The organism is Carboxylicivirga longa, assembly GCF_050589825.1.
Taxonomy (GTDB): domain Bacteria; phylum Bacteroidota; class Bacteroidia; order Bacteroidales; family Marinilabiliaceae; genus Carboxylicivirga; species Carboxylicivirga longa.
Genome location: NZ_JBNGOZ010000006.1, coordinates 173,015 through 230,685, shown reverse-complemented (window position 1 = coordinate 230,685; position 57,671 = coordinate 173,015). Strand labels below are relative to the sequence as shown.

General features: G+C 44.4%; 50 protein-coding genes and 3 tRNA genes (2 of these 53 running past the window's edge). 49 read left to right on the top strand and 4 right to left on the bottom strand.

Annotated features, from left to right (window positions below; translation table 11 throughout):
* From ACRD7A_RS07560 to ACRD7A_RS07545, 4 genes are all read left to right on the top strand, one after another.
* Positions 1–352 carry the 3' portion of a peroxiredoxin family protein gene (locus tag ACRD7A_RS07560; RefSeq protein ID WP_430810526.1) on the top strand. It extends 167 nt beyond the left edge of the window, so 352 of the gene's 519 nt are visible here — the last part of the coding sequence; its start codon lies off the left edge, out of view; it ends in the stop codon at positions 350–352.
* Positions 353–430: 78 nt separating this feature from the next.
* Positions 431–1,159 (top strand): bifunctional demethylmenaquinone methyltransferase/2-methoxy-6-polyprenyl-1,4-benzoquinol methylase UbiE, encoded by a 729-nt coding sequence (gene ubiE, locus ACRD7A_RS07555; RefSeq protein WP_430810525.1) that lies wholly within the window; start codon positions 431–433, stop codon positions 1,157–1,159.
* Positions 1,160–1,203: 44 nt separating this feature from the next.
* Complete coding sequence (gene porT / locus ACRD7A_RS07550) at positions 1,204–1,923, top strand: type IX secretion/gliding motility protein PorT/SprT (protein ID WP_430810524.1); 720 nt, start codon at positions 1,204–1,206, stop codon at positions 1,921–1,923.
* Positions 1,924–1,989: 66 nt separating this feature from the next.
* On the top strand, positions 1,990–3,564 hold the full coding sequence (locus ACRD7A_RS07545; protein WP_430810523.1) for an NAD(P)/FAD-dependent oxidoreductase: 1,575 nt from the start codon (positions 1,990–1,992) through the stop codon (positions 3,562–3,564).
* On the opposite strand, the gene ACRD7A_RS07540 is transcribed toward ACRD7A_RS07545, so the two are convergent.
* Complete coding sequence (locus tag ACRD7A_RS07540) at positions 3,542–4,330, bottom strand: TrmH family RNA methyltransferase (protein WP_430810522.1); 789 nt, start codon at positions 4,328–4,330, stop codon at positions 3,542–3,544. The two genes, ACRD7A_RS07545 and ACRD7A_RS07540, sit on opposite strands and share 23 nt — an antisense overlap.
* Before the next feature lie 133 nt (positions 4,331–4,463).
* Between ACRD7A_RS07540 and tamL the strand changes: the two genes are divergently transcribed.
* The 23 genes from tamL (at position 4,464) to ACRD7A_RS07425 (ending at position 30,551) form a co-directional block, all read left to right on the top strand.
* Positions 4,464–6,776, top strand: coding sequence for a translocation and assembly module lipoprotein TamL (gene tamL / locus ACRD7A_RS07535; protein ID WP_430810521.1), 2,313 nt, complete (start codon positions 4,464–4,466; stop codon positions 6,774–6,776).
* 312 nt (positions 6,777–7,088) lie between these two features.
* Positions 7,089–8,165 (top strand): class II fructose-bisphosphate aldolase, encoded by a 1,077-nt coding sequence (fbaA, locus tag ACRD7A_RS07530; RefSeq protein ID WP_430810520.1) that lies wholly within the window; start codon positions 7,089–7,091, stop codon positions 8,163–8,165.
* 96 nt (positions 8,166–8,261) lie between these two features.
* The gene (locus tag ACRD7A_RS07525) at positions 8,262–9,647 is read left to right on the top strand and encodes a sodium-dependent transporter (RefSeq protein WP_430810519.1); all 1,386 of its coding nucleotides are present in this window, start codon (positions 8,262–8,264) and stop codon (positions 9,645–9,647) included.
* A gap of 24 nt (positions 9,648–9,671) precedes the next feature.
* Positions 9,672–10,598, top strand: a complete 927-nt coding sequence (locus ACRD7A_RS07520) for a helix-hairpin-helix domain-containing protein (protein WP_430810518.1) — start codon at positions 9,672–9,674, stop codon at positions 10,596–10,598.
* Positions 10,599–10,748: 150 nt separating this feature from the next.
* Entirely contained in the window at positions 10,749–10,940 is a 192-nt protein-coding gene (gene rpsU, locus ACRD7A_RS07515) for a 30S ribosomal protein S21 (protein WP_430810517.1), read from the top strand.
* 74 nt (positions 10,941–11,014) lie between these two features.
* Complete coding sequence (locus tag ACRD7A_RS07510) at positions 11,015–11,899, top strand: tyrosine-type recombinase/integrase (RefSeq protein WP_430810516.1); 885 nt, start codon at positions 11,015–11,017, stop codon at positions 11,897–11,899.
* A gap of 17 nt (positions 11,900–11,916) precedes the next feature.
* Complete coding sequence (hpf, locus tag ACRD7A_RS07505) at positions 11,917–12,216, top strand: ribosome hibernation-promoting factor, HPF/YfiA family (RefSeq protein WP_430810515.1); 300 nt, start codon at positions 11,917–11,919, stop codon at positions 12,214–12,216.
* 189 nt (positions 12,217–12,405) lie between these two features.
* A tRNA-Tyr gene (locus ACRD7A_RS07500) sits at positions 12,406–12,488 on the top strand.
* A gap of 76 nt (positions 12,489–12,564) precedes the next feature.
* A tRNA-Gly gene (locus tag ACRD7A_RS07495) sits at positions 12,565–12,637 on the top strand.
* A 76-nt stretch (positions 12,638–12,713) separates the two neighbouring features.
* On the top strand, positions 12,714–13,901 hold the full coding sequence (gene tuf, locus ACRD7A_RS07490) for an elongation factor Tu (RefSeq protein WP_430810514.1): 1,188 nt from the start codon (positions 12,714–12,716) through the stop codon (positions 13,899–13,901).
* Between the two features lie 48 nt (positions 13,902–13,949).
* A tRNA-Trp gene (locus ACRD7A_RS07485) sits at positions 13,950–14,022 on the top strand.
* Positions 14,023–14,080: 58 nt separating this feature from the next.
* Positions 14,081–14,275, top strand: a complete 195-nt coding sequence (gene secE, locus ACRD7A_RS07480; RefSeq protein ID WP_430810513.1) for a preprotein translocase subunit SecE — start codon at positions 14,081–14,083, stop codon at positions 14,273–14,275.
* 23 nt (positions 14,276–14,298) lie between these two features.
* Positions 14,299–14,844: a transcription termination/antitermination protein NusG gene (gene nusG / locus ACRD7A_RS07475; protein ID WP_430810512.1), complete on the top strand. Its 546-nt coding sequence runs from the start codon at positions 14,299–14,301 to the stop codon at positions 14,842–14,844.
* 105 nt (positions 14,845–14,949) lie between these two features.
* Entirely contained in the window at positions 14,950–15,393 is a 444-nt protein-coding gene (rplK, locus tag ACRD7A_RS07470; RefSeq protein WP_430810511.1) for a 50S ribosomal protein L11, read from the top strand.
* A gap of 19 nt (positions 15,394–15,412) precedes the next feature.
* Positions 15,413–16,108: a 50S ribosomal protein L1 gene (gene rplA / locus ACRD7A_RS07465; RefSeq protein ID WP_430810510.1), complete on the top strand. Its 696-nt coding sequence runs from the start codon at positions 15,413–15,415 to the stop codon at positions 16,106–16,108.
* 28 nt (positions 16,109–16,136) lie between these two features.
* Entirely contained in the window at positions 16,137–16,655 is a 519-nt protein-coding gene (rplJ, locus tag ACRD7A_RS07460) for a 50S ribosomal protein L10 (RefSeq protein ID WP_430810509.1), read from the top strand.
* Between the two features lie 33 nt (positions 16,656–16,688).
* Positions 16,689–17,063 (top strand): 50S ribosomal protein L7/L12, encoded by a 375-nt coding sequence (rplL, locus tag ACRD7A_RS07455; protein ID WP_430810508.1) that lies wholly within the window; start codon positions 16,689–16,691, stop codon positions 17,061–17,063.
* A gap of 102 nt (positions 17,064–17,165) precedes the next feature.
* Positions 17,166–20,975, top strand: a complete 3,810-nt coding sequence (gene rpoB, locus ACRD7A_RS07450) for a DNA-directed RNA polymerase subunit beta (RefSeq protein ID WP_430810507.1) — start codon at positions 17,166–17,168, stop codon at positions 20,973–20,975.
* Positions 20,976–21,056: 81 nt separating this feature from the next.
* On the top strand, positions 21,057–25,331 hold the full coding sequence (rpoC, locus tag ACRD7A_RS07445) for a DNA-directed RNA polymerase subunit beta' (protein WP_430810506.1): 4,275 nt from the start codon (positions 21,057–21,059) through the stop codon (positions 25,329–25,331).
* Positions 25,332–25,513: 182 nt separating this feature from the next.
* A complete protein-coding gene (locus ACRD7A_RS07440) occupies positions 25,514–25,834 on the top strand; it encodes a DUF3467 domain-containing protein (protein WP_430810505.1) in 321 nt (106 codons plus the stop codon).
* 131 nt (positions 25,835–25,965) lie between these two features.
* Positions 25,966–27,144 (top strand): exo-beta-N-acetylmuramidase NamZ family protein, encoded by a 1,179-nt coding sequence (locus tag ACRD7A_RS07435; RefSeq protein ID WP_430810504.1) that lies wholly within the window; start codon positions 25,966–25,968, stop codon positions 27,142–27,144.
* Between the two features lie 116 nt (positions 27,145–27,260).
* Positions 27,261–28,427, top strand: a complete 1,167-nt coding sequence (locus ACRD7A_RS07430) for a PDDEXK-like family protein (RefSeq protein ID WP_430810503.1) — start codon at positions 27,261–27,263, stop codon at positions 28,425–28,427.
* A gap of 303 nt (positions 28,428–28,730) precedes the next feature.
* The gene (locus tag ACRD7A_RS07425; protein WP_430810502.1) at positions 28,731–30,551 is read left to right on the top strand and encodes a serine hydrolase domain-containing protein; all 1,821 of its coding nucleotides are present in this window, start codon (positions 28,731–28,733) and stop codon (positions 30,549–30,551) included.
* Here ACRD7A_RS07425 and ACRD7A_RS07420 read toward each other — a convergent pair whose 3' ends face one another.
* Positions 30,552–31,232, bottom strand: a complete 681-nt coding sequence (locus ACRD7A_RS07420) for an AlbA family DNA-binding domain-containing protein (protein ID WP_430810501.1) — start codon at positions 31,230–31,232, stop codon at positions 30,552–30,554.
* A 259-nt stretch (positions 31,233–31,491) separates the two neighbouring features.
* Between ACRD7A_RS07420 and nuoE the strand changes: the two genes are divergently transcribed.
* From nuoE to ACRD7A_RS07325, 19 genes are all read left to right on the top strand, one after another.
* Positions 31,492–31,971, top strand: coding sequence for an NADH-quinone oxidoreductase subunit NuoE (gene nuoE, locus ACRD7A_RS07415; RefSeq protein WP_430810500.1), 480 nt, complete (start codon positions 31,492–31,494; stop codon positions 31,969–31,971).
* A 31-nt stretch (positions 31,972–32,002) separates the two neighbouring features.
* Complete coding sequence (locus ACRD7A_RS07410; RefSeq protein WP_430810499.1) at positions 32,003–33,181, top strand: NADH-ubiquinone oxidoreductase-F iron-sulfur binding region domain-containing protein; 1,179 nt, start codon at positions 32,003–32,005, stop codon at positions 33,179–33,181.
* 17 nt (positions 33,182–33,198) lie between these two features.
* Positions 33,199–34,989 (top strand): NADH-dependent [FeFe] hydrogenase, group A6, encoded by a 1,791-nt coding sequence (locus tag ACRD7A_RS07405; protein WP_430810498.1) that lies wholly within the window; start codon positions 33,199–33,201, stop codon positions 34,987–34,989.
* A gap of 67 nt (positions 34,990–35,056) precedes the next feature.
* The gene (locus ACRD7A_RS07400) at positions 35,057–35,317 is read left to right on the top strand and encodes an NAD(P)H-dependent oxidoreductase subunit E (protein ID WP_430810497.1); all 261 of its coding nucleotides are present in this window, start codon (positions 35,057–35,059) and stop codon (positions 35,315–35,317) included.
* Positions 35,318–35,321: 4 nt separating this feature from the next.
* The gene (locus tag ACRD7A_RS07395; protein WP_430810496.1) at positions 35,322–37,181 is read left to right on the top strand and encodes a [Fe-Fe] hydrogenase large subunit C-terminal domain-containing protein; all 1,860 of its coding nucleotides are present in this window, start codon (positions 35,322–35,324) and stop codon (positions 37,179–37,181) included.
* Complete coding sequence (locus ACRD7A_RS07390) at positions 37,165–38,355, top strand: SpoIIE family protein phosphatase (protein ID WP_430810495.1); 1,191 nt, start codon at positions 37,165–37,167, stop codon at positions 38,353–38,355. Before ACRD7A_RS07395 ends, ACRD7A_RS07390 begins: the two co-directional genes overlap by 17 nt.
* A gap of 251 nt (positions 38,356–38,606) precedes the next feature.
* Positions 38,607–38,963 (top strand): DRTGG domain-containing protein, encoded by a 357-nt coding sequence (locus ACRD7A_RS07385; protein ID WP_430810494.1) that lies wholly within the window; start codon positions 38,607–38,609, stop codon positions 38,961–38,963.
* A 10-nt stretch (positions 38,964–38,973) separates the two neighbouring features.
* On the top strand, positions 38,974–39,390 hold the full coding sequence (locus ACRD7A_RS07380; protein WP_430810493.1) for an ATP-binding protein: 417 nt from the start codon (positions 38,974–38,976) through the stop codon (positions 39,388–39,390).
* Positions 39,391–39,402: 12 nt separating this feature from the next.
* Positions 39,403–40,785, top strand: coding sequence for a [Fe-Fe] hydrogenase large subunit C-terminal domain-containing protein (locus ACRD7A_RS07375; RefSeq protein WP_430810492.1), 1,383 nt, complete (start codon positions 39,403–39,405; stop codon positions 40,783–40,785).
* A gap of 30 nt (positions 40,786–40,815) precedes the next feature.
* Complete coding sequence (locus ACRD7A_RS07370; protein ID WP_430810491.1) at positions 40,816–41,157, top strand: serine kinase; 342 nt, start codon at positions 40,816–40,818, stop codon at positions 41,155–41,157.
* Between the two features lie 82 nt (positions 41,158–41,239).
* Positions 41,240–41,980 carry a PHP domain-containing protein gene (locus tag ACRD7A_RS07365; protein ID WP_430810490.1) on the top strand — a complete coding sequence of 247 codons (741 nt, stop codon included), beginning with the start codon at positions 41,240–41,242 and terminating at the stop codon, positions 41,978–41,980.
* 1 nt (position 41,981) lies between these two features.
* Positions 41,982–42,527 carry a sensor histidine kinase gene (locus ACRD7A_RS07360; protein ID WP_430810489.1) on the top strand — a complete coding sequence of 182 codons (546 nt, stop codon included), beginning with the start codon at positions 41,982–41,984 and terminating at the stop codon, positions 42,525–42,527.
* 92 nt (positions 42,528–42,619) lie between these two features.
* Positions 42,620–43,027: a (2Fe-2S) ferredoxin domain-containing protein gene (locus ACRD7A_RS07355; RefSeq protein WP_430810488.1), complete on the top strand. Its 408-nt coding sequence runs from the start codon at positions 42,620–42,622 to the stop codon at positions 43,025–43,027.
* A 10-nt stretch (positions 43,028–43,037) separates the two neighbouring features.
* Positions 43,038–44,831 (top strand): NADH-ubiquinone oxidoreductase-F iron-sulfur binding region domain-containing protein, encoded by a 1,794-nt coding sequence (locus ACRD7A_RS07350; RefSeq protein WP_430810487.1) that lies wholly within the window; start codon positions 43,038–43,040, stop codon positions 44,829–44,831.
* Between the two features lie 35 nt (positions 44,832–44,866).
* Positions 44,867–46,633 carry an NADH-dependent [FeFe] hydrogenase, group A6 gene (locus ACRD7A_RS07345; protein WP_430810486.1) on the top strand — a complete coding sequence of 589 codons (1,767 nt, stop codon included), beginning with the start codon at positions 44,867–44,869 and terminating at the stop codon, positions 46,631–46,633.
* An 88-nt stretch (positions 46,634–46,721) separates the two neighbouring features.
* Entirely contained in the window at positions 46,722–47,198 is a 477-nt protein-coding gene (locus tag ACRD7A_RS07340) for an NADH-quinone oxidoreductase subunit NuoE family protein (protein WP_430810485.1), read from the top strand.
* A 188-nt stretch (positions 47,199–47,386) separates the two neighbouring features.
* Positions 47,387–49,105, top strand: coding sequence for a hypothetical protein (locus ACRD7A_RS07335; protein WP_430810484.1), 1,719 nt, complete (start codon positions 47,387–47,389; stop codon positions 49,103–49,105).
* Positions 49,106–49,423: 318 nt separating this feature from the next.
* A complete protein-coding gene (gene hydG / locus ACRD7A_RS07330) occupies positions 49,424–50,857 on the top strand; it encodes a [FeFe] hydrogenase H-cluster radical SAM maturase HydG (RefSeq protein WP_430810483.1) in 1,434 nt (477 codons plus the stop codon).
* A gap of 229 nt (positions 50,858–51,086) precedes the next feature.
* Complete coding sequence (locus ACRD7A_RS07325; protein WP_430810482.1) at positions 51,087–52,616, top strand: acyl-CoA dehydrogenase family protein; 1,530 nt, start codon at positions 51,087–51,089, stop codon at positions 52,614–52,616.
* Positions 52,617–52,848: 232 nt separating this feature from the next.
* Here the strand turns inward: ACRD7A_RS07325 and ACRD7A_RS07320 are convergent, their stop codons facing one another.
* Positions 52,849–53,310 (bottom strand): hypothetical protein, encoded by a 462-nt coding sequence (locus ACRD7A_RS07320; RefSeq protein ID WP_430810481.1) that lies wholly within the window; start codon positions 53,308–53,310, stop codon positions 52,849–52,851.
* Positions 53,311–53,528: 218 nt separating this feature from the next.
* On the bottom strand, positions 53,529–54,353 hold the full coding sequence (locus ACRD7A_RS07315) for a CvfB family protein (RefSeq protein ID WP_430810480.1): 825 nt from the start codon (positions 54,351–54,353) through the stop codon (positions 53,529–53,531).
* 307 nt (positions 54,354–54,660) lie between these two features.
* On the opposite strand from ACRD7A_RS07315, the gene ACRD7A_RS07310 reads away from it, so the two are divergent.
* The 3 genes in view from ACRD7A_RS07310 to ACRD7A_RS07300 are tightly spaced (at most 39 nt apart) and all read left to right on the top strand, a layout consistent with a single transcriptional unit that may run on beyond the window.
* The gene (locus ACRD7A_RS07310) at positions 54,661–55,989 is read left to right on the top strand and encodes a TolC family protein (protein ID WP_430810479.1); all 1,329 of its coding nucleotides are present in this window, start codon (positions 54,661–54,663) and stop codon (positions 55,987–55,989) included.
* 39 nt (positions 55,990–56,028) lie between these two features.
* Positions 56,029–57,105 (top strand): efflux RND transporter periplasmic adaptor subunit, encoded by a 1,077-nt coding sequence (locus ACRD7A_RS07305; protein WP_430810478.1) that lies wholly within the window; start codon positions 56,029–56,031, stop codon positions 57,103–57,105.
* A 27-nt stretch (positions 57,106–57,132) separates the two neighbouring features.
* Positions 57,133–57,671 carry the start of an efflux RND transporter permease subunit gene (locus ACRD7A_RS07300; RefSeq protein ID WP_430810477.1) on the top strand. The gene runs 2,713 nt beyond the window's last position, so 539 of the gene's 3,252 nt are visible here — the first part of the coding sequence; it begins with the start codon at positions 57,133–57,135; its stop codon lies beyond the right edge, outside the window.

The following is a 57,671-nucleotide window of genomic DNA, read 5'->3' as shown; positions in this document are numbered from 1 at the left end:
AGGTAAGGTGGTGCTCATTAACTTTTTTGCCACTTGGTGCCCGCCTTGCGTAAAAGAGCTGCCGGTGTTGCAGCAGCAGGTGTGGGAGAAATATAAGGATCATAATGATTTTGTATTGCTGGTGATTGGACGAGAGCATAGTGTCGATGAATTGAGAGCTTTCGCAGAAAAAAGAAACCTGGATCTGCCCTTTTGTCCCGATGAAAAGCGAGAGATATTTAATCTATTTGCCAGTGAGTCAATCCCACGCAATTACATAATCGATAGAGCCGGTAAAGTGGTGTATGCCTCAAAAGGCTATAGTGTAAAAGAGTTTGAGATTATGAAAGAGGCGCTTAAGAAAAGATTATAAGAGGGTGTAACCATCACCTGAAAGGATGCTGTTGGTCAATGGCATCCTTTTTTATATTTTTGACGAAAATAGTAATAGATGACGGTTAAACCATATGCAGCCGAGGGCTCAAAGAAAAAGCAGGTGGCAGGCATGTTCAACAACATAGCTCCCAAATACGATTTTCTGAATCATTTTTTATCACTGGGTATTGATAAGTGTTGGCGGAAGCGGGCCATCAATCTTTTGAAAGATATGGAGCGGCCCCTGGTGCTTGATGTGGCTACAGGAACGGGCGATTTGGCGCTGGAGGCGCAGCGGCGTCTGGGCTGCAAGGTTGTGGGTGTTGATATATCAAGCGAAATGCTGAAGGTGGCCAAAGATAAGATTGCTCGCCGTAACCTTCAGGATGTTATTACGGTGCAGGAAGGCGACTCGGAGAATTTACCCTTTGAGGATGCGACCTTTGATGCGGTAATGGTGGCTTTTGGTGTGCGTAATTTCGAAAACCTGAACAAGGGATTGAGCGATATGGCACGTACGCTTAAGGCGGGTGGTAAAATGGTTGTATTGGAGTTTTCAAAACCCGTTTATTTTCCGTTTAAGCAGTTGTATCTTTTTTACTTTAGGTATATCTTGCCCTCGTTGGGTGGACTGATATCCAATGATAAGGCGGCCTATACTTACTTGCCCGAGTCGGTGCTAAGTTTTCCTGATGGTGAAAAATTTGATGATGAGCTGATTAAGGCTGGAATGACACCCCTGCGTCGTTACAAGCAGACCATGGGTATTGCCACCATCTATTTATCGGAAAAGCGCGTGCAATAAAAAACTAATAATTCAGTTTTATTAAGTAAAAAGAAATAGCGCCTTTGAAAAAGATAGTACTTCTGATATTTGCGTGCGTGCAGTTGGCAGTAGCCTTCGGTCAGGGAAAGAATAGCCGTATTGCCAACCTGCGTTCTTTTGATGAGCGCCCGCTTCACTTTGGTTTTCTCATAGGTGTTAATACCATGGATTTTCGCGTGTACAACACGGGCGTAGTGGGCAGCGATGGTGTACTGCGCTATGGCGATGTTACTTCGCTTACGCCGGGTTTGAACATTGGTATCGTGTCCAGTTACCGCCTCACACGTAACCTGAACCTCCGCTTTTTGCCGGGTATTAGCTTTGGGCAGCGTAACCTTCGCTTTGCCAAATATGATGCGGAAGGTAATTTTATCGAGTACGAAGAAGAGCCGCTAAAGATAAAATCCACCTTTCTGGAATTTCCCATATTACTCAAATACAATGCCTTCAGGATGCATAATGCCAAGCCCTATATAGTTGGGGGCTTCAATACGCGTTACGATCTTGCCAAGAATAAACAGGACGGACTCTTGCTCACGTCCCTGGATGGTTATCTTGAGGTGGGAGCCGGCTTTGATTTTTACCTTACTTATTTTCGTTTGTCGGTGGAGGCAAAGATGTCGATTGGCCTCTCCGATATGCTCGATCCCAAGGGTACAGGCGAGCCCGGCGATGAGGTTTATACCGAGGCGCTCAGCAAGCTACAATCGAGAATATTTAGCCTTACATTCTATTTTGAATAAATTCGCTTATTTTTGCGGTTCAAAACCGTCCCTTACAAGGATGGATAATCAATTAATTAGCAAAGAATGAAGCGCGAAATTGTTTTACGACTTTCACCCCGGGAGGCGGCCGATCATAGTATAATCAGGTCTTTAGTGGCAAAAAAAATGAAGGTGGCACCCGAGAAGATAACACATCTCAGTGTGGTTAAGCGCTCCATTGATGCCCGTAAAAAAATCGTACTCGTACAGCTGCACATTGAGGCCTATGCGAATGTGCAGCCGCCCATAGAAAAACCCCTTGTGTTTGAGTATCCTAATGTGCGCAATAAGCCGGAGGTGCTGATTGTGGGTGCCGGACCCGGTGGTTATTTTGCAGCCCTGCGTCTGATTGAAATGGGTCTGCGCCCCATCGTGCTGGAAAGAGGCAAAGGTGTGAATGAGCGTAAGAAAGACCTGGCTCTGCTGAACCGAAATGAGGCGGTGGATACAGAGTCCAATTATGCCTTTGGGGAAGGTGGCGCCGGTACTTTTTCCGACGGAAAACTATATACCCGTAGCACTAAGCGGGGTGATTTTCGTAAGATTCTTGAGGTGTTTAAATTCCATGGTGCTAGCAATGATATTTTGGTGGATGCCCATCCGCATATTGGAACCGATAAGTTGCCCGAAGTGATTAAAGCCATGCGGCAATCCATCATTAATGCTGGTGGCGAGGTGCATTTTAATACGCGGGTTAGTAATTTGATTATTAAAGATGAGCGCGTTAAAGGTGTGGAAACAGCGCAGGGTGATACCCTGTATGCAGCGGCAGTAGTGCTGGCTACCGGCCATTCTGCACGCGATATTTATTACATGCTGGATGATAATAAGGTAGCTCTGGAGGCTAAAACCTGGGCTATGGGTGTGCGTGTGGAGCATCCGCAGGAGCTGATTGATCAGATTCAATATCACTCTCCAAAAGGGCGTGGCGATTATTTGCCTGCGGCCACCTATAGCTTATCGTGTCAGATGGATGAACGGGGTGTCTATTCGTTTTGTATGTGCCCCGGTGGTTTTATTGTGCCGGCTATGACCGACGCCGATGAAATGGTGGTGAATGGCATGTCGCCATCGCGTCGTAACTCACCATGGGCAAACTCAGGCATGGTGGTCGAGGTACGTCCGGAAGATATAGGTGAGTTTCAGAATAAAGGGGTACTGGGTGGCTTGGCCTATCAGCAGGAGCTGGAGCGTTTGGCTTTTGTGAATGGTGGTAGTGGCGTGGTAGCCCCGGCGCAACGACTGGCTGATTTTGTAGATGGTCAGCTCTCGTTCGATTTGCCCGAGTGCTCATATGTGCCCGGCCTGGTGGCATCACCCCTGCATTTTTGGTTACCCGAAAATATAGGGATGCGCCTGCGTAAGGGGCTCGATTATTTCGATCGGCGGGCGCGTGGCTTTGTAACCAATGAGGCGCTGGTAGTAGGAGTGGAGAGTCGTACGTCTTCGCCTGTCCGTATTCCGCGCGACAGGGTTAGTTTGCAGCATATTCAAATTGAAGGCCTGTATCCCTGCGGTGAGGGTGCGGGATATGCCGGAGGCATTGCCTCATCGGCCATTGATGGTGAGCGTTGTGCCGAAAAGGCCTGGGCCTTTGTTACCGGGAAGAGCTTGGACTAGCTGTTGCCTGACGCCTGAATTCGGCACAGGTGATGGCGGTTGCCACCGATACATTCAGGGATTCGGAAGTAGGCAGGTCGGCCGGGTAAGCCGGGATAAATAGTCGGTGCGACACCGCTGACTCCACTGCTTTACTAATCCCTTTTCCTTCGTTACCCATTACAATCAACCCGGTATTCGAAAGTGTTTCCGAATAAATATTATCGCCATCGAGAAAAGTGCCGTAAACCGGAAGTTCTAGCTTTTTGTATTCGCTGAGAAACACGGAAGCATCTCGGTAGTGAACATCCACGCGAGCAATGGCTCCCATGGTCGATTGTATGGTTTTAGGATTGTAAATATCAGCGCAGGTGGGGGTGCATATAATGTGTTGTATGCCAAACCAATCAGCCAATCGGACAATGGTGCCCAGGTTGCCCGGATCCTGCACTTCATCCAGGAAGAGGCTGAGGGAATTCCGCAGGTCGGTAATGGTCAGTGGGTTTTTATCTTGTAGAAAAATACCCACTACGTCCGGCGGACTTTTCAGGGTTGATATTTTTTTAATGGCGGCCTGGTCAGCTTCAATAATTTCAAAGTTGCGAGCAGTTGGCTGCGGATGGGATGCCAGCCATTGAGAAGTGGCTACAAGCGTGTGTACATGTGCCTTGGAGCTAAGTAAATCGCTTACCAGTTTATGCCCTTCGGCAACGAACAAGCCCTGTTGATCACGATTTTTTTTTCTGGTCAGTGATAGGATAAATTTTTGTTTGTTTTTACTGAGCATTAGTACGCCGTTTTGTTGGTGAAGCATGTTTAGGCCGCAAAGTTATATCATATCACGTGAATTAAATATCTTTAGGGCAAATTAAACGATTTGGATTCAATCCTTGTTCCAAAGGAGAATTAGTAAAATTACAATGGGGCATAAATATCTTCTGGTTGTTGGCTTGATAATGATGATGGGTATCTGGGGATGCCGGTCAACAAAATATGTTCCTGAAGGTAAGTATTTGCTGAATAAGGTGGAGGTTGATAATCAGGCCAAAGACCTTACCAAGGAAGAGTTAAAGTATTACATCCGACAGAAGGAAAATGTAAAAATACTTGGTTTCTGGCGCTTTCATCTGGGTCTTTATAATTTATCAGGGCGCAATGGTACCAGTGGTTTCAGTCGTTGGCTGCGCCGCATTGGCGAGGAACCGGTACTTTACGATGAGCTGCTGAAGGAAAAATCCAATGAGCAGCTGACCTTGTTTTTGCACAATAAAGGGTATTATAATGCCCAGGTAAGCGATACGGTTCTGTTTTTGAAGAATAAGAAGGCAAAGGTGCGTTACACCATAGAGGCCGGCGAGCGTTACAGTATTAATCAGCTTTCTTATCGGGTCGATGATGATTCATTGCGTAAGTATATCTATCGCGATACAACGAAGGCTTTGCTAAAACCCGGATCGCCATTTGATGCCGATCTACATGACCAGGAAAGGGCCCGTATCACCAAGATGCTTCGAAACGAAGGCTACTATGGTTTTCGTAAAGAGTACGTGTATTTTTTGGCCGACAGTGCCCGTAATAATTATACTGTAAATGATTCTCTGATTGTGATTAAGGATCGTCTGTCGCGACCCGGACAAAAGGACACTGTTGTTGGTCACCGTAAGTTTAAGGTGAAGGATGTGTATTTTCTGGTGGGTTACGACCCGCAGAAAGCCGTTCGTCAACCCGATTATCTGAGTCGTTTTGACAGTCTGGAATATGGTGGGTGTAAAATTCTGTATGGCGAAAACTTGAAGTTCAGGGCGGATGTACTGGTTAATTCCAACTACATTTTCCCGGGTGATTTTTATAGTCAGGAGTTGGTGAATAAAACACAATTGCTACTGTCAGAACTACAGTTGTTTCGTTTCGTTAATATTCGTTTTCGCGAAATGGAAGGTGTTTATGATGCTGAAGGTAATGGCTATCTGCAATGCTTTATACAGCTGTCGTCATCTAAGCTGCAAAGTTATACGGTGGATATCGAAGGAACCAATTCATCCGGTTACCTAGGGGCTGCCGGTAGTTTTAAATACAAGCACAAAAACTTCTTTCGCGGCGGCGAGGTGTTTGATATGCGCTTTCGACTGGCAGGTGAGAATCAGCGGGCAAAAGATAATTCTACTTTTCAGACCCGTGAATTTGGCGGTGATGCCACTCTGACCTTTCCTAAGTTTATGGTGCCTTTTAAGGTTGATAATTTTCGACGCCGCTTTAATCCGCGCACGAACTTTACGCTGGCCTATAACTATCAGCGACGTCCCGATTATACGCGTACCATTGCCAATGGTCGTATTGGGTACACCTGGAAATCATCTCCTCTTGTAACCCACATTTTATCGCCCGTTGATTTTAGTGTGATTAATGTGCCTTATATTGATCCGGATTTTAAAGCCAGTATTGATAGTACTTTTTTAAAGTATAGTTATCAGGATCATTTGATTAGTAGTACCTCCTATACTTTTATCTACAATGAGCAGTCCTTAAGCAGTACCCGGAACTATCATTATTTTCAGGCCAACTTGCAGTCGGCAGGTAATGTGCTTGACGGAATCTACTCCCTGGTTGGTTCATCCGGTACCGGAGATTACAATGAGTTGCTGGGTATTCGTTATGCCCAATATGTGAAAGGGGATGTGGAGTGGCGTTATCATATCAAGGTCAATAAAATCAATTCTTTTGCTTACCGCATGTTTTTAGGGGTTGGTTATCCTTATGGTAACCTAACGGTTTTGCCTTTCGAAAAGCGATATTTCTCCGGTGGCGCCAATAGCATCAGGGCCTGGCCGGTTAGAGGTTTGGGGCCGGGTTCCTACGAAGAGACCAAGCTAAATTATTATAACCAAACGGCTGATATTAAGCTGGAAGCCAATGCTGAGTATCGTTTTAAGTTATTTTGGATGTTGGAAGGTGCCTTCTTTATAGATGTGGGTAATATCTGGACCATTCGCTCCTCGGGTGATGAGGAAATTGATACAAAAGGCTTGTTTAAATTCGATTCGTTTTATAAGCAGCTGGCCGTGGGGGTGGGTGCCGGTACCCGCCTCGACTTTAAGTACTTCGTGTTTCGTCTCGATATGGGGATTAAGGCGCGCGATCCAATGCTGCCTGCGGGCGACCGTTGGAAGTTAGGGGTTACACCTATTACCTGGGACGATGTAGCTTTCAATTTTGCCATCGGGTATCCCTTCTAAAAGAGTATGTAAATAATCGTTAAACTTCTTTTAAGAAGCGAAAAAATAATGCGCTTACAGTTTTCGTGATCACAGATGAAATGTGGCGAGTAATTGGCAATTAATTGGGTGTATTTTGACCAAATGCCTTGACAAACAAAATAATAAGTGATATTTATCATGCTTGAAGTAATGCTTTGGGTGGTGAATTGACGCCTTAAGTGTAAGTGATACAAGCCTGAGGGCTAAAAAAATGTAATTGATTCTCGATGATTTTCACTAATTTCGTAGAGTTTTTAGAAAAGTAATATTTCGAACTATAAATTAAAAGCTATGAAGCGAGTATTAGATGTTGTAAAGCCTGGTGTTGTTACTGGTGATGACTTAGGTAAACTTTTAGCAGTAGCAAAAGAAGAAGGTTTTGCAATGCCTGCTGTAAACGTTGTTGGTACAGATTCAATCAACGGTATTCTTGAGGCTGCAAAGGAAGTTAAAGCGCCTGTGATGATTCAGTTGTCGAATGGTGGAGCAGCTTTCTATGCCGGTAAAGGTTTAAAATTAGAAGGTCAGCAAGCTCAAGTGTTGGGTGCTATCTCAGCTGCCAAGCACGTTCACACTGTGGCAGAAGCTTATGGTGTACCCGTTGTGTTGCACACCGACCACGCAGCTAAAAAATTATTGCCTTGGATCGACGGTTTGTTAGATGCCAGTGAGAAGCACTTCGCTGAAACAGGAAAGCCGTTATTCAGCTCTCACATGCTTGACTTGTCGGAAGAGCCACTGGAAGAGAACATCGCTATTTGTAAAGAGTACCTGGCGCGTATGAGCAAAATGGGTATGACTTTGGAAATTGAGTTAGGTATTACCGGTGGTGAAGAAGATGGTGTTGATAACTCAGATGTGGATAACGCATTGCTTTACACGCAGCCTGAAGAGGTGAGCTACGCTTATGAGCAACTGCTAGAAGTGTCTCCTAACTTCACTATTGCCGCTTCATTTGGTAATGTACATGGTGTTTATAAGCCAGGTAATGTTGTATTGAAGCCTTCTATCCTTGATGCTTCACAGAAGTACATCCAGGAGAAGCACAATACGGTTGAGAAGCCTGTTAACTTTGTGTTCCACGGTGGTTCAGGTTCTTCATTGGAGGAGATTCGCGAAGCCATCGGTTATGGTGTAATTAAAATGAACATCGATACCGATACGCAGTGGGCTACTTGGGATGGTATCCGTAAGTTTGAGGCCGCTAACCGCGATTACCTGCAGGCACAGATTGGTAACCCCGAAGGTGATGATAAGCCCAACAAGAAATTCTACGATCCTCGTGTTTGGTTACGCAAAGGTCAGGAGAGTTTGGTTGAGCGCTTAAAGGTAGCGTTCGAAGATCTTAACTGCATCGATCGTCTATAATATTTGATAAAATATAAAAACAAAGGAGGCGCGTGTATATACATTGTGCCTCTTTTTTTTTAATTTGCTTTTTGTAATTAAAACAGTCTTAATACGATGAGTGTTAAATCAAGAGATAGTTTTTCCAGTAAGTTTGGTGTGATAGCAGCGGCAGCGGGTTCTGCAGTGGGGTTGGGTAATATCTGGAAGTTTCCCTATGAAGCAGGACAGAACGGAGGGGGTGCCTTTCTAGTGTTGTATTTTTTCTTCATCGTTACCATTGGTCTCCCCATTATGATATCCGAGTTTGCCATCGGGCGTAAGACCAATGCCAATGCAGTGCGTGCTTTTCGAAAGCTGGCACCTAAAACACCCTGGTTTATGACGGGTGTTATTGGTGTGGCAGCTTCTTTCATGATTCTTTCTTTTTATGGAGTGGTAGCCGGTTGGACCCTCGAATATATTTATTTATCACTGACAAATGCCTTTAAAGGGCAGAGTCCGGCTGAGTTATCCCAAGTATTTAGTAATTTCCTCGCCAGCCCTGTTCGTCCGATCATATGGCAAGTTCTTTTTATGATTCTTACCGGTGTTGTAGTTATTGGGGGTATTAAAAATGGTATTGAGCGACTTACCAAAGTGCTGATGCCCGTTCTGTTGCTTATTATTATTGTAATGGGTGTACGTTCGGTAAGCCTGGGGGCCAATGTTAATGCCGCCGGCGAGGTGGTAGGTAATTCTTTCGATGGCCTTAAGTTCTTGTTCCAACCCGATTTTTCTAAGGTAAATATTGATGTGGTGCTGGATGCATTGGGGCAGGCTTTCTTCTCGCTGAGTTTGGGAATGGGTACCATTATTACCTATGGCTCTTATGTGAAAAAGAATAATAATCTGAATAGGACAGCAGTACAGGTTGCCTTTTTAGATACGCTGATAGCCGTGTTGGCTGGTGTAGCAATTTTCCCTGCCGTATTTTATTTTGGGGTGGCACCCAGTGAAGGTCCCGGACTTGTATTTACGGTACTTCCCAGTATTTTTCAACAAATGGTGGGTGGATATCTGTGGACCCTGGCCTTTTTTGTGTTACTGGCCGTGGCAGCACTCACCTCCAGTATATCACTCCTCGAAGTGGCTGTGGCTTATTTTGCCGAGGAACTTAAAGTCAACAGGGTTAAGGCAACTATATTAACCGGCGTGGTTATTACCTTGATGGGTATTGCTTGCTCCTTATCGAATAATATATTTAAAGATGTTACCCTGTTTGGTCGTAACCTGTTTGATAACATTGAGTTTTTGTCGTCCAATGTCTTGCTTCCTTTGGGTGGTTTGCTTATCGCAGTGTTTGTGGGATGGTCGGTTAAAAAGTCCGATTTCTATGCTGAGCTTTCTAATGAATACGCCCTTAAGTTGCGTTTTTTCAGTGCGCTTTATTTTATTATTCGTTTTATCGCACCGGTTGCTATTGCCATCGTCTTTCTGTATTCGGTAGGACTCTTAAGATAGACTGCTTGCATATAAATTTAGAGGATGCTGCGAGATTTATTAACACTATCCCGGAAGGAACAAGTTGCTTTTCTAGTTCTTTTCGTCTTGTTGGTCATTTTTGCTGGTGCATTCTTTATCACCCGTCCTGTGGAGCTTACTAAGGTAGATGAAGCTCTGGTGGCATGGGCCGATAGTGTAAGATATATAGAAAAGGCAAGCAGCTACAGGCAGCCGGATACCGTATTTTATTTTAATCCCAATAGTGAAGGTGTTAAAAATCTTCAGTTATTGGGTTTTTCCGATCGTACCATTATTAACTTAATTAAGTATCGCGAAGCCGGAGGGGTGTTTACTCATGCGGAAAAGCTACGGAAGATTTATGGGATGGATTCGGTTTTGTATGCGCGGCTTGCTCCCTATGTTAAGGTTGATCAGATGCCGTCAAAGGTTTCTGCTACGGCACGTAGGGTAGAGAAGGTATCAAGCCCAAGGCCAGTGATGCAATTTGTGGATTCGGCTTCAAAAAGGAAGATGAAAGCGCCAACTGTAGATTTTCAGCTGGAGATTAATTCTGCTGATACTGCTATGTTAGCACTTCTAAAGGGGATTGGTCCTGTGCTATCGGCACGCATTGTTTCCTATCGAAAGCGTTTGGGTGGATATTATAATATTGAGCAGCTGGACGAGGTGTATGGTTTGTCGGGTGAGGTGGTTGATCGTAACCGTTCCTACTTGTTGGTCGATGAGGGATTAATACAGCCGATGGATATTGGCAAGGCTAGCCTGCGTAAGATGAAGAATCATCCTTACCTGAATTTCTATATGGCCAGGGAGATTTATGAAGCGCGAAAAGCCGGTCAATTGGAGAGTATTATGCAATTTCAGAACTCAGCTGCCTTTGCCGGTGCCGACATGGATAAATTACGGCGTTACTTTGTGGTAATGAAAGCAGATAAAGCACATAATTAATAAAAAAGAATAGTTAAAAAATTTGCTGTACTCGCGAAACTTCGTTTTCTTTGCAGCTGCAAAAATCAAGGGCGACAGGAAAGTAAGTCAAGCTGTTGAATTTTTGTGGTTTAATGACTAATTTTGCGGTTCAAATAAAAAGTAAGCGTTATGATAGTAATACCTATTAAAGAAGGCGAAAACATTGAAAGAGCCTTGAAGAAATTCAAAAGAAAATTTGAAAAAACAGGCGCTATGCGCGAATTAAGATCTCGTCAGGCATTCACAAAGCCTTCTGTAGTAAAGAGAGAGCAAGTGAAAAAAGCGATATACATCGAGCAATTACAGCGCGAGTCTGAATAAATTGCTTGCGGAGGGCGTCGGTTTACTGCTTTTTTCGTATATTCGTTTAAAGCATAAAATGACACCCTCTGTTAATGCAATATTTAGATTCTTTTTATAAATACTTGGAGTATGAGCGGCGTAATTCGACTCATACAATAATAGCATATAAGACTGACATTCGTCAGTTTTGTGTCTTTTTAGAGGAAAAGGATATTTCTCTCTGGAAAGATGTTTCTTCAAGAACTGTCCGAGCCTGGATGGTTGATATGGTGAATAGCGGCGTAAGTGGGCGCTCTGTGACCCGGAAAATTTCTACTTTAAAAGTTTTATTTCGTTACCTAATGCAGCAAGGTGTTGTAGAAAACAACCCGGCTGAACATACGGTAACGCCCAGATTGCCCAAACGGCTGCCCGTCTTTGTAAAGGAAAAAGAAATGGACTTTTTGCTTGATGAAGTTGATTTTGGTGATGGCTTTGAGGGGGCTCGCGATCGTTTGATTGTGGAGATGTTCTACAGTACGGGTATGCGCCTGTCTGAATTGGTGGCGTTAACCGATGTGCAGATTGATATGGGTAATGGGGTGCTGAAAGTGAGGGGGAAGCGAAATAAAGAGCGTATTGTGCCGATCTTATCAGAACTAAAGGCTTCGCTTGTTGGTTATCTAAATAAACGGGATGTGTTGTTTCCTAATCGGGCAAATTCCTGCGTTTTCCTGACAAGTAAAGGTTTGCCAGTCTATCATAAGTTGGTATATCGTGTGGTTAACCGCTATTTGAAACAGGTGTCTACAGTAACGAAGAAAAGCCCGCACGTAATACGCCATTCTTTTGCTACGGCCTTGTTAAACAGAGGGGCAGATCTTAATGCGATAAAGGAACTTATGGGGCATGCTAATTTGGCAGCCACCGAGGTATATACTCATAATACGTATGAGCAATTAAATTCTATTTACAAACAGGCTCATCCGCGAGCCTAAAAGATGGAGGATTAAATATGAATATTACAATTCAATCCGTACGCTTCACGGCGTCAGCACAATTAGAAGAGTTTATTCAGCAAAAAGTGGGGAAGTTGGATCAGTTCTTTGATGGAATTGTATCGGCTGAGGTTATTTTAAAGTTGGATAAGTCTGATTCCACTGAGAATAAAGTAGCTGAAATCAGTCTTAATGTTCCAGGAGGAGAATTGTTTGCCAAGAAGCAAAATAAGACTTTCGAAGAGGCTGTTGATTTATCGGTTGATGCATTGCGTAAGCAGCTGATTAAATGGAAGGAAAAGGTAAGAGCCAAATAAGTAAAAAAAGACATTATTTTTTTGTGTTCTTGAAAAATAATTATACATTTGCACACCGATTTTAGGGTGTTAAAAGCGCCCTAAATCGCTATAAATAGGCTGATTGACCAAGGTTATCGGCCTATTAAATTGAAAAGATGTTAGTTTTTGGCTAGCTTGTTCTTTGAAATTGTTGCATTGATTTTAATTGGGGAGATACCAAAGTGGCCAACTGGGGCGGACTGTAACTCCGCTGACTTATGTCTTCGTAGGTTCGAATCCTGCTCTCCCCACTTTTTTAGGATCAAAATCCGTTTTTTGCTGACATTAAGGTGGAAATTACTTACCTTTATCGTCCTGTGAAAAATTGCGGGAGTAGCTCAGTTGATAGAGCATCAGCCTTCCAAGCTGAGGGTCGCGGGTTTGAGCCCCGTCTCCCGCTCTCTTTAGGAGCTATGGTGATGATTCCTTAAAATACTAAGATTTAATTTATATCTAATTGTCTAATTTTTCGAGTTATGGCTAAAGAAACATTTGTAAGAACGAAGCCTCACGTTAATATCGGAACCATCGGTCACGTTGACCACGGTAAAACTACCTTGACTGCTGCAATTACTACGGTATTGGCATCAAAAGGTCTTTCTGAGTTGAGAGATTTCGATACGATTGATAATGCTCCTGAGGAGAAAGAAAGGGGTATTACTATTAATACTTCTCACGTGGAGTATCAAACAGAAAACCGTCACTATGCGCACGTTGACTGTCCAGGTCACGCCGACTACGTGAAGAACATGGTAACTGGTGCTGCTCAGATGGACGGTGCTATCCTTGTATGTGCTGCTACTGATGGTCCTATGCCACAGACTCGCGAGCACATCCTACTTTGTCGTCAGGTAAACGTTCCTAAGATCGTTGTATTCCTGAACAAAGTTGATATGGTAGACGACGAAGAGCTACTTGAGCTTGTTGAGATGGAAGTTCGTGATCTGTTAAGCTTTTACGAGTTTGAAGGTGATGATTCTCCAGTAATCATGGGTTCTGCTCTTGGTGCACTGAATGGCGAGGAAAAGTGGGTTGAAAAAGTAATGGAACTGATGGCCGCTGTTGATGAGTGGATTCCACTTCCTCCACGTGATGTTGAAAAAGATTTCTTGATGCCTGTTGAGGACGTGTTCTCGATTACTGGTCGTGGTACTGTAGCTACGGGTCGTATCGAAACTGGTGTAATCAACTCAGGTGAAGAAATGCAGATCATCGGTCTTGGTGCTGAAGGTAAAAAGACTGTATGTACTGGTGTTGAGATGTTCCGTAAGATTCTTGATCGCGGTGAAGCTGGTGATAACGTAGGTCTGTTATTGCGCGGTATCGACAAAAAAGAGATCAAGCGTGGTATGGTATTGGCTAAGCCAGGTTCAATCACTCCTCACTCTAAGTTTAAAGGTGAGATCTATGTATTGAAGAAAGAAGAAGGTGGTCGTCACACTCCTTTCCACAATAAGTACCGTCCTCAGTTCTACCTGCGTACGCTTGACGTAACTGGTGAGATTACACTTCCAGAAGGAACTGAAATGGTAATGCCTGGTGATAACGTAACTATTTCTGTAGACTTGATCTACCCTGTAGCCTTGAACAAAGGTTTACGTTTCGCAATCCGCGAAGGTGGTCGTACAGTAGGTGCGGGTCAGGTAACTGAAATTCTTGACTAATCACTGATTAGAATATACATAACCGGAGGTGTTGCCTCCGGTTATTTTACGGGTGTAGCTCAGTTGGTAGAGCACTGGTCTCCAAAACCAGGTGTCGGGCGTTCGAGTCGCTCCTCCCGTGCTAAAAAGTCGGTTTTAGATAATATTTTTTTAAAGACGGCAAACTAATGACAAGCACTATGAATAAAATAACTTCATATTTCAAGGATGTACAAAACGAATTGGTGAATAAAACTTCGTGGCCTAGCTGGTCGGAGTTGACCAATAGCGCCATTGTAGTGATGATTGCCTCGTTGATTATTGCAGGGGTCGTTTTTGCAATGGATTATTCGTTTGATAACATTTTGGAAAAGGTATACGAAGCCCTTTACTAAACAAAATTTAGGACGCTCATATAATGGCTGAAGTCACAAAGAAATGGTATGTTCTCCGTGCAATCGGAGGAAAAGAGAAGAAAGTTAAGGAATATGTGGAGAGCGAAATCGCCGGTTTGAAACTGACCGATTACGTAAGCCAGGTATTAATACCCACGGAGAAGGTTTACCAAATTCGTAACGGTAAAAAGGTGAGTAAGGAGCGTCCTTACCTGCCAGGTTATGTGTTGGTGGAAGCTGCTATGGTTGGTGAAATACCGCATATCCTGCGCAATATACCCAACGTCATCGGTTTCTTAAATGATAATGATGACACACCCGTGCCTTTGCGTCCTTCGGAAGTAAACCGCATTTTAGGTAAGGTAGATGAGTTGAGCGAAAACGATGAGGAATTGGATGTATCATTCATCGTGGGTGAAACGATCAAAGTAATTGACGGACCTTTCAACGGATTCAACGGTTTGATTGAAGATGTCAACGAAGAGAAGAAGAAATTAAAAGTGATGGTGAAGATCTTTGGAAGAAAGACACCATTGGAATTGAGTTTTATGCAGGTAGAGAAAGAATAGTTACTTAGTAAGAATCGCTTCCGTGTGAACCCTCGGGTTTGCATTTACAAGTAATAAAACTTTTTTCTGCTAAACTATATTTATTAATAAATACGAATTGCTACAATGGCTAAAGAAGTAGAAACCTTTATCAAACTTCAGATTAAAGGTGGTGCAGCAAATCCTTCACCTCCGGTAGGACCCGCATTAGGTGCCAAAGGGGTGAACATTATGGAATTCTGTAAGCAATTCAATGGCAGAACACAGGAAAAAGCCGGTAAGGTACTACCTGTGGTTATCTCGGTGTACAAAGACAAGTCTTTCGACTTCGTTATTAAAACACCACCAGCAGCCGTTCAATTAATGGAAGCAGCTAAGCTTAAGGGAGGTTCAGCAGAGCCAAACCGCAAGAAAGTGGGTTCCGTTACCTGGGAACAGGTAAGAGCGATTGCTGAAGATAAGATGGCTGACTTGAATTGTTTTACTGTAGAATCTGCAATGAGGATGATCGCCGGTACCGCCCGGAGTATGGGAGTAACCGTCAGTGGTGAATTCCCTGGTAGTAACTAATTAAGACCTTTTTGCGAAAATGACAAAACTAACAAAAAATAAAAAGTTAGCGTTAGAAAAAATCGACACCTCAAAGCAATACACCATTGAGGAAGCAGCAAAATTGGTAAAGGAAATTACCACTACCAAATTTGATGCCTCTGTGGATGTTGATGTGCGCCTGGGAGTTGATCCTCGTAAGGCCAATCAAATGGTAAGAGGTGTAGTAACGTTGCCCCACGGAACTGGTAAGGAAACACGCGTTCTTGTAATGTGTACTCCTGACAAGGAAGAAGAGGCAAAAGCTGCAGGTGCCGATCACGTTGGATTAGACGAATACATTGAGAAAATCAAAGGTGGATGGACCGATGTGGACGTGATCATAACAATGCCTAGCGTTATGGCTAAAGTAGGTGCTTTAGGGCGTATCTTAGGTCCTCGCGGCCTGATGCCAAACCCTAAGAGTGGTACGGTTACCATGGACATCGCTAAAGCTGTAAACGAAGTGAAAGCGGGTAAGATCGACTTTAAAGTGGATCGCTACGGTATTGTTCATACCTCAATCGGTAAAGTGTCGTTTACCGAAGATAAGATCGTTGACAACGTAAAGGAATTTATGAGCACAATTATGAAGTTGAAACCTTCTGCTGCTAAAGGAACTTACGTAAAGAGTGTTAGTCTTTCTAGTACTATGAGTCCTGGTATTCGCATTGAACCTAAATCGGTTGATGCTTAATTTTTAATCTTTAAAAGACGAAGGAATCATGAGAAAAGAAGATAAAAGTACACTGGTCAACGAACTGTTGACAAATCTGAATGAGTACAGCCACTTCTATGTAACAGAAGCCGGCGGTTTAAATTCAGAAGCGAGCAGTAATCTGCGTCGTGCCTGCTACAACCAGGAAGTTAAAATGTTAATGGTAAAAAATACCATTCTCAAAAAGGCTCTGGAGCAGCTGGAAGGCGACTATGATGAGATGTATCCTGTTTTGAAAGGAACAACAGCCGTAATGTTTTCAAACACCGGTAACGTTCCTGCAAGATTAATCAAGGAATTCTCAAAAAAGAATGACAAGCCAACACTGAAAGGTGCTTACGTTGAGGAATCATTGTATGTAGGTGCTGATCAACTTGAAACGCTTTGCAATATCAAGTCGAAGGATGAGTTACTTGGCGATGTTATCGGATTACTACAATCTCCAATGAAGAATGTTGTTTCTGCGCTTCAATCAGGAGGTTCAACAATACATGGTTTATTACAAACCTTAGCAGAAAAAGAATAAAAAAAGTACAAACAATATTTAATAAATAGAAAAATGGCTGATATCAAAAAGCTTGCAGAAGAGTTAGTAAATTTAACTGTTAAAGAAGTTAACGAACTTGCTGAAGTATTAAAAGAAGAGTACGGTATCGAACCTGCTGCTGCTGCTGTAGCTGTTGCTGGTCCTGCTGCTGGTGGCGAAGCTGCTGCTGCTGAACAAACTGAGTTTGACGTAATCTTAAACGCTGCTGGTGGTTCTAAATTAGCTATCGTTAAGTTAGTAAAAGAAATGACTGGCGTTGGTCTGAAAGAAGCTAAGGAATTAGTTGACAAAGCTCCAACTGCATTGAAGGAGAAAGTTACTAAGGAAGAGGCTGAAGCATTAAAATCTCAATTAGAAGAAGCGGGAGCAGAAGTTGAACTTAAGTAATTTTAGTCCTATATAAGGATTTCCGGTTTAGGAACCCCACACAACGGGGCTCCTAAACCTTTTTGTGCTTTTATATTTTAGGTTCAATAAATAAGTTGATAGATGACTCCAAATACTACAGAAAGGATTAGTTTTGCTACCATCCAGAATAGGTTGAATTACCCTGATTTACTGGAGGTTCAATTAAAATCTTTCCGCGAATTTTTTCAGATGGGTACAACCCCTGAAGAGCGGACATTGGAGGGGCTGTATCAGGTTTTCAACGAGAATTTTCCCATCACGGATACAAGAAACAATTTTGTACTTGAGTTTCTTGACTTCTCGATCGATCCTGCCCGTTACACCATTCCAGAGTGCATAGAAAGAGGTTTAACCTATAGCGTGCCTCTAAAAGCCAAGTTAAAGTTATATTGTACCGATCCTGAACATGAGGACTTCGATACCGTAGTACAAGACGTATATCTGGGCACTATTCCTTACATGACCGATAAGGGTAGTTTTATCATTAATGGCGCTGAGCGCGTTGTGGTAAGCCAGTTACACCGTTCGCCCGGGGTATTCTTTGGGCAAAGTGTACACGCCAACGGTACAAAATTATACTCTGCACGTATCATCCCTTTCAAAGGGTCATGGATTGAATTTGCTACCGATATCAACAGTGTGATGTATGCTTACATCGACAGGAAGAAAAAATTACCTGTGACAACATTGTTGAGAGCCATTGGTTACGAAGGCGACAAAGATATTTTGGCCATTTTTGATTTGGCCGACGAAATTAAAGTTAATAAAGCAAGCCTTAAAAAAGTAGTTGGCCGTAAGCTGGCTGCTCGTGTTCTAAAGAGCTGGATTGAGGATTTCGTGGATGAGGATACAGGTGAAGTGGTGTCGATCGAGCGTAACGAAGTTATTATCGATCGTGAGACCGTAATCACCGATGAACATGTTGAGGAAATTATTGACTCCGGAGCAAAAACAATTCTTCTTCACAAAGAGAACCAAAACCTTTCTGATTTCGCCATTATTTATAATACGTTACAGAAGGACCCTTGTAACTCCGAAAAAGAAGCCGTAGTTCACATCTATCGACAATTGCGGAATGCTGAGCCACCTGATGAGGCAACAGCGCGCGACGTGATCGATAAGCTTTTCTTCTCCGATAAACGATATGATCTTGGAGAAGTAGGTCGCTACCGACTGAATAAAAAATTGAACCTAAGTACCGACTGGGAAAATAAAGTGCTGACGCGCGAAGATATTATCGCCATCATCAAGCATTTGATCCAGTTGATTAATTCTAAGACCGATGTTGATGATATTGACCACTTAAGTAACCGTCGTGTAAGAACCGTAGGTGAACAAATGGCCAATCAGTTTGGCGTAGGTTTAGCCCGTATGGCCCGTACCATTCGCGAGCGAATGAATGTACGCGACAATGAGGTGTTTACACCCATCGATCTGATTAATAGCAAGACCTTGTCGTCGGTTATTAATAGTTTCTTTGGAACTAACGCCCTTTCTCAGTTCATGGATCAAACCAACCCATTGGCTGAGATTACGCACAAGCGTCGTATGTCGGCACTCGGACCGGGTGGTCTGTCGCGTGAGCGTGCCGGTTTTGAGGTGCGTGACGTTCACTATACGCACTATGGTCGTTTGTGTCCGATTGAAACACCGGAAGGTCCAAACATTGGTTTGATTTCTTCGCTGTGTGTATATGCAAAAATTAATGATCTAGGATTTATCGAAACGCCTTACCGTAAGGTGACTGAGGGACAGGTTGAATTGTCTAATGAAGGCGTATCATATCTGACCGCTGAGGAAGAGGAGTCGAAGATAATTGCCCAGGCCAACGCGCCGCTCGATGCCGAAGGTAAGTTCGTAAATGATCGTGTGAAAGCACGTGAAGAGGGTGATTTCCCCGTAGTAGAGCCCGGCGAGGTACACATGATGGATGTGGCACCTAACCAGATTGCTTCGGTTGCCGCTTCATTAATTCCTTTCCTTGAGCACGATGATGCTAACCGTGCACTGATGGGATCGAACATGATGCGTCAGGCCGTACCTTTGTTACGTCCTGAATCGCCGATTGTGGGTACCGGATTGGAAGGTAAGCTGATTGAGGATTCTCGTACGCATATTGTTGCTGAAGGCGACGGTGTGGTGGAATACGTGGATGCTGATGAGATTGTAATCCGTTACGATTATACTGACGATGAGCGTTTCGTGAGCTTTGATGGCGAGACAAAGCGTTATCCAATTGTCAAATATCAGAAAACGAACCAGAATACCTGTATCGACATTAAGCCTTTGGTGACCAAAGGACAGCGTGTTACTAAGGGTATGATTATGACTGAGGGTTATTCCACCGAGAAAGGTGAGCTTGGGCTGGGTCGTAACCTGAAGGTGGCATTCATGCCCTGGAAAGGTTATAACTTTGAGGACGCCATCGTAATTTCTGAGAAAGTGGTACGCGACGATGTATTTACTTCGGTACACATTGATGAGTATTCGTTGGAAGTACGCGACACCAAGCGGGGTATGGAAGAGTTAACTTCTGATATACCTAATGTGAGTGAGGAAGCGACCAAGGATCTTGATGAAAATGGTTTGATTCGTATTGGCGCCCACGTAACACCGGGTGATATCCTTATTGGTAAGATTACACCCAAAGGCGAGAGTGATCCTACGCCGGAAGAGAAATTACTGCGTGCCATTTTTGGTGAAAAGGCGGGTGATGTAAAAGATGCTTCGCTGAAAGCCTCACCTTCATTAAAGGGTGTGGTAATCGACAAGAAGCTGTTCTCGCGTATTGTTAAAGATCGTAAGTCTCGTACTTCTGAGAAGAGTCAGATCGCCAAGATCGATGAGGATTTCATCAGGGCTACAGAGGAGTTGAAAGGCCGTTTGGTTGACAAGCTCTTCAGCCAGGTGAATGGTAAAACTTCTCAGGGTGTGAAGGATTATTATGAGGTTGACGTGGTTTCTAAAGGAACCAAGTTTACTCAGAAAATTCTGAACGAGATTGATTATATAAATGTAAATCCGAATAAGTGGACTACCGATAAAGATAAGAATGAGCTTATCGCAAGGGTAATTCACAACTACCGGATGAAGTACAAGGAGTTGGAAGCCAAAGAAAAACGCCAGAAGTACAATGTTACGATTGGTGATGAGCTTCCTGCTGGTATCGTACAGCTTGCCAAAGTATATATTGCCAAGAAACGGAAGATTACCGTAGGTGATAAGATGGCAGGGCGTCACGGTAACAAGGGTATTGTGTCGCGTATTGTGCGTCAGGAAGATATGCCTTTCCTTGAAGACGGAACACCGGTTGATATCTGTTTGAACCCACTGGGTGTACCATCGCGTATGAACTTGGGACAGATTTACGAAACCGTATTGGGATGGGCTGGTTTGAAGCTTGGTGTTAAGTTTGCAACGCCAATTTTCGACGGTGCTACCATGGATGACATGAACAAATGGACCGACGATGCCGGCATACCACGTTACGGACGTACTTATTTGTACGACGGCGGTACCGGTGAGCGTTTCCACCAGCCTGCAACTGTGGGTGTAATCTACATGTTGAAGCTGGGTCACATGGTGGAAGATAAGATGCACGCCCGTTCCATTGGTCCTTACTCATTAATTACGCAGCAGCCCTTGGGTGGTAAAGCTCAGTTTGGTGGTCAGCGTTTTGGTGAGATGGAGGTATGGGCATTAGAGGCCTTTGGTGCCGCTAATATCCTGCAGGAGATCCTGACGGTGAAGTCGGATGACGTGATCGGTAGAGCCAAGGCGTATGAGTCAATTGTGAAGGGTGACGGACTGCCACAGCCGGGTATTCCCGAGTCGCTGAACGTGCTGCTTCACGAGATGAGAGGTCTTGGACTAAGTGTGAACCTTGATTAATAGTCTGATCGAAGCGGATTACCCCCTGGGGTATCCGCTTGATAACCATATTATATAATTTACAATAATACTCTACGCTATATGGCATTTAGAAGAGATCAGAAACAAAAAAGCAGCTTCAATAAAATCACTATTGGCTTAGCTTCTCCTGAAGAGATTCTGGAGATGTCGAGTGGTGAGGTTTTGAAGCCCGAAACAATAAATTACCGCACATACAAACCCGAGCGCGACGGATTATTCTGTGAGCGTATTTTCGGTCCTGTAAAGGATTATGAGTGTCATTGTGGTAAATATAAGCGTATCCGTTACCGCGGTATCGTTTGCGACCGTTGTGGTGTTGAAGTAACAGAGAAGAAGGTACGTCGCGAGCGTATGGGTCATATATCATTGGTGGTGCCCGTAGCCCATATTTGGTATTTTAAATCGTTGCCCAACAAAATTGGTTACCTATTAGGTTTGCCAACAAAAAAACTTGATACCATCATTTATTATGAGCGTTATGTTGTAATTAATGCGGGTGTGAAAGCCGAGGATGGTATCAACAAAATGGATTTCTTAACTGAAGAAGAGTACCTGGATATTCTGGAGACGCTTCCTAAAGAAAACCAGCACCTCGATGATGATGATCCCAATAAGTTCATCGCCAAAATGGGTGCCGAGGCCTTGCATATGTTGCTGGGGCGCCTTGATTTGGATTCTTTATCTTATGATCTGCGTCATAAGGCCAACACCGAAACATCGCAGCAGCGTAAGAATGAAGCGCTGAAGCGTTTGAACGTAGTGGAGTCTTTCCGCGATTCACAAGGAATTAACCGTCCTGAGTGGATGGTGGTGAAGGTGGTACCCGTTATTCCGCCTGAACTGCGTCCTTTGGTGCCGCTTGATGGTGGCCGTTTTGCCACTTCTGATCTTAACGACCTTTACCGTCGTGTGATTATTCGTAACAACCGTTTGAAGCGATTAATCGAGATCAAAGCACCTGAAGTAATCCTGCGTAACGAGAAGCGTATGCTCCAGGAGTCGGTGGATTCACTGTTTGATAACTCACGTAAATCAAATGCCGTTAAAACAGATTCTAACCGTCCATTGAAATCTTTGAGCGATAGCTTGAAAGGTAAGCAAGGACGTTTCCGTCAGAACCTGTTGGGTAAGCGTGTTGACTATTCAGCACGTTCGGTAATTGTTGTGGGCCCTGAGTTAAACATGCACGAGTGTGGTCTGCCAAAGGATATGGCCGCAGAGCTGTATAAGCCTTTTGTAATCCGTAAGCTTATTGAGCGGGGGGTTGTAAAAACGGTAAAATCAGCCAAGAAGATTGTGGATCGTAAGGATCCGGTAGTATGGGATATACTTGAAAATGTATTGAAAGGACACCCGGTACTGCTGAACCGTGCTCCTACGCTTCACCGTTTAGGTATTCAGGCTTTCCAGCCGAAACTGATCGAGGGAAAAGCCATTCAGTTACACCCGCTTGCCTGTGCCGCGTTTAACGCCGACTTCGATGGTGACCAGATGGCTGTTCACTTGCCTTTAGGCAATGCCGCTATACTAGAAGCACAGATGCTGATGCTGGCATCTCAAAATATATTGAACCCTGCCAACGGTGCACCGATTACCGTGCCATCGCAGGATATGGTGCTGGGTCTGTACTACATGACCAAAGCCCGTGAAGGAGCCAAGGGTGAAGGGCTAATGTTCTATTCACCTGCGGAAACAAAGATCGCTTATAACGAGAAGCGTGCCGACTTGCATGCCATCGTAAAGGTGAAGACTTTTGATACAGATGAGCAGGGCGAAATCGTAGAAAAAGTGATTGAGACCACAGTAGGTCGTATCCTTTTTAACGAGTTTGTGCCGCGCGAAGCTGGTTATATTAATAGTGTACTGACTAAGAAAGCATTGCGTGACATTATTGGAGATGTTCACAAAGTGTGCGGTACACCCAAGACAGCAGCTTTCCTTGATGCAATTAAGAACTTAGGTTATCGTATGGCCTTCGAAGGTGGATTGTCCTTTAACTTAGGTGATGTGATCATACCGAAAGAGAAGGAAACACTGGTTCAGGAAGGTTATGACGAGGCTGCTGAAGTGATGAATAACTATAATATGGGTTTCATCACCAACAACGAACGTTACAATCAGATTATCGATATCTGGACGCATGTTAATGCCCGTCTGACTCAAACACTGATGAATCAGATTAGTACCGATAATCAAGGGTTTAACTCTGTATATATGATGCTTGATTCCGGTGCGAGGGGTTCGAAAGAGCAGATTCGTCAGTTATCAGGTATGAGGGGTCTGATGGCCAAGCCGCAAAAAGCGGGTGCTGAAGGGGGTCAGATTATTGAAAACCCAATTCTCTCGAACTTTAAAGAGGGTCTGTCGGTACTGGAGTACTTTATTTCTACCCACGGTGCCCGTAAGGGTCTTGCGGATACCGCCCTGAAAACAGCGGATGCGGGTTACCTGACACGTCGTCTGGTAGATGTATCGCAGGATGTTGTCATTCTGGAAGAGGACTGTGGTACTTTGCGCGGACTTACGGCAACAGATATCAAGAACAACGAAGAGATTGTGGCTTCCTTGTACGAGCGTATCCTGGGGCGTGTGTCGGTACATGATATTTACCACCCCAATACTGGCGAGTTGATTATCAAGTCAGGTCAGGAATTCAGTGAGACAGAAGCCCGCATTGTTAATGATTCGCCAATTGAGCGTGTTGAGATTCGCTCGGTGCTGACTTGTGAGTCCAAAAAAGGTGTTTGTGCCAAGTGTTATGGTCGTAACCTGGCTACCGGACGCATGGTTCAGTTGGGTGAGTCTGTGGGTGTTATTGCTGCTCAGTCGATTGGTGAGCCGGGTACACAGCTTACTCTTCGTACTTTCCACGTAGGGGGTACTGCTGGTAACATCACTTCGGAGAACAAAATCTTTGCCAAGTACGATGGTATCGTAGAGATCGATGAATTGCGTACCGTTCCGTCAAAAACTGATGAAGGAGAAGACGTGGATGTGGTAATTGGTCGTCTGGCAGAATTACGCATTGTTGATAAAAACACAAATATATCCTTAACAACACACCCAATTCCTTACGGTGCGAAGCTGTTCATTAAGAACGGTGCCGAGATCAAGAAGGATGATGTGATTTGTGAGTGGGATCCATATAACGCACTGATTATTTCTGAGAAAAAGGGTAAAGTGGCTTTCGAAAATATGATCGATGGCGTTACCTATAAGGAAGAGTCAGATGAGCAGACCGGATTCCGCGAGAAGGTAGTAACTGAAACGCGTGATAAGACTAAGAACGCTGGCTTACGTGTGGTAAGTGCCGATGGTGAGGTGTTGAAAAACTACAACTTACCGGTGGGAGCTCACATGGCAGTTGATGAAGGTGATGCTGTTGAGCAAGGTCAGATTTTGGCTAAGATCCCGCGTGCTGTTGGTAAAGCAGGCGATATTACCGGGGGTCTGCCGCGTGTAACTGAGTTGTTCGAAGCTCGTAACCCAAGTAACCCTGCTGTGGTTTCTGAGGTGGATGGAGAGGTAACATTCGGTAAGATCAAGCGGGGTAACCGCGAGATTATCGTAACTACCAAAGCCGGTGATGTGAAGAAGTACCTGGTTTCTCTATCGAAGCAGATCCTGGTTCAGGAGAACGACTACGTACGGGCCGGTACCCCATTGTCTGACGGAGCAACAACGCCAAATGATATTTTGAGTATTAAAGGGCCTACCGCTGTTCAGGAATACATTGTAAACGAAGTACAAGATGTATATCGCTTGCAGGGTGTGAAGATCAACGATAAGCACTTTGAGATCATCGTACGTCAGATGATGCGTAAGGTAGATATTGCGGATCCGGGTGATACTAAGTTCCTAGAGAAACAAATCGTGGATAAGGTTGAATTCATGGAAGAAAACGACAATATTTGGGGTAAGAAAGTTGTGGAAGATGCCGGTGATTCATCGACATTGAAAGCAGGTATGATTATCACCGCACGTCGTTTACGCGATGAAAACTCGCAGCTAAAACGTCGTGACCTTAAGCTGGTTACCGCGCGCGAAGCCATTCCTGCAACATCGGGTCAGGTGCTGCAAGGAATCACACGTGCCGCACTGCAAACCAAGAGCTTTATGTCGGCAGCGTCCTTCCAGGAAACAACAAAAGTGCTTAATGAAGCAGCCATTCAGGGTAAAGTTGATAAGCTTGAAGGCCTGAAGGAAAATGTGATCTGTGGTCACTTAATTCCTGCCGGTACCGGTGTACGCAACTTCACCAAAGTAGTGGTTGGCTCCAAAGCCGAGTACGATAACCTGGTTAGCAAGCAAGCTGCCAGCGAAGAAGTAGAATAAATACACTGAATACGATAGAAGAGGGGGAAGCACAATTGTGTCTTCCCCTTTTTTAAACAATTCAACATGTGTGAAATACGGAAAGCGGTGTTTTAAGAGCTTGTCTTCTATAATTTTCTGAAAGGGATATGCAATGTTTTAACTACTGCCTTCTGACTATGAACTAACAAACTATTTATACTATGGAAGACAAGAAGAATCAAAATCAGCTGAACATTGAATTAAACGAAGAAGTGTCACAAGGAACCTACTCTAACTTAGCCATTATTACACATTCTCCGGCTGAGTTTGTCCTTGATTTTGTGCGGATTATGCCGGGTGTTCCTAAAGCCCAAGTGAAATCGCGTGTGATTATCACTCCCGAGCATGCTAAGCGCCTGATGAACGCCTTAAAAGATAATATTGCGCGCTTTGAATCGTTGCATGGCCCCATCAAAAATACTGACAATAATGGGTCGGGTCCTGTTATGCCCATGAACTTCGGGCCCGCGGGCCAGGCATAATTGAAGTATTTAACATTTCATCGTAATAAATGCGTACTAATTCGCAAGGCCACGTGAATTGAAGTGTAAAAATTTGAAAGAAACGGAGCATCATGTTCCGTTTTTTTTTATTTTCACAAAAAAAATGTAATATGTATTACCAATTTGCACTGCGATTTTTACTTATCAGCTTAATTTTTACTTCGTGTCAGGCCCCGGCTAAGAACCGAGAGGGGCATGAACTACGTCTTGGTTGTGAGAGATTAGAAGAATACTTGCCGCTTTTAAATGGCAAACAAGTGGGTTTACTTGTTAATCATACATCTTTAGTTGGGCAAACCCATTTAATCGATACCTTACTGACGCGTGGTATAAATGTTGCTAAAATCTATGCTCCGGAACATGGTTTCCGAGGAAAGGCGGATGCCGGTGAGCATATTAAGAGTGGGCAAGATGTTAAAACCGGCTTACCCGTTGTCTCACTTTATGGAAAACATAAGAAACCCAATAAGCAAGACCTGGAGGGTGTTGATGTTGTAATATTCGATATCCAGGATGTGGGAGCCCGTTTTTACACCTATATTTCCTCCATGCATTATATGATGGAAGCTTGTGCCGAAAACAGCATCCCCATGCTGGTGTTGGATCGTCCTAATCCTAATGGAGATTATTATGACGGTCCTGTTTTAGATCTGGAATTTCAGTCATTTGTTGGCATGCATCCAATACCCATCGTTCATGGATTAACGGTAGGGGAGCTCGCTCAGATGATTAATGGTGAGAGATGGTTGAATGATTCAGTGCAGTGTGATTTGCAGGTGGTTAAGATGGATAATTATCGACATGAGATGGCTTATTCCTTGCCCGTGAAGCCATCGCCCAACCTGCCCAACGATATTTCAATTCGTCTGTATCCCTCACTCTGCTTTTTTGAGGCTACCGAGATAAGTGTGGGGCGTGGCACCTACATGCCGTTTCAGGTGATTGGCTATCCCGATTCAACTTATGGTGACTTTACTTTTACCCCGGTTAGCATTGAGGGTATGTCAAAGCACCCACCACAACAAGATAAGCTATGTTATGGAGTTGATTTGCGCAATGAGCCCTTAGCGCATCGCTTCACATTGAGCTATTTATTGACATTTTACGAGAAATCAAACTTTAGTGACTCCTTTATCAGCAGAGAGCGCTGGTTTAACCTGTTGGCTGGCAATGATACCTTGCTCAAAAAGATAGAAGCCGGCTGGTCGGAAGTAGAAATACGAGCGAGCTGGAGCAATGAGCTGGAGGATTACGCAACATTACGCAAGCAATATCTTTTGTATCCGTAGCTACATAAGATTGGAAAAGCCATGAGGATATACGGATAATGATTTCGCATAATTAACGGATGTGTGGTGTTTATTGATAAGTTAGCAACTATTATCAACGCAAACATAGTATAAGAATGAAAATTGAAGAACTTAAATATTGGAGACATGTGTTTGAAAGTAGATATAATGATATCATTGGATTAATTTCTGATTGTAAGGTTATTGGCGATAATTTTAAAAAAAACAGAATCAACAATGATGATTTAAAGTTCAATGTGTTCACTCTTATTTCTCCAAAATATCATTATGAAAATCTACATAGCGATTTTATATTTTCATTTATAGATCCAACAAAGAAGCACAAAGAAAATGACCTTTATTTAAAGTTATTTATTGACATGATAGATATAGAGCTTGTTAAAAAAGAAGACTTTAGGACAGCTAAAATATATCGTGAGGTTGATAATATAGATATTTCTATTAGAGATGCTAATTCAAAAAAAGCAATTATTGTTGAAAATAAAATAAACAATGCAGTTGATCAGGAAAAGCAATTACCTAGATATTATAATTTACTTAAAAAGGAATTTGAGATTGTTGCAATTATCTATCTGACATTAGATGATTGTAAAACTGTAAATACTTCTGATTGGTCAAAGAAAGAGTTAGATAAGATTAAACCTTTGATTAAACAGATTCCTTCATATACAAATCTAGAAGGTAAAAGGAGCTTATTTTCAAACTGGATACAGCCTGCTATTGAAGCATCAAAAAGAAGTGAAAACAAATTTATACTTCAGCAATACAGTAAGTTGATTAAATTTTTAAATACAAATAATATGGATACAGCTTCGTTGAAATTATTTCGTGAAAAACTATTAGAAGCAAATAACTTGGAAACTTCGATGTCAATTAAAAATATGATGGAAGAATTACCTGAATATTTGGCAATTAGAATTGAAGAAAAATTTATTAATAATTGTTACCCTTTTGAGAAAGTTGAGAGATTGGGAACTGCGGTTTATTTTTCAGGTTTTACATTTGATAATATTCCTTTATTGCTGAGAGTGGCATTTGGAGAAGATCCTTTTAATTGTAAATATTTAGTAAATTTTTATACTGAAAAAGAGAAATATAGTATGGTTGAGCAATATCGAGATGAATTTAAGATATTGTCAACATTTAATCCTTCAGAAGGTAAGGAAAATGATATATGTCAGTATTACAATTTTAATCAAGAGTTAAAAGTTATTGAATTAATAGAAACCCTATGTATTGAATTAAAAAATTTAATTGAATAAATAATAGTTGCCAACAATGGCTAATAAAGCATTGGGGGGCAGTGCTAAATTGAAAGCTTCTGCAAAGCTGCCCACCGCCAAATCGTTGATTTGGCTTTGTGAGACGAAGAGGTAAAAGCAAAATACAACGCTTTGGCTATTTAGCATTTTGAAAGGAAAATCTGGTAACATTTCTCCAACGCTTCATAGCCTGACCGGGTGCAGCAAGCAGAAAAAACATTAGGATCAACGAATAATTCCATTATTCAATGCATAAAGAGCTTTGAATACCAACATTTGGTTTTTTTTTATAAAAAATGAGCGATGAATAAGAATACATCAATAAGCTTAGGAAATCATTTTTATTTTATCCTTGCGTTTTTCCGCCTGTTGTTAATGTCTTCGTCTGCCCGTGCTGCTGAGCCGGATAGTCTCAGGCAGTGTGATGAATATTCGCCTGTTTGGCAGCGCTTTGAGTTTCTGAAGCAAAGCGGGAGTAACTTTCCCATCGAGGATCTGGATCGTGAGCGCATTGTTTTCGGCATCGCTGAAAAGGGGCAGCAGTGGGAGCCTTTAGTGCATCGCTATGCCGATGTGCCTGTGCTGACCATAGAGCAAACCGATGAGCAAGAGAAGGTTTTAGCTTCTTCTGATCATCTTATTGCGGTGGTAACAGCCGATCAAGCCCTTCCTAAATACTTGTTGAGCGATAGTATTCGATGTTTATCCCTTATCGTGCTGGGTGACACCCTGGAATTGCCCATGGCAGATTTAAGGGCGGCTGCGGATTATGTGCTTTATTGTCCGCTAAACAACACTATCAGTCGTGACCTGTCCGTTCAGGTAGTTTTTAATGCCCTGACACTGGGTGAAGAACTGACGCATTATGATACGAGGCAACGCCTGCGCTACGTGCCTGGCGCTGTCTTTGGTTTGGCCGATGAGCGTATTCAAACCCGGGTGGATAGCATTGTGCAGCAGGCTATCACAGCCACTGCATTTCCCGGTTGCCGTGTTCTGGTGGCCTATAAGGGGGCAGTGATCTTTAATGGCAGCTACGGCCATCATACCTATGATAAGCGCATTGCAGTGCAGCCACACGATGTGTACGATCTGGCATCGGTAACCAAGATTGCCGGCCCGCTGCCACTGATTATTAAGGCCTGCGATGATGGTTTGATGCATCTTGATCAACCATTTAGCCGTTACTGGCCTGATTGGAAAAGCACCCTCTTTCATCGCTCCAACAAGGATACTATTTCCTTGCGTTCCGTATTGGCGCATCAGGCGCGTCTTGCACCGTATATCAACTACTACCCGATGACGATGAAGAATGGGGAGTATCAGTCTCGGTATTATCGTATCAATCCTTCTGAAAAATATTCGCTGGCTGTTGCCCCTAATCTATTTCTCTCGCGTTCATTTACCAAGAAGGTATATAAAGCCATTCGCAAGTCAGATTTGCTGCCCGATGTTGGCTATAAGTACAGTGGCTTGTCGTTTATGCTTTATCCGCAGCTGCTGAGTAACTTATATTCTGATGATTATGAGACAATGCTGTATCGCCATTTTTTCGATCAGCTAGGTGCCTCTTCTTTATGTTATAATCCACTGAACAAATTGGCGCACAGTCGTATTGTGCCCACCGAGTACGATGCTCACTACCGAAGAACTCAGCTGAAAGGGCAGGTGCACGATGAGGCTGCCGCCATTATGGGAGGTGTGTCGGGCAATGCGGGCTTGTTTGGCAGTGCCTACGATGTGGCAAAGCTGATGCAGCTATATCTGCAAAAGGGAAGTTACGGTGGCCGTTCTTACCTATCATCCACCATGCTGGATGCTTTTACGCGTGTTCAATATCCACAAAGCGATAACCGTCGTGGGGCTGGCTTTGATAAACCCTTGCCCGGCAACGATACATTGTCCATCGAAAATAGTTATCCGGCACCGGCAGTGAGCGCCCAAAGTTATGGGCACAGTGGTTTTACCGGTACTTTCGTGTGGGTTGATCCGCAATATGATTTGGTTTATATATTTCTTTCAAATCGCGTATACCCCAGTCGCAATAATCCTTTAATTTACCGGATGAATGTGCGACCATCCATCCAGCAGGTGTTTTATGAAGCCATAGAGGAGAGGGATTGATTACCAATCGTCTGGCAGCTCCTGCTGATTAGGCTCGGGATATTCAGGATTACTGTTCATCTTATAGAAAATCTGACTCTCGGTAATATCCATCTCGATGACCTTCATCTGAATCAGGTTAATAAGGATCTTCTCAGCCTTGCGGGGGCTGATATTGGCCATGCCGCAGAACTTTGAAAAGGTGATATAACCATGTATTCCCAGGTAGGTGAGCAGCTTACTCTCTGCATATTTGATTTTAAGGAGCGATCCACCGGGCTGTTTTTCGCGCTTCCACACTTCCGTTAATATGCGATTGGCCACCAGGTTCTGATCCTTAACGCGTACATAGTAGGTCGCTTTTCCGTCCTTGTCGGGCGCTGAGTGAGGTCGCTTTTTACTTTTTTCAATGATGATTTCCAGTACAGTTTTGCCATCCATCTCCCACTTACGAGTTTGAAACTCCACCGCCGGCCTACAATGCCGCTTGGCGGCTGCCTCTATCATATAATATTCCTCGTCAGACTCAACGCCCGCGACCTTACCGTTGTCTTTCACACCGATGAGTAGACGTCCGCCTTCCGTATTGGCAAAAGCTGCAATGGAGCGGGCTATCTTTTTGGTATCTGTAATGGCAAACTTAAAATCCTGCTTCAGGTGTTCACCTTCCAGAATCATCTGCTGTAGTTCTGTTTGATTCACTGTTGTTTAATTTTTGGCAAAGATCGGAAAAATGAAAGGATAAATAAAAAGCCATTCCTAGTGCAGGAGCTCCCCTTAAAAGTGACGATAAAAGAATGTATTCGTGCAATGTGCTGATAGTTAGCTATTGAGAATGATTATTAATAAGGATTTTTTTCAGCATAGAGAAAAAAAATACTGGACAGCGATGTTAAAAAAACTTAACTTTTAAAGAAATAATTCTCTATACCCAGTTAAGTAAACCCTTAAATCAACAATTATGGCTGAAGTAAAACAGTTGGTAAAAGGACTGGCCGATCAACACGGCCGCAGCATGGAGAGCCTTTTGCCCATTCTTCAAGGAATTATAAATCAGGAGCAGCATATCTCGGAGGATGCTATGGTGGAGGTGGCGCGCGAGCTCAATATTTCAGCAGCTCAGGTGTATGGCACCGCTACCTTCTACTCTTTCTTGCATACCAAGCCTTTGGGTAAATATGTAATCCGGGTGTGCAAAACAATTACTTGCATGATGCATGGTAAGAATCAAATTATTCAGGAGCTGGAAGCTGTGCTGAAAATTAACTTGGGAGAAACAACACACGATCGGCTGTTTACGCTGCTCGAAACCAACTGTTTGGGGCAGTGTCATAAAGGGCCCGCCATGTTGGTTAACGATGAGCCTTATACCGAACTGACGCCTGAAAAAGTGCGTGCGATTATTATGAAATATAAACAGCAGGAGTTGAATGTTAATTAACAGTGCCGGGGTTTTATAAAATACGCAAGCGATGAAAAAGAATTTGCAAAGACTGGATCTTATTTTCAAGAATGAACACGATACCGAAGTAATACTCAGGAAAACCATTGGGCGTAAATGCGATGATGTGATTAATGATTTGATTAGCTCGGGTTTGAAAGGCCGAGGTGGAGCTGGCTTTCCAACGGGTTTAAAATGGAAGCTGGCAGCCGAAGCTAATCAGCCCGATAAGTTTGTGATTTGTAATGCCGATGAGGGGGAGCCTGGTACTTTTAAAGATCGTGAGATATTATCAAGTGTACCACATAAAGTGCTTACAGGCATGGCGGTGTGTGCGCACATCATAGGTGCTAAAAAGGGTTTTATTTACCTGCGGGGGGAGTATAAATTTTTAAAGCCCTCCTTACAAAAGGTCATTGATGATTTTCATGTGCTGCTTGATGACTTAAAAATTGATTTAAGAGTGGCCATTTTTTTGGGAAGTGGCGCCTATATCTGTGGCGAAGAAAGTGCCTTGTTTGAAAGCATGGAAGGTAAGCGGGGCGAGCCGCGCAATAAGCCGCCATTCCCCACCGATTTTGGCTATAAAGGACAACCCACCGTAATTAACAATGTGGAGACTTTGGCACATACTTATTCCATCTTAAAATACGGTCCCGATAAATTCAAGGATCTGGGAGTGCAGGATTCGCGGGGCTCCAAAGTGTTTTCTGTTTCCGGTGATACGCCCATTCCGGGCATTTACGAGCTGGAGTTTGGCATGTCGCTCCAGAAGTTTGTGGATGATTTTGGCGATGGCGACTCCAAGGCTGTGCAGGTAGGAGGAGCCTCGGGCTTTTGTGTGCCGCGTAAAAAGTTTGAAAAAACCATCATTGGTTATCAGGGCAAGCTAAGGGGCACATCCCTGCCCACGGGTGGTTCCATGATGATTTTTAACTCATCGCGTTCGATGTATAACGTATTGCATAACTACCTCGACTTCTTTGTGGAGGAGTCATGTGGTCAGTGCACACCGTGCCGGGTAGGTACGCAGCAGTTGTTGCTGGGTATTCAGGCCGTTAAAAAGGGCGAACAGCCCTCATCCTACCTCGATCGTTTGCTCGATTTGGCTGAGGCCATGCGGGTGACGGCCAAATGTGGCCTGGGACAATCGGTGGCCAATTCCTTCTCATCCATCGTTGAGAATTTCAGAGAAGAAATGATTTACTAACCTCAAAAGCCTCAAAGATGTCAGATAAGATTAATCTTAAAATCGATAATATTGCCGTTAGTATTCATAGCGGAGCTACAATACTGGAAGCGGCTCGTAAAGTAAATATTCGTATTCCTACCTTGTGCTATCACGAGGATTTATGTGTGGCCGGTAACTGCCGGGTGTGTGTGGTGGAACAAAGCGGTAGTGATCGCTTGTTGCCCTCCTGTGCCATGCCTGTGGCCGAAGGTATGGAGATTCATACCAACAGCATGAAGGTGCGCAGTGCCCGCAAGCAAATTATTGAGCTGCTGGTAAGTGAGCACCGTGCCGACTGTACCCGGTGCTATAAAAACGGTAAGTGTGAGCTTCAGGAGTTGGCCTCGGAATACATTATTGGCGACAATGGCTTTATCGACCTGGTGGCACACAAGGGCTATACCATTGATAATTTTTCGCCTTCCATTATCAAGGACGATAGTAAGTGTATTCGCTGTCAGCGTTGTGTGCGCACCTGCGATCAGCTGCAGAGCATCAGTGCATTAACGGTGGCCCATAAAGGGGAAGATATGAAAATATCCTCATTTTTCGATAAGCCCATGTTTGAAGTGGTGTGTACCAACTGTGGGCAGTGTGTGAATCGTTGTCCAACGGGTGCCTTAACCGAGAAAACCTATCTGGATGAGGTGTGGTCCGCCTTGAATGCAGAGCATAAGCATGTGGTGGTGCAAACGGCACCGGCTGTGCGCATTGCCCTGGGGGAGGCATTGGGCATGCCGCCTGGTGAGATTGTGACCGGTAAGATGGTGACGGCCCTCCGTCGTCTGGGGTTTAGCTCAGTGTTGGATACCGATTTTACTGCCGACTTAACCATTATCGAAGAGGGTAATGAGTTGCTACAGCGTTTGAAAAAAGTGGTCAAGGAGAAGGATACTTCCGTGCGATTGCCCATGACTACCTCCTGCTCTCCCGGGTGGGTGAAGTTTATCGAGCATGCTTTTCCGGAGTTGTTGCCCAATGTGTCAACGGCCAAATCGCCGCAGCAAATGTTTGGAGCCTTGGCGAAGACTTATTATGCCCAAAAGATAGGGGTAGATCCCAAAGACATGGTCAGTGTATCGGTGATGCCCTGTACGGCTAAGAAGTATGAGGCCGACCGACCTGAGATGCGCAGTAGCGGATATAAAGATGTTGATTATGTGCTTACAACGCGGGAGCTGGCCCTGATGATTAAACAGGCGGGTATTGATTTTGCTTCTTTGCCCGATGATGAGTACGATAGTATTATGGGTGAGTCAAGTGGAGCAGCCGTTATTTTTGGTGCTACCGGTGGTGTGATGGAAGCGGCATTGCGCACTGCTTATGAGTTGGTGACCGGTCGTGAAGTACCTTTCAATGGCTTGAATATTACACCTGTTCGGGGCATGGAAAGTATCCGAGAGGCTACCATTAAAATGGAGAAAGTGCTGCCGGAATGGGATTTTCTGGAAGGAGTAGAGCTAAAGACTTGTGTAGCGCATGGATTGTCAAATGCCAAGCATGTGATGGAAGCCGTTCGCGATGGTAAGGCGGAGTATCATTTTATTGAGATTATGGCCTGTCCCGGTGGTTGCCTGGGCGGTGGCGGACAACCGATCCCTACCTCGCCTGAGATAAGAAAGAAACGAAGTGAGGCTATTTATCGGGAAGACGCGTTAAAGCCCATTCGAAAATCGCATGAAAATCCTGAGGTGATGCATCTTTATGAGGCTTTTTTGAAAGCGCCATTGGGTAAAAAGTCACACGAATTATTGCATACCCATTATACTGAAAGAAATCGGTATTAATTAATGAGAAACCGGCTTTGGTCGGTTTCTTTTTATTATTTTGAACTTGATTTTCAAGTTTATAATTATGGATACGAAGCATGAAATAGTTATTTGTTTGGGCAGCTCTTGTTTTTCAAGGGGCAATAAAGACGTTTTGGCGATCGTGAAAGCATTTCTAAAAGAGCATCAGCTCGATGCCGATGTGTTCTTCCATGGCGATTTGTGTGGAGGGAAGTGTGAGGAAGGGCCCATGTTGCGCATTGACGATCAGTTATTTTCTAGGGTAACGGTTGACAATGTGTATGAGATATTAACCAACTTCTTTGAACTCGAACAGGAAACATAAGTCTATGGGGCAGTTAATTATAAGTGATAAGGATAAGTGCAATTTAAGCTATACCTGCGTGCGGGTGTGTCCGGCCAAGGCGATTAAAATAGCCGATAAGCATGCCCAGATTCTGGCAGAGCGATGCATAGGCTGTGGTCAGTGTGTGAGTATGTGTGCGCAGGGGGCTATTGAATATCGCCGCGAAGCACAGCTTGTTGAGGAACTCATCCAGGCAGAGGACAGGGTAGCAGCGGTCTGCGATCCGGCCATTTCCGGTGAGTTCACCGACATTGCTGATTACCGTAAGTTTGTAGCCATGATTCGTGCCATTGGTTTCGATCTGGTAACAGAAATGTCTTTTGCCGTCGATTTGGTGGCTTATCAGTATAAGCACCTGGTGGAAAATTTCCAGGGAAGGCATTATATCACCACCAAGTGTCCGGCTGTAGTGAATTACATTGAGAAACAAGAGCCCGAGCTGGTGGATAATCTGGCACCCATAGTGCCGCCCTACATTGCCATGGCTAAGGTTTTGCATAAACGCTATGGCGAGGCGGTAAAAGTGGTTTATATCACGGCCTGTACGGCTGCTAAAGATGAAGCTAAAAAGTTTTATGATACCGATGGTCATATTGATGGGGTTATTACTTTTACTGAGTTGCGGGAATTGTTCGCTCAAAAAGGTATTTCTGAAAATACCGTTGAGTTTAGTGAGTTTGACCCGCCACTAGGACGCAAAGGAGGATTGTTCCCCATATCGCACGGATTGTTTCAGGCTGTGGATATCAACCAGGGACTGCTGGAGGGCGACATTATCATCACCGAGGGGCGAACCAACTTTCTGCAGTCCATTAAGGAATTTAAATCGGAGAATCAGCTCAACCAGCATCTCGATCTATTCTATTGTAAGGGCTGTATTCAGGGACCCGGAACTTCGCAGGGCGGGAAGAAGTTTACCCGTCGTTCGCAGGTGATTAAGTATGTGAATAAGCGCATGAAAGCCCTCGATGCCTATCAGTGGCGCCTCGACATTGAGGAGTTTAAGTGCCTTGATCTGTCTCGCTCTTTTCGATCAAAGGATGTGCGCCTGCCGATTCCTACAAAGGCAGAAGTGGATGTGGTGCTGGCCGACATGGGAAAAACAAGGTTGGAGGATCAGTTGGGTTGTGGCGCCTGCGGTTATCCCAGCTGTCGCGATTTTGCAGTTGCCCACTTACAAGGCCTTACAGATTATGAGCAGTGCTATAGCTACTCCATTAAAAAGCTGCGAGCCTTTGTGAGCAAGCTGAATGCAGCCAATGAGAAGTACAAAAAGACGCAGGAAGCCCTGGTGAAGAGCGAGGAAAGGGCTCGGCAGGAGGAAGGATTGGCACGTGAGGCAGCAGAGACTACCACGGCCATGCTGAATAAGCTGCGTGCCGGCGTAGTCATTGTTGATAAGCACATGCATGTGTTGGAAGCCAATGAGCGCTTTGTGGAGATGCTGGGTGATGATGCCCGTGAGATTGCTGAGGTGGTGCCCGGATTGCATGGTGCCGAACTCAAAAGCCTGCTCAACTTTCATAAAGTGTTTGCTTCAGTTATGCAGTCGGGGCAGGATTTGCTCGATCGTGATATGGAGTATGGTAATTCCATCCTCAATGTGTCGGTTTTTACTATTAAACCCAAGGAAGTGGTGGGCGGTATCATTCGCGATTTAATAACACCCGAAGTGCGTAAGGAAGAGGTGATAAAACGAGCCCAGGATGTGATTAAGGAGAACTTGGAGACGGTGCAGCAGATTGCTTTTCTCTTGGGTGAGAGTGCTTCAAAAACAGAAAAGACACTGAATAGCATCATACAGGCCCAGCAATTAGGAGAACAACATGGATCAGGAACATAATTTTTTTATCGATGTTGAGTGTCGCCAGAATAATCATCAGGGTGAAACAATTTGTGGCGATGTATTTCTTTCCAAGCGTGTTAAGGAGGAAGGACGGCTTGTCGCTGTGCTGTCCGATGGCATGGGAAGTGGGGTAAAGGCCAATGTGCTGGCTACCCTGACGGCTTCCATGGCCATGAATTTTACCATTGAGCACCGGGCAGTGGCCCGTACGGCCGAGATTATCATGAATACGCTGCCGGTGTGCAGTGTTCGAAAGGTGAGCTACAGCACCTTTACCATTATTGATGTGGAAGATGATGGCACTACTACCATTGTTGAATATGATAATCCCCTTTGCTTGATTATGCGGGGACAGGAGGAGCTGGATCCCGGATGGGAGGATCTGGTGCTTCAGAGTGAAAAGAATAAGGGTAAAAAGCTGCGTCTTTGTAATTTTAAAGCTCAACTGGAGGATCGTATCTTCTTTTGGTCCGATGGTATTGTGCAATCCGGCATGGGCACGCGGGCTTTTCCCTTTGGCTGGGGACGCGATGCCCTGGGAGAGTTTGTGAGGAAGATCGTGAAGTACGGCCCCTTTGCCGCCTCGGGTAAGCTTGCTCAGAAAGTGATAAACATGGCGAAGTTACACGATGGCGATCATCCAAAAGATGATTCGTCGTGTGGCGTGATTTATTTTCGTGAACCCCGTAAGTTACTGCTTATTACCGGGCCGCCTTTTGACGATCACAACGATTTTGCTTTTGCCCTGAAGGTGCAGCAGTTTAAGGGCAAGAAGATAATAGCCGGAGGTACCACTGCCGAAGTAGTGGCACGTGAACTGGCCTTAAAGTTCGATGCTGGCATTGAGTCTGACGATCCCGAGCTGCCTCCCGCATCCTTTATGGAGGGCATTAGCCTGGTGACTGAAGGCATTTTGACTTTGGGTAAAGTTGCCCGTTTGCTGGAGCGCCATAATTCAAATACCCGCCTTGGCAATGGGCCGGCTGATCAAATTATAAAACTCTTGCTCGAGAGTGACCGCATCCATATCCTTAACGGTACGCGCATCAATGTGGCACATCAGGATCCCAACCTGCCCGTTGAACTGGAGATACGGCGAAGCGTGGTAAAGCGTGTGATTCGTTTTCTTGAAGAAAAGTTTCTTAAGGACGTTTCCATCGAATATATGTAAGTAAAGCTGATTTAAATCATAAAATTAAGATTTGTTATCAATTAACACTCAAATGTTAACAAACCTTTCAAATTGAAAGCGTCATTTTCTCTTATCTGCTGATCTGTTGGTACTTAATTTAGATTAGTTCTGTATTATTGAAAATCAACTTATGACCTTTTTTTTCTCGGTATATTAGTATTAGTTTGCTTATATAATCATGAAATATTTCTTTAATATTTCGCTAAGTAAACCAGCTAAGACTAACGAATATGGCGTCATCAATAAAGATACGAAAGATTGCAGAGCTGCTGGATGCTCGAATAATATGTGGCAATGATTTTATTGATAATGAGGTGGAACACGCGTTTGCCAGTGATTTGATGAGCGATGTATTAACACTCGAGTCGGACCATTTGGTGCTCATTACCGGGCTTACCAACATGCAGACTGTGCGTACCGCGGAGATGGCCGATATTGATTGCGTGGTGTTTGTTCGGGGAAAGAAGGTGACGCCCGATATGGTAGCGGTAGCCAATGAGAACAATATGGTGCTTATCGAGTGTCAGTACTCGATGTTTCGAACCATTGGTATGTTGCACGATGCAGGTGTATCGCCTGTTTATTGATTGAAAGCGTATGGAATTTAGCTACGAGGTAGAAGGGGGAAATTTTTCGAAAGCAGGCAATGCCGCCAGTAGTGTGAAAAAGGTGCTGAAACAGCTAAATGTGGATCCGAAGATAATTAAGCGAGTAGTGGTGGCACTGTACGAGGGTGAGGTAAATGTGGTAGCCCACGCTTATAAGGGAAAGGTGTTGGTGGATATTGATACGGCACGTATCAATATCCGCATTGAAGATGAAGGCCCCGGCATCCCCGATATTGATCTGGCCATGCAGGTGGGTTATTCAACGGCTTCGGCCATGGTACGTGAAATGGGGTTTGGAGCCGGTATGGGACTGCCTAATATGAAACGCAATGCCGATACCATTGAGATATCGAGTAAGGTAGGGGCAGGAACGATAGTGGAGTTAACGACAAAATTGTCAAGCTAGGAGGTGATTGCTATGAGCGAACAACAGTTTTATCATGCATTAAAGGTAGATGAAGATTTATGTTATGGTTGTACCCATTGCATGAATGTTTGTCCTACAGATGCCATCCGCATCCGCGATGGTGTTGCGTCGATACGAAAAAACTGGTGCGTTGATTGTGGTGAGTGCATGAAGGCGTGTCCGGTGGATGCCATTTATGTGGAACAGGACGACTTTGAGAAGATCTTTAATTTTAAATATCGGGTGGCCATTCTGCCCTCTGTGTTTATTGGTCAGTTTTCAAAGGTGATCCGCGAGTGCGAAATTATTGAAATATTGAAAGGCTTGGGCTTTACGCATGTGGTGCCGGCCGAAGCAACGGTTGATGTCATTAATGAAACCATGCTGGAGGAGCAGGATGGTGACCGCGACAAGCCCATGATCAGCGCCTTTTGCCCGTCCATCGTGAGGCTGATACAAGTGCGTTTTCCAGGCTTGGTGAATAACATTATGCCCATTAAGCCGCCCATCGATAGTTCTGCCATGTATTACCGTCATTTGTTGCAGGAAGAAGGTAAGTGTGCCGATGAGATAGGGGTTTTTTATGTGACGCCTTGTGCCTCTAAAATAGCAACGGTTAAAAGTCCGGTGGGCGATGACGTATCCAATGTGGATGGGGTTATTAACATGGATTTTCTCTATAATAAAGTATATCATGTGTTGAAAACGCGATCGCAAATGGGTGATAAATGCCGTGAAACAGTACCCTACCTGTCGCCCAAGGGCCTTAACTGGAGTCTAACCGGCGGTGAAGCTAATCACATGAAAGGACGCTGCCTGGCCATCGATGAAATTCATAATGTCATTTCTTTTCTTGAAAAGGTGGAGAATGATGAAATTATAAATGTTGATTTTCTGGAGCTCCGGGCTTGCGATCAGAGCTGTGCAGGTGGTGTACTGCTTACCGAAAATCGCTTTCTGACGGTGGAACGTATTAAGGATCGGGCCGATCGTATCAAACACTCGGGTAAGTATGTGCAAAATATATCATCAGTGCACAAGGATATGATAAAAGCCAGGGGGTATGTGGGTAAAGTAGAGCCGCGCTCGATGATGGTGCTGGACGAGGACATGGGCATAGCGCTTAAAAAGATGGAGCGGGTACGGCGCATGATGTGTTACCTGCCGGGCATTGACTGTGGTGCCTGTGGTGCCCCCAATTGCGAAAGTCTGGCCAAGGACATTGTGCGCAAAGAGGCCAATCTGTCTAACTGTGTGTTTTTGCAGCGCATGATGGAGAAGTCAAAGAAGCTGGATCCGCAGCACTCCATCCGGATCATAGAGAAAACCTGGGGTAAAGATCGACTGGATAAAAACTGTAAGAAAAAAGGAGCTAAGGATGAGTCCTCCATGTAGGGCCTCCTGATTACAATTAAATATTAGCACATGAAAGTTTGTGACATCATTGAAAAGCTAAACCTCAAAGTGATTGCCGGCGAAGAGGGGCTTCAGAATGAGGTGCGTGGCGGTTATACCTCTGACCTGTTAAGCGATGTAATGGGCAATGCCGATGAGGGCCAGGTGTGGATCACTTTGCAGACACACCGTAATGTGATGGCCGTGGCCTCTTTGAAGGAAGTGGCAGCAGTTATCATTGTCAAGGATTTGGAAGCTGATGAAAATACCATTAGTCAAAGTAACGATGAAGGTATCCCCTTGCTGAGCTCTTCAATGCAGGCCTTTGAATTATCCGGTGAGTTATATAAGCTGCTTGCCGAGAAGAAATAGACACAAGATATTCGTATCAAGATGATTTGAAAGCTTCAGATTGGCCACCTGCTGAAGGTCTTGATACCTAATGATAAAAAGAATGAAACGCTATAAAGCTGATCTTCACATACACACGGTCTTATCGCCCTGCGGCAGCCTGGATATGAGCCCTGTAAATATTGTGACAAAGGCTTTGGCGGCCGGCTTGGATATGATTGGTATTACCGACCATAACACCACCCGGCAGTGTGCTGAAGTGCATAGGGTGGGACAGCTCAAAGGTCTGTATGTGCTATGCGGTGCCGAGGTAACCACCAAGGAAGAAGTACATTGCTTAACGTTCTTTGAAAATTTTGAGAAACTTGCGGCTTTTCAGGTCTATCTGGATAAGTACTTGCCCAATATACCCAATGATGCTGAGCGTTTTGGTTATCAGGTATGGGTTAATGCCGAAGAGGAAATTGAAGGACAAGAGGAGCGTTTGCTCATTAGTGCCATCGATCAGTCTATCGATGAGGTGGAGCATACCGTGCGACAGCTCGAAGGCCTGTTTATTCCGGCACATATATTTCGCCCCAGCTTCAGCGTATATAGTCAGCTGGGTTTTATGCCTTTCGGTATAAAGCCCGACGCCATCGAAATAAGTGCTCGTTATGCCCTTAGCGAACCGTTGAATAATCATCCCGAGCTTAAGGCATATACCGTGCTGCATTCGTCGGACGCGCATTTCCCTGAGCAAATCGGCCATCATTATTCATTATTAGAGATGAGAGCGCCCGACTTTCAGGAGTTGAGAATGGCTCTACAGGGAACAAAAGGGCGCAAAGTAATAAGCGCTTAAGATGAAGGATCTGTCGATGCATATTATGGACATTGTCCAAAATTCGGTGAGAGCTCAGGCCGCCAACATCACACTAACGATTACTGTGGAGGCAAGCTGGCTGATCCTTAAAGTATGCGATGATGGCACGGGCATGGATGAGGCCACACTGACGCGTGTAAGCGATCCGTTTTATACATCGCGCAGCACACGTAAGGTGGGCATGGGGCTTCCATTAATTAAGCAAACGGCTGAACAAACGGGTGGCAGCCTCCAGCTGGAATCAGCCATTGGTAAGGGCACCAAAGTTACCGCACGCCTCGGACGCCGGCACATCGACCGACCGCCCATGGGCAATATTGCCGCTACAGCAGCCATGATGATAACCGGCAATGAGGGGGTTAATCTGGTGTTTGAAGTAAAACAGGATGATGCTGTTTTTTCCATCAGCACCCGAGAAGTAAAGGATGTGTTGGGCGATGTAGATATACGTCTGGCCAGCGTCACAAGTTTTTTAAAAGATATGATTAGAGAAAATCTGGAGGAATTAAATATAGAATTTGATTGAGGATCCGGGATGATGCTTTATAGAAAAGGATCAGAACTTAGATCTGAAAAAAAATAACTAAAAGAAAGTATAACTACTAATATCCAATCGCTATGTCAAAAGTTAAATCGCTGTCTGATTTGCGCAAGATGCGTGATGAATTGCAGGCCAAGGTGAGCTTGCGGGAGAAAAGCGACCACCCTGAGAAGATGGTTCAGGTGAAAGTGTCGATGGCTACCTGTGGTATTGCCTCGGGTGCTAAAGAAGTTATGAACCACTTGATTGAAGAGATGGATCATCGCGCCATCGATGCCGTTGTAACACAAACCGGCTGCATGGGTTACTGCCATGCCGAGCCCACCATCGAGGTAACGCTTCCGGGCAGTGCTCCCGTGGTGTTTGGTCATGTGGATAATAAAAAGGCCGATGAAATTATTGAAAAATATGTGATACGCGGCGAGCTGGTGGACGGCATCATCCCGGTGAATTATGAGACAGTAAAAGAGAATAAAAAAGAATAGTTTTTGTGCTATGGCTAAATATAAAAATCATATCCTTGTTTGTGGAGGCACCGGATGTCGTGCCTCACGTGGCGAAGAAATCGTTCGTAATCTGGATAAAGTTATTGAAGAAAACAGCCTGGAGCATGAAGTTCAGGTTGTAAGAACCGGCTGTTTTGGATTTTGCGAAAAAGGGCCGGTGGTAAAAATGGTGCCCGACAATACATTTTACGTGCACGTAACACCCGAAGATGCCAGCGAAATAGTGGCCGAGCACCTGATTAAAGGGCGTAAGGTGCAACGCCTGTTATATACCGATCCGGAAACACATGAGCGTGTGTCGGAGTCGAAAGACATGGGATTCTACAAAAAGCAAATTCGCATTGCCCTGCGTAACTGCGGTTTTATTAACCCTGAAAATATTGATGAGTACATTGCCCGTGATGGCTATGCTGCCTTGGGTAAGGTATTAACCGAGATGCGTCCTGAAGAAGCCATCAAAGTCATTACGGATTCAGGTCTGCGGGGCCGCGGTGGTGGTGGTTTCCCCACCGGACTGAAATGGGACATTACCCGTAAGGTAGAAGCCACGCAAAAATATGTGGTGTGTAACGCCGATGAGGGCGATCCCGGTGCTTTCATGGATCGTTCCATATTGGAAGGCGATCCTCATTCGGTGCTCGAAGCTATGGCCATCAATGGCTATTGCACGGGCGCCAATAAAGGACTGATATACATTCGGGCTGAATATCCTCTGGCCATATCACGATTGAAGATTGCCATCGGTCAGGCGCGTGAATACGGATTGCTGGGTAAGGATATTTTTGGTACTGGCTTTGACTTTGATGTGGAGCTGCGCTATGGTGCCGGTGCTTTTGTTTGTGGTGAGGAAACATCGCTGATTCATTCCATGGAAGGGTTGAGAGGTGAACCTACTGTGAAGCCGCCATTCCCCTCGGAGAGCGGATACAAAGGTATGCCAACCAACGTTAACAATGTGGAGACTTATGCCAACATTCCGGTTATTTTACAGGAAGGTGCAGAATGGTTCAGCAGCATTGGTACCGACAAAAGCAAGGGTACCAAGGTGTTTGCCCTGGCCGGTAAGGTCAATAACGTAGGCCTGATTGAAGTGCCCATGGGAACCACCCTGCGCGAGGTTATCTTCGATATTGGCGGTGGTATTAAGGATGGTAAGAAATTTAAGGCGGTGCAAACCGGTGGCCCCTCAGGTGGATGCCTCACCGACAAGCACCTGGATATACCCATCGATTACGATAACCTGCTTGCCTGTGGCTCCATGATGGGCTCAGGCGGTATGATTGTGATGGATGAGGATGATTGTATGGTGTCTGTGGCTAAATTTTACCTTGACTTTACGGTGGAGGAATCTTGCGGTAAATGTGCCCCTTGTCGCATCGGTAACAAGCGTTTGTATGAGATGCTGGAAAAACTAACTGAAGGCAAAGGTACCGAGCAGGACCTGGTGTTATTGCGTAACCTGAGTAATGTTATCAAGGATACATCGTTGTGTGGCCTTGGGCAAACATCGCCCAACCCTGTGCTGTCAACCATGGAGAATTTTATGGATGAGTATGAGGCGCACGTACACGAAGGAAAGTGTCCGGCGGGTCAGTGTAAATCGCTGATGCAGTACGTAATCGATGCTGAAAAGTGTATCGGCTGTACCCTGTGTTCACGTGTTTGTCCGGTGGATGCCATTACCGGTGATAAGAAGGAAGCGCATGTCATCAGTCAGGCCATCTGTATTAAGTGCGGAGCCTGTTATGAAAAATGTAAGTTTGGCGCCATCAGCATTCAGTAAACCGGCAAGTTTATAACCCATTAAAGCGTAAAAGAATGGAAATCGTTCAATTAACCATAGATAATAAAAAGGTAGTTGTTGAGAAAGGCACTACCATATTGGAGGCAGCTAAAAACATCGGGGTGGATATACCCACTTTGTGTTATATGAAGCTGGATGATATGAACTTTGAGAACAAGCCCGGTGGATGCCGGGTGTGTGTGGTGGAGGTGGAAGGACGTCGTAATCTGGCACCGGCCTGTAAAACAGAGTGTACCGAAGGTATGCAGATAAATACCCACTCGGTGCGTGTTGTCAATGCCCGCCGTACAGTCATGGAGTTAATCCTGTCTGATCATCCCTTCGACTGTTTGGTGTGTGCCAAGTCGGGCGATTGCGACTTGCAGTCGCTGGCCCAGAAGCTGGGTATCCGTGAGGTACGCTATCAGGGTGAGAAAAATACTTACAAGAGTGACGAGTCACCGGCCATCGTGCGCGAAATGGAGAAGTGCATCATGTGTCGTCGTTGTGAAACGGCCTGTAACGAAGTACAGACGGTGGGTGTGCTCTCAGCCATTAACCGCGGATTTGAGTCGGTGGTGGCACCGGCCTTTGAGATGGATCTGGATCACTCGGCCTGTACTTTCTGTGGTCAGTGTGTGGCGGTATGCCCCACGGGTGCCTTAACACAGCGTGACAGCTCGGCGAAGGTGATGGATGCCATTGTGGATCCCACTAAGACAGTGATTGTGCAAACAGCGCCTGCCGTACGTGCTGCTTTGGGCGAGGAGTTTGGCATGGAAGCGGGTACCTTGGTAACCGGAAAAATGGTGTCGGCATTGCGCAAGCTGGGCTTTGACCATGTTTTTGACACTGATTTTGCGGCTGACCTCACCATAATGGAAGAAAGCACTGAGCTGTTAGGGCGCTTGAATGCTCATCTGAACGGGGATAAGGATGTGAAGCTGCCCATTTTAACCTCCTGCTGTCCCGGATGGGTCAATTTCTTTGAGCATCAGTTCCCCGATATGATTGATATTCCGTCCACTGCCAAGTCGCCACAGCAGATGTTTGGCGCCATTGCCAAAACGTATTTTGCCGATCAGCTGAAGAAGGAGCGTAAAGATGTGGTAGTGGTGTCGGTAATGCCTTGCCTGGCCAAGAAATATGAGTGCTCGCGCGATGAGTTTAAAGTAGATGGCGACCCCGATGTTAACCTGTCCATCTCTACCCGTGAGCTGGCGCAGATGATACGCAATGCCAACCTCAATTTTGAAGCCCTGGAAGAGGATGATTTCGATCAGCCCATGGGTGAGTCAACCGGTGCGGCTGTTATCTTCGGAACTACCGGAGGTGTTATTGAGGCGGCTGTGCGGACGGCTTATGAGGTGCAAACCAAAAAGCCCCTGCCCAAAGTTGATTTTGAAGAGTTGCGTGGCTTCGAGGGTATTCGTTCGGCCACCATCGATTTCGACGGCCTGCCCATTAATATTGGTATTGCCCACGGCTTGGGTAATGCGCGCAAGTTACTGGAGGATATTAGAGCCGGCAAGTCGCAGTTTCATGCCATTGAAATAATGGCGTGCCCGGGCGGTTGCATCGGTGGAGGTGGTCAGCCTTATCACCATGGCGATGTGGAAATATTAAAGAAGCGTCAGCGTGCCATCTATGAAGAAGATCGGGGCAAGGTGCTGCGTAAGTCGCACGAAAACCCTTTTATCGCCAAATTGTATGAGGAGTTTTTAGGCGAGCCTTGTGGTCATAAATCGCACGAGCTATTGCACACGCATTATTACGATAAGAAAAAGAAGGTTGAAATTTAATCGTAATACACAGTACTAAGTACCGGGTAGTGAGATAGTTTTTATCTCATTACTCGTATTCATATCTGACGAATAAAAAAAAGTAAAAATGGCAAATATAAAATTACCCGCCGCTAAGGTGGAAGAGTTAAAAGGTGTCTGCAAGCGACTTGGCAATGAAGGTGGTGAGCTGATCAACGCCTTGCATGCAGCCCAGGAGTTATTTGGCTATCTGCCGGCTGAGGTGCAGGAGCTGGTAGCCAGCGAAATGAATGTGTCGGTGGCCCATGTTTATGGTGTGGTTACCTTCTATTCTTTCTTCTCCATGATACCCAAAGGCGAGCACCCCATTTCTATATGTATGGGTACGGCTTGTTATGTGCGTGGCGCTGAGAAAGTACTGGATGAGTTTAAGCGTCACCTGAATGTCAAAGTGGGCGAGACAACACAAGATGGTAAATTCTCAATCAGCTGCCTGCGTTGCGTGGGTGCCTGTGGTTTGGCGCCAGTTGTTACTGTGGGCGAAAAAGTATATGGCCGTGTGGCTGCCGAAGATGTGAAGGGTATTTTGGAAGAATACCGATAAAAAAGCTGTTTCAAAATAGAGGGGGAGATCTGAAATAGAATTTCCTCACTATGCCTGCTAAAAAAGACGCAAAGTGCACTAGTCATCACTTTGCGTCTTTTGGGCTTTTCTTGCTTCGCGAGAAGTTGTGGCATTTTTGACTTCCCTGCTGCTAGTCTTTTAATCAAATCTAACCAAATCATCATACTATGTTAAAGAAAATACTTCCTCTAATGCTCCTTTTTCTGGCGCATTTAATTTTGGCCCAAACAAGCGATGATCCATTTCGAAAAGCCTCTCTTTTTGTAGATCAATGTGGAAAGATTAGTGATAACTATATCGACCCTGATTATTCACCCCTTGATCCAATTGAAATGACTTTCAGTGTTGGAACTTCCTTTTTGCCGGGTAAGATATATCTGAAGGATGGAAAAATCTTAAACGGACTGGTGAAGTATTCAATGAATGGTAGAAAATTAGTTTACAAGCCCAGGAAGTCAGATATAGGAGGAAACAAGCGCTTGAAAGCGGAAGATTGTTTAGGTTTTACTATTCAGCAGGATACATTTACCGTAATTCAAAACTTCGATGTGATAAAAAAGCGCGGGGAGTTTTCGATGAATGATAATATAAAGTTAATCAGCTTTAAAAAGCCGGAGTTTGCTGAAGTGCTGGGAGAAGAGAATGATTGTAGTATCTGTAAGTTTGTTGATATAAAAAGTAATGGTCAGCAGGTAAATATTTATTACCTGTTGCACAAGCCAAATGATAATATTATTAAGGATGTATCTGATAATAATCCTGAGTGGAAAAAGGATATTAGCCCCTTGTATAGTTCTACAAATCGGATAAATAAACCGGAAGATGCCGAAATTCGTGAGTATTTTCGTAAAAGGAGCTTTGAGGATAAGCGTAAGGCAGGACATCCTCTATTATTTACCCACTATATGGTAGAAACAGAGGATAAGGATGCTGCAAAGTACCGGGCGAATATCGGTCGAAAGATGTATTGGCAGCTCTCATTTAGTAGCATGGAGGGCCTTTCGGTAATGGAGCATTGCTATAAAAATATTCTTCCTTATGAGAAAAGCGAGACCAGTACCTATTATTTTCCCAACGGAAATGTGAGGAAAATAGTTGTTAACGAGGAGGGAAGGGAGATTGCAGAACGGCGTTTTTATTCAAATGGGAATTTACATTATGACATTGTGCAACAGGTTGCAGAAAAGAAACAATCGGTTATTGATTGGTATAAAAAATGGATTAGTAAGGATGATGATGAGTGGAGTAAAGCTGAATTGGCAGGTGCAATTCGTCGTAATTTTTCTCAACCGGAAGATGATAAAGAAATGACCACCTATTATTTAACTGTATGCGACAGTCTGGGCAATAATCTGCTTGATGATAACGGAAATGGAGAAGAGACGATCTATGATGAGGTGAGGAAACGTAAATGTTATTTAAAATTCAGAGCTTATCAGTTGAAAGAAGTTTTCTATCGTAATAATGATGGGGGTAAGGTTTATCAATATTGCGATCGGCCTTTAAAAATTAATGGATTCAACGATTTTAACCTGAAACAGCAAATATTATCAATGGATTGGAAGAGCTTCCCGCAGGGAACTGTTTTAGCACGTTTTGTAGTAGATGAAGAAGGACAACTGAAGGAACTTAATGCATTAAATGCGATTGATACAAAATTGGATGCTGTAATTAATGGTTTTCTGCATATCAATAAAAGCTCATTTAGTTACCGTATTGCCAAGCACAATGAAACCAAGGTGATGGCAGAAGTAATTGTTCCAATCTATATCGGAGTAAGTGGTTATGGCCCTACACCTTCGGCTAACAATGGTATGTGGATGATGCAACAACAGCAGATGCAAATGATGCAGATGAATAGCTTTCGTGCACCAGTTGGCTTTTAATCAATTTCATTTGTAATCAGGTTACCATGCACTCGTTTTTACATCGTTTTGAGTATTAGTGACTGACAATTGAAATTCGTGTGTTTTTTGGCAGAAAATATGAGTAAGCTGCCAATGATCCTGATAATCAAGTCATGATGCCTTGTGCTTTTCTGGCTTGTCCAGTGTAAGTAAATCTATGTTATGGTTAAAATGGCTGTAGATTATATGAGAATATTCAGGAAATAATTTGGGTAATATATTGCCTGAATTAGCCTAAAAGCGCTAATTTTGATTGACCGATGTGCTGTATAGTAACATCCGATAAACGCAATGCCCATGTCAATAATCTATCACACACAGCAATATAAATTGGCCGATAAAGCCATGGAGAATTTTATCGATGCCGATGAGATTCATGAGATTCTGCACAGCCATCAGCAGCCAACTATGGAGCAGGTGAATGAGGTGATTGCCCGTTCGCTTACTAAGAACCGCCTGAGTTTGGCTGAGACAGCTATTTTGGTTAATGCCAATGAGCCAGAAATGGTGGAGGCAATCAAAACGGCGGCTAAGCAATTAAAAGAGCAGGTGTATGGGAAGCGCATTGTGTTATTTGCGCCTTTGTATATCGGTAATCTGTGTATTAACGACTGTGCTTATTGTGGCTTTCGCAGTAGCAATAAAAAGCAGGAACGCATTACCCTGGGCAAGCAGGATATTATTAATCAGGTAACGGCGCTTGAAGATGCTGGCCATAAGCGCTTGATTCTGGTTTATGGCGAACACCCGCGCTACGATGCCCGCTTTATTGCCGATACGGTGAAGATGGTGTATGGTGTGAAGAGTGGCAATGGCGAGATTCGCCGTGTGAATATCAATGCGGCACCGCTGGATGTGGAAGGCTTTAAAATAGTGAAAGAAGCCGGTATTGGTACCTATCAAATCTTTCAGGAGACCTATCATCGGCCTACCTACGAAAAGGTGCACCTGAAGGGAACGAAAAAACATTTCGACTGGCGCCTGGCAAGTCTCGATCGTGCGCAGGAAGCCGGTATCGATGATGTGGGTATCGGTGCCTTGTTTGGACTTTACGACTGGCGTTTTGAAGTATTGGGGCTACTGCGTCATGTCAATCACTTTGAGGCGGTTTATAATGTGGGGCCGCACACCATTTCATTTCCGCGTATACAGTCAGCCTCCGGTTTTGAGGTGGATAAACAATATGCCGTTAGCGATGCTGATTTTACCAAGCTGGTAGCTGTGTTGCGTTTGGCTGTGCCCTATACCGGACTTATATTAACAGCACGCGAGCCCGGCTCTATACGCGATGAGATATTGCAGTATGGAGTGTCGCAGATTGATGGCGGTACCAATATTGAGATGAAGGGCTATACCAGCCATAAGGAGCAACAGAACCTGGATCACGAGCAGTTTGAGATATGTGATAACCGCACTTTAAACGAGGTGATGGAAGAGCTGGTGGAAGATGGTTATATCCCATCGTTTTGTACCGCCTGCTACCGCCTGAAGCGCACCGGCGAACATTTTATGGAGTTTTCGGTACCCGGATTTATCAAACGCTTCTGTCAGCCCAACGCCTTGCTTACACTGGCCGAGTATCTTGAGGATTATGCGCCCCCGGCAACCAAAGAAAAGGGATATAAGCTGATTGAGGATAGCTTACGCGACTATGATGACGAACGTTTTAAGAGCAAGCTGAACGAGCGCCTTGAACGCATCAAGGCCGGCGAGCGCGACCTGTATTTTTAAAAACTAAGACTAATCATAGGAAAGAACCTGCTGATTTTTCAACCAGCAGGTCTTTTTTTTGAATAAATCACAATAAGGGATAAAAACATCCTTAAGTGCGTAAAGTGTAAAAATAATGAATACATTCGTGCAGTTATTAATTAATGAGATACATACGAATATTTTTAGGTCTTGGCTAGAATAGGCATATTGCTAAAAGCGAATCGGTGTATTTCTATAAGAAGTGTCCATGCAAGAATCAGAAAAGTTAGAATTTGAAAAGGCGCAGCCCAGTAAGCAATTTGATCAGCTTATCACTGCATTAAAGGAGAAAATGAAAAGCGTGTATCACCAGCGCAGCGATATTGAGCAGTGGAGCGCCAACAGAGGTATGCCGCCGTTTGTGATGCGCGAAATCATGTCGGTTAATCCTTTTTCAGCCATTATACCTACCGAATATGGAGGTCTTGGTGGCGATGCGCGTGAGAGTATTGCCTTAATGGCTGCAGCCTCTTACGAGTCCCTGGCACTTTCGCTCACCTTTGGTATTAATATGGCTCTTTTTTTACAACCAGTAATTAAAGCAGGGCAGACAGAAAGTAAAAAAGAGGTGCTCAAGCGCTTTGTGCAACAGCAAAACATGGGGGGACTCATGATTACCGAGCCCGATTTTGGCAGTGATGCCTTAAACATGCGCACTGCCTACACCGAGAACGAGGAAGGTGCCCATTTAAAAGGCACTAAACATTGGGCCGGCTTAACGGGCTGGGCAGATTTTTGGTTGTTAACAGCACGGAAGGATACAGGTAATAATCGTTTGGCGCGCGATCTGGATTTTTTTATATGCGATGTTACTCAGCCCAAGCAGGGTATTGTGGTAGAAGAGCTGTTCAACAACCTTGGTTTGTATCAAATACCCTATGGTCGTAATAAGATTGATGTTCATATTCCGGCAGTACAGAAGTTGGTGCCCGAGCAATCTGGCGTTAAGTTTATGCTCGACCTCTTGCATCGCAGCCGTATGTCTTTTCCGGGTATGGCCATTGGCTTTATTCAACGTATGCTCGATGAAGCCATACAGCATTGTAATCTGCGTTTTGTTGGAGGGAAATCGTTGTTAGCCTACGATCAGGTGCAGCATCGCATTAGTCAGCTGCAAGCCTATTTTACCACTGTGTCAGCATTTTGTGCGAATAGTAGCGAAAAAGCCGGTTTGTCAAACGATTTGTCAATGATGGGTATTGAAGCCAATGCAGTTAAGGCATTATCTACTGATATGATGCAAGGTGCCTCACAAAGTTTACTACAGCTAGTAGGAGCGAAGGGTTACACGCTGAATCATATTGCAGGGCGAAGTATCGTTGATAGTCGGCCTTTTCAGATATTCGAAGGTTCTAATGACATGTTATACTCCCAAATAGCAGAGAGTGTACTTAAAATAATGCGTAAACTTAAGATGCGCAATTTATTTAGGTTTATAAAAGATTATCAACTAACGCAGGGTGCAGCACAGCTGGTAAAAGATTTACTTAACTTTGATTTGAATGTAAATATGCCGCAGCGTAAGCTGGTGGAAATGGGGCAGATTTTTAGCCATCTGATTGCAATGAATCAAGTGCTGGCCTTAAGAAATAAAGGGTTTGCGAGTGACCTGACTAAGGGGGCTATAGATCATTTAAAGCAGGATGTACAACGACTTTTAAGTTCTTTTTCGGCGCAGAATATCAGTCAGGTCATTGTTGATTATAACAGCAGCGCTTCCTGGTTGGCGCTTACTTAGGGCCCTTTAGCCCTTCATAGTTAGGCGCGTTAGGACGAGCCTGTATGAAAATTTTTCAGTACATCGTGTCCTGACATATTGCAGAAAGCAAGCCTGCACAGCAGCGCTTTGTCTGGGTCATTAAAAATAAGGGGCGTAAACTTTTCGTTACGCCCCTACCTATGTCTGATGCTATTTGCTTATATCACTAGTGGCATAGCATAATGCCAGCACGTGGATTATTTGTAATTTTCTAATTACGGCGTTTCCAGAGTGTTTTTTGGAAGATGATACCATAATAGGCATCATTTGAATCACTCATACGACAGTATTCCATTCCCAACTGAATGCCACCATAGGCTTTAATATTGTAATAGGCATCTACCCAATATGAATTATTGTTATAGCCTATGGCACCAAAGTTCGAAGTGGTTCCCAGAGCAAAATCAAAGCGACCGCCATAGGAATAGTACAAGCCATTTACCAGGGCGCTGTTGTCCCCGGTTTCTACATCATGATTGTAGGTGAAATAAGGTAAAAGTACCTGCTTGTTTAAACGTACTTCGTAACCGTAGCCTAGTCCAATTCCAAAATATTGGCCTTCAAAACGCTCATGTGCCAATCGTAAGTTAAAATTATGGCGGGCATCTTTTAAGGCTGTTAACCAAAAGCTGGCTTCCATATCGGTGTAGCCAACTGTGTTATACAATTGCATGCTAAATGCGTGTATTTGACTTGATGTGTGGGGGTTAGGTGTTTGACTTTTGGCCTTTTGTAGTTGTAACCCTGATAGGGTAATGCTGCATAATAAAATTAAAATCAGTTTTTTCATCTTTCTTCACTGACACCAGATGGTGCTCCTCTTTTCCGTGTTAAACTAAATGGTAATTTTGAATTTTACTCTTTATTCGTTAATAAAGAATTCTGAAGTATTTACAGTATTTTTATTTGATTGTCCTCAATACTAATTAATCGTTGCTTATAAAGGGTGCCAATGGCTTTTTTAAAGTTTTTCTTACTGGTGCCAAACATTTTGTAAATGACCTCGGCCGGGCTCTTATCCGAAACGGCTAACGCACCGCCCTTGGCATTCAGCTTGTCCAGTATTTCGGCAGCGAGGCCGCCAATTTTTTCATAGCCGGGTTTTTCAAGGGTGATATCCAGTTTGTCATCTTCCCTTACTTTTTTGATGTACCCTTTGCACTTGTCGCCAATCTTGATAGGTTTAAATAGCTCATTATGATAGAGTAATCCTGTGTGCAGATTATTCACCGATACCTTATAGCCCATATCGGTTTTGTCAATTACCATCAACTCCACCTCCTGGCCTTCTTCGTATTCAGGCATCAGGTTGTCCAGCACCGAGTTGAGTTTGGAGGTAGCCACTATGCGTCGGCTCTCATCATCAAGGTAAACATACACCACATAACTTTGGCCTTCTTTCATGCGTTCAGCCTGTTCGCGGTAGGGCACAAGCAAATCCTTCATCAGTCCCCAATCCAAAAAGGCACCGGTCTTATTCACCGATACTACTTTCAAGTAGGCAAACTCACCGATGGTGGCATACGGTTCTTCCGTGGTAGCGATTACACGATCTTCCGAATCCAGATAGATAAATACCTCCAGCTCATCATCGGGCTTTAGCCCGGGGGGCACGTACCGGATGGGCAGTAATATCTCACCCAGCTCACCGCCGTCGAGATAAATACCAAATTCTACTTCTTTTACGACTCTGAGTGTATTGTATTTACCAATCATATCTTTCTTAAATAGGACGCAAAGATAATTAAAGAATACAGCTTAAAAACTTTCTGTGGGATATGATGGCACTTTTTCTTAAAAATTAAGAATTTAATATACTTAAATAAGTTTTTCTTCCTATCTTAATAAAAATATCGTGATATCTGTAAATACTTCAATCTTATTGATCAGTTTATCAGTTAGATAAAAACAATTTAAACATCTACACATATAGAATGTTGTATATGTAGAAAATTAGATATATGTTTGTGACGTGGAAAATGTCACAAACGATAACGGAATAAACAAACAAAATAATAGAACTATGAATTACATGAAAAGCTTGCTGGTAGTCTGTTTCACCCTGACAGGCTATACACTGTTTGGTCAGGAACCGGCCGAACGCACGGCTTTTTCCTTAGAGGATGCCTTAGATATGGCTTCGGAAAATAACAGGGAAATTCGCAAGTCTTTAGCTGATGTGGCGGCTGCTAAGGCTGGAAACCAACAAGCCAATGCTGCTTTTTTACCCGCAGTGGAAGTATCAGGTGCCTACAGCAGCTCCAACGACCCGCTGTATGCCTTTGGTTTCAAATTGCAGCAGCAGGGCATCACCATGGCCGACTTTGATCCTGCACTGATCAACGACCCCGGGCAGACTAATCATTTTGCCACACAAGTACTAATTGAACAACCTTTAATTAATGTGGATGCCTGGATGGGCAAAGGGGCGGCCAATAATCAGCTTAAAGCCACCGAACAAAAGACGCAATACACCCGCGAGTATGTGGCTTTTTTGGTGAAACAGACCTACTATGCACTGCAGCTGGCGCAAGGTCGTGTGGCAGTTATGAACAAAGCCTATCAGGCTACCGAGGCCTATCTGTCGATGGCCGAGGATAACCTGGAACAAGGTTATTTGAAAGAGGCAGATGTAATGGCCATCCGGGTACGTCGCCATGAACAGGTAGCCGGGGTGCAAGAAGCAGAGAATAAGGTAAAAAGCGTGAAGGAGACCCTGAATTTTCTGATGGGACGACCCATTGATCTGCCTTTGCAAATAACCGACTCCATCACACAAGTGTCTTTTTCTTTCGACAATGCCACCTCCGTACTAAATCGTGCCGATGTAGTGGCCATGCAGTATGGTCTTGAGGCGCACAAGAAAATGTCGAAGAGCGACCTGATGAAGTTTGCACCGCGCCTTAATGCTTTTGGTATGTACAATATGTATGATGCTGATTTGGGTGGTTTCGACTCCGACAGTTACATGGTAGGCCTGAAGTTGCAATGGCGCCTGTTTAATGGCGGGCGCAACCTGGGTAAATATAAGCAGTCGAAAGCGCATTATAATAAGGCACAGATTGCTTACCAGGATTATGTAGAGAAGGAAAATATGGAACTTTCAAAGGCTATCCGTGATATAGCCGTGGCCGAGAGTCAACTAGTGAGCTACAAGCTGGCCGCACAGGAAGCACATGAGTCCATGCGCATACGCACCAACCGCTATCATCAGGGCATGGAGCGTACTTCTGATTTGCTGATGGCCGAAGCAAAGGCAGAAGAGAGTCAACTGAAGTACATGAACGCCATCTATCACTACAATGTGGCGGTTTTTAAATACCAGATGTTAGCCTCCGAGGCTCTTCGTTAATCAAATTAATCATTCCAAAAACAAAAAAATACGATAACAATGAAATCACTTAATTTAATCATCGTTACTATAATTATAGGCATGGCAATGCAGGCTTGCGGCGCTAAGCAGAGCGATAGCGGACAAGAGGGAACGGCCATTCAGGTAGAGGCTGAAACCCTGGCTTCGTCAACCGTTGCTAAGAAATTTCAGTACACCGGATCGGTAGCTTCCGTTAATCAGTCCACTTTAAGTACCCGTCTCATGGGACAGATTAGTCGTGTACTGGTGCGCGAGGGGGATAAGGTAAGCCGGGGCCAGCTGCTAATAGCCATTCGCAGTAACGACATACAAGCGAAAGAAAAGCAGGTAGAGGCCAATATCATTCAGGCTCAGGCCGCTTACAAGCATGCCAAAGAGGATTTTTCGCGTATCACGGCCTTGTATAAAAGCAAAAGTGCTACGCAAAAGGAGTTGGATGATATAACCGTGCATCTGGCAATGACTAAGGCACAGTTGGAAGCCGCTCAAAAAGCAAAGGATGAGGTCGTGGAGATGCTGTCCTATGCCAATATTCGTGCGCCCTACGATGGGGTAATCACCCAAAAATTTGTTGATAGCGGTGATATGGCCAATCCGGGCATGCCCCTGCTGGCCATTGAAGCGCCCGGTTTATTCGAGGTACGCGCTAAAATACCCGAGTCGGAGATTTATAAGGTGGAGAAAGGCGATACCGTAGAGGTGTTTATCGATGCCTGCAAGCAGGCCATCAAAGGTAGTATCTCTCACATTAGTCCGTCCAGCCGTTTCTCAGGATCGCAGTTCGATGCACGCATTGCCTTGCAACCTGCCGAAGATCAAAAGGATGTAATCCGAAGCGGTGTATTTGCCCATGTGCAGCATTTTAAAGGACAGGAAAGTAAATTGTTAGTTCCCAACGACCGTATTGTAAAACGGGGTCAGTTAATGGGTGTATGGACAGTGAGTCACGCCGGTCAGGCCTTGCTGCGCTGGGTGCGCCTGGGTAAGACTTATGGTGATAAAATAGAGGTGTTATCCGGTCTGAATGAAGGGAATCGATTGATTCTTTCGGCAGAAGGACGCCTTTTCGACGGTGCCAAATTACAGATAAAATAATGACCTAACCTTATAAATGATATTACGATGAAAACAGGATTTGCCGGGACTTTAGCCCGGATGTTTATAAAATCGAAACTGACACCCCTGCTCATGGTCGCCTTTATGATCATTGGGGTCTATAGTTCGTACCTGACACCCCGCGAAGAGGAGCCACAGATTGATGTGCCCATCGCCGATATTTTTGTTGGGTACCCGGGAGCCAGCCCCGAAGAGATTGAATCGAAGGTAGTGACACCCATTGAAAAAATTGTTTCCAACATAAAGGGTGTGGAGTATGTGTACTCTCAGTCCATGTCGGAGCAGGCCATGTTAATCGTGCAGTTTTACGTGGGCGAAGATATTGAGCGAAGCCTGGTTAAGCTGTATAATGAGCTGATTAAGAATATGGATAAGATGCCGGCGGGCGTTACCATGCCGCTGGTTAAAACACGATCCATCGATGATGTGCCCGTAATGGGCTTGACACTTTGGAGTGAGACCTATGATGACTATCAGCTGAAGCGGGTAGCCCAGGAGCTCACGGCTGAAATAGAGAAAATTACAGATGTGTCGGAAACCAAGGT

Excerpts from the sequence above, each read along its gene's own strand:
- ubiE (WP_430810525.1), top strand. The coding sequence starts at position 431 with ATGACGGTTAAACCATATGCAGCCGAGGGCTCAAAGAAAAAGCAGGTG.
- ACRD7A_RS07545 (WP_430810523.1), top strand. The coding sequence starts at position 1,990 with ATGAAGCGCGAAATTGTTTTACGACTTTCACCCCGGGAGGCGGCCGAT.
- ACRD7A_RS07540 (WP_430810522.1), bottom strand. The coding sequence starts at position 4,330 with ATGCTCAGTAAAAACAAACAAAAATTTATCCTATCACTGACCAGAAAA.
- tamL (WP_430810521.1), top strand. The coding sequence starts at position 4,464 with ATGGGGCATAAATATCTTCTGGTTGTTGGCTTGATAATGATGATGGGT.
- fbaA (WP_430810520.1), top strand. The coding sequence starts at position 7,089 with ATGAAGCGAGTATTAGATGTTGTAAAGCCTGGTGTTGTTACTGGTGAT.
- ACRD7A_RS07525 (WP_430810519.1), top strand. The coding sequence starts at position 8,262 with ATGAGTGTTAAATCAAGAGATAGTTTTTCCAGTAAGTTTGGTGTGATA.
- ACRD7A_RS07520 (WP_430810518.1), top strand. The coding sequence starts at position 9,672 with ATGCTGCGAGATTTATTAACACTATCCCGGAAGGAACAAGTTGCTTTT.
- rpsU (WP_430810517.1), top strand. The coding sequence starts at position 10,749 with ATGATAGTAATACCTATTAAAGAAGGCGAAAACATTGAAAGAGCCTTG.
- ACRD7A_RS07510 (WP_430810516.1), top strand. The coding sequence starts at position 11,015 with ATGCAATATTTAGATTCTTTTTATAAATACTTGGAGTATGAGCGGCGT.
- hpf (WP_430810515.1), top strand. The coding sequence starts at position 11,917 with ATGAATATTACAATTCAATCCGTACGCTTCACGGCGTCAGCACAATTA.
- tuf (WP_430810514.1), top strand. The coding sequence starts at position 12,714 with ATGGCTAAAGAAACATTTGTAAGAACGAAGCCTCACGTTAATATCGGA.
- secE (WP_430810513.1), top strand. The coding sequence starts at position 14,081 with ATGAATAAAATAACTTCATATTTCAAGGATGTACAAAACGAATTGGTG.
- nusG (WP_430810512.1), top strand. The coding sequence starts at position 14,299 with ATGGCTGAAGTCACAAAGAAATGGTATGTTCTCCGTGCAATCGGAGGA.
- rplK (WP_430810511.1), top strand. The coding sequence starts at position 14,950 with ATGGCTAAAGAAGTAGAAACCTTTATCAAACTTCAGATTAAAGGTGGT.
- rplA (WP_430810510.1), top strand. The coding sequence starts at position 15,413 with ATGACAAAACTAACAAAAAATAAAAAGTTAGCGTTAGAAAAAATCGAC.
- rplJ (WP_430810509.1), top strand. The coding sequence starts at position 16,137 with ATGAGAAAAGAAGATAAAAGTACACTGGTCAACGAACTGTTGACAAAT.
- rplL (WP_430810508.1), top strand. The coding sequence starts at position 16,689 with ATGGCTGATATCAAAAAGCTTGCAGAAGAGTTAGTAAATTTAACTGTT.
- rpoB (WP_430810507.1), top strand. The coding sequence starts at position 17,166 with ATGACTCCAAATACTACAGAAAGGATTAGTTTTGCTACCATCCAGAAT.
- rpoC (WP_430810506.1), top strand. The coding sequence starts at position 21,057 with ATGGCATTTAGAAGAGATCAGAAACAAAAAAGCAGCTTCAATAAAATC.
- ACRD7A_RS07440 (WP_430810505.1), top strand. The coding sequence starts at position 25,514 with ATGGAAGACAAGAAGAATCAAAATCAGCTGAACATTGAATTAAACGAA.
- ACRD7A_RS07435 (WP_430810504.1), top strand. The coding sequence starts at position 25,966 with ATGTATTACCAATTTGCACTGCGATTTTTACTTATCAGCTTAATTTTT.
- ACRD7A_RS07430 (WP_430810503.1), top strand. The coding sequence starts at position 27,261 with ATGAAAATTGAAGAACTTAAATATTGGAGACATGTGTTTGAAAGTAGA.
- ACRD7A_RS07425 (WP_430810502.1), top strand. The coding sequence starts at position 28,731 with ATGAATAAGAATACATCAATAAGCTTAGGAAATCATTTTTATTTTATC.
- nuoE (WP_430810500.1), top strand. The coding sequence starts at position 31,492 with ATGGCTGAAGTAAAACAGTTGGTAAAAGGACTGGCCGATCAACACGGC.
- ACRD7A_RS07410 (WP_430810499.1), top strand. The coding sequence starts at position 32,003 with ATGAAAAAGAATTTGCAAAGACTGGATCTTATTTTCAAGAATGAACAC.
- ACRD7A_RS07405 (WP_430810498.1), top strand. The coding sequence starts at position 33,199 with ATGTCAGATAAGATTAATCTTAAAATCGATAATATTGCCGTTAGTATT.
- ACRD7A_RS07400 (WP_430810497.1), top strand. The coding sequence starts at position 35,057 with ATGGATACGAAGCATGAAATAGTTATTTGTTTGGGCAGCTCTTGTTTT.
- ACRD7A_RS07395 (WP_430810496.1), top strand. The coding sequence starts at position 35,322 with ATGGGGCAGTTAATTATAAGTGATAAGGATAAGTGCAATTTAAGCTAT.
- ACRD7A_RS07390 (WP_430810495.1), top strand. The coding sequence starts at position 37,165 with ATGGATCAGGAACATAATTTTTTTATCGATGTTGAGTGTCGCCAGAAT.
- ACRD7A_RS07385 (WP_430810494.1), top strand. The coding sequence starts at position 38,607 with ATGGCGTCATCAATAAAGATACGAAAGATTGCAGAGCTGCTGGATGCT.
- ACRD7A_RS07380 (WP_430810493.1), top strand. The coding sequence starts at position 38,974 with ATGGAATTTAGCTACGAGGTAGAAGGGGGAAATTTTTCGAAAGCAGGC.
- ACRD7A_RS07375 (WP_430810492.1), top strand. The coding sequence starts at position 39,403 with ATGAGCGAACAACAGTTTTATCATGCATTAAAGGTAGATGAAGATTTA.
- ACRD7A_RS07370 (WP_430810491.1), top strand. The coding sequence starts at position 40,816 with ATGAAAGTTTGTGACATCATTGAAAAGCTAAACCTCAAAGTGATTGCC.
- ACRD7A_RS07365 (WP_430810490.1), top strand. The coding sequence starts at position 41,240 with ATGAAACGCTATAAAGCTGATCTTCACATACACACGGTCTTATCGCCC.
- ACRD7A_RS07360 (WP_430810489.1), top strand. The coding sequence starts at position 41,982 with ATGAAGGATCTGTCGATGCATATTATGGACATTGTCCAAAATTCGGTG.
- ACRD7A_RS07355 (WP_430810488.1), top strand. The coding sequence starts at position 42,620 with ATGTCAAAAGTTAAATCGCTGTCTGATTTGCGCAAGATGCGTGATGAA.
- ACRD7A_RS07350 (WP_430810487.1), top strand. The coding sequence starts at position 43,038 with ATGGCTAAATATAAAAATCATATCCTTGTTTGTGGAGGCACCGGATGT.
- ACRD7A_RS07345 (WP_430810486.1), top strand. The coding sequence starts at position 44,867 with ATGGAAATCGTTCAATTAACCATAGATAATAAAAAGGTAGTTGTTGAG.
- ACRD7A_RS07340 (WP_430810485.1), top strand. The coding sequence starts at position 46,722 with ATGGCAAATATAAAATTACCCGCCGCTAAGGTGGAAGAGTTAAAAGGT.
- ACRD7A_RS07335 (WP_430810484.1), top strand. The coding sequence starts at position 47,387 with ATGTTAAAGAAAATACTTCCTCTAATGCTCCTTTTTCTGGCGCATTTA.
- hydG (WP_430810483.1), top strand. The coding sequence starts at position 49,424 with ATGTCAATAATCTATCACACACAGCAATATAAATTGGCCGATAAAGCC.
- ACRD7A_RS07325 (WP_430810482.1), top strand. The coding sequence starts at position 51,087 with ATGCAAGAATCAGAAAAGTTAGAATTTGAAAAGGCGCAGCCCAGTAAG.
- ACRD7A_RS07320 (WP_430810481.1), bottom strand. The coding sequence starts at position 53,310 with ATGCAATTGTATAACACAGTTGGCTACACCGATATGGAAGCCAGCTTT.
- ACRD7A_RS07315 (WP_430810480.1), bottom strand. The coding sequence starts at position 54,353 with ATGATTGGTAAATACAATACACTCAGAGTCGTAAAAGAAGTAGAATTT.
- ACRD7A_RS07310 (WP_430810479.1), top strand. The coding sequence starts at position 54,661 with ATGAATTACATGAAAAGCTTGCTGGTAGTCTGTTTCACCCTGACAGGC.
- ACRD7A_RS07305 (WP_430810478.1), top strand. The coding sequence starts at position 56,029 with ATGAAATCACTTAATTTAATCATCGTTACTATAATTATAGGCATGGCA.